The sequence below is a fragment of the Spirillospora sp. NPDC000708 genome (genome assembly GCF_040299565.1).
GTDB lineage: Bacteria > Actinomycetota > Actinomycetes > Streptosporangiales > Streptosporangiaceae > Spirillospora.
In genome coordinates this window covers 57,331-102,066 of sequence record NZ_JBEPCJ010000031.1, presented here as the reverse complement: position 1 = coordinate 102,066, position 44,736 = coordinate 57,331, and the positions used below count along the sequence as shown (strand labels likewise).

Here is a 44,736-nt window from a genome sequence, read left to right as displayed (position 1 = left end):
GCCGTCTTCGACAACACGAAGTTCCACGCGACCTGACCGCTCACACCCACCCCGGAAAGACCATACGACGATGACGACCGGAAGCGATCGGCGCAGTTACGACCTCGGCGCCTCAGCCGAGGCCCAACTCAACATCCAATTGATCGTGAACCAGCTGGAAACGTTGATCGGGCTGCGTGACGCCGATGTGCGGGCCGCGCTGGCCGATTGGGAGGCCACCGGGGTGTCGGACGACTACCACGGCAAAGAGGGCAAGTGGCTGGCCGCGGCTCATGAGACCCGCGAGATCATCCGCTTGGTGAAGGCGACGCTTGAGGACAATGACGGCATTGCGCACGGGACGCTGCGGAAGGCACACGCGATCGTCCAGGAAATCTGATCGGGGGCTCACTCCGTTCGCGGGCCGGGCGGACCGATCCGGAGCGATGAAGGGCTGCACCGGTGGCTCGCGACTATGACGCTCAACTGCTGGAGTCCGTGGTCGTGCGCCGCAGGCGGCTCCGTGACGCGCTGATGTTCGGCCCGCAGCGCCATCGCCGGGAATTCGGCGAGAGCACCATGAAGATCGCTGTCGGGATGTGCGTGGCGGCGGTGCTGTGTGCGGGGATGGTCGGCGTGTCCTTTCTGCGCTCGACGCTGGACGAGCAGCACCGGCAGCAGAAGGAGCAGCAGGTGCAGTCGCAGACGGCCCCACCCAGCGCAGGGACGGAGGTTCCCGCGAGCTGGGTCGGCGCCAAGGTGACGTTCGCGATGTTGCGGACGGCACTCGACCAGGCCAAGGTTCCGCGCGGCCTGTACGTGTTGCCCGGCCAGGCACGTCCCGGGGGCGGGGCCGCCTCCAGTTACTACGTTATCGCCAAGGAGAGCGACCGCTACTCCGGCGGCGTGGTCGAGTTCGAGCAGGGCAGGATCGGTGGCCAGTTCACCACTGAGGACGAGGCGTCCCGGTGGCTGTACGGGGAGCTGGTCATCCGGGAGCGTCCCGCGCGGCCGCTCGACGCCCGCGCCGAGCAGGCCGAGATCGGCCGGGGCGCCGCGCTGGCGGCGGACGCACGCAAGAAGATCACGCGGAGCGGCCGCGCGTCCATCGCCTATACGCTCCCGCAGGGCGCCCTGGTGGACGCGTTCGGGCAGGAGAGCGGGTCATTGCTGTTCCCGTACGGAACGCCGTTCGCGCCGCGCGGACTGCCCGCTGGGGTTCACCCGGCCTCCGGCTACCACCGCTACCGCGTCGTCCAGCAGTTCTCGGTGACGGCGTCGGTCGCGGCGCCCGTGAACGGCGGTCCGGGCGGTGGTGTGCGGTTCACGGTCGACGCCGGGTTGTTCCAGCAGCCGCCCGTGCTGCCCACGGTCCGCTGGTTGCTGCGGACCGGATATCTGGAGCGTGTCACCGGCACGGTCGTGCCCAGGTGAGCTGTAGAGAGAGGTCTCATGTCCACGTGGAGCAGGGTGACCCTGGTCGGCGAGACGCGCCGGCTCGACATGGTACTGCCCGCGCGAACGCCGGTCGGCGCGCTGATGCCGGACGTCCTGGAACTGCTGGGTGACCGGGTGCTGAGCCCGCCGCGGCTGCGGCACCTGGTCACGTCCACGGGTGTGGTGCTGGATCCCGCCGCCAGCCTGGCCGACCGGCGGATCCCCGACGGCGCGATCCTGCGGCTGGTGCACGCCGACGAGCCGCTGCCCACGCCGGTGGTGCACGAGGTTCCCGAGGTCGTGGGCGAAGCGTTGGACGGCCGCCCGTCCTCGTGGGGCCCGGAGGCCGCGCGCTGGACCGCCACCGCGACATTCGCCGTGCTGACGTTCGCCGCCGGGCTGGCGGCGTCGGCCGCGTTGCCCGCAGACGCGGCGCCCGGTGTGCTGGCCGGGGCCGCCGCCGCGCTGCTGGGGTGCGGCGCGGCGGTAGGACGGTTCTGGCGCGAGCCCCTCGGCAGCGCGATCACCCTTGGCGGCGGCACGGTGGGCGCGCTCGCGCTGTGGAACGCGACCGACGCCGCGCCGGGCGCCGGACGCTGGGCCGCGATGGCGGCGTTGGCCGCCGTCGTGCTCGCGCTGCTCGGGGTCACGTCGCCCCTCGGCCGCGGTGGCCTGCTCGGCGGCGGGACGGCGGCGCTGCTGGCCGCCCCGGCCGCCGTCTGCGCCGCGCTCGGGCTGGACGCGCCGCGCGCCGCGGCGGTCACCGCCCTCGGCTGCGTCGTCCTGCTCGGTTCGATCGTGCGGCTGGCGGTCTCGCTGTCCGGGCTGACGGCGCTGGACGACCGGCGCGACGCGGGCGTCGCGGTGCTGCGTGGCGACGTCCTGGGGGCGTTGGACGGCGCGCACCGCAGCCTGGCCATCGCCACCATCGCGGTGTCAGTGGCGGCGACCGCCGCCGGGCTCGGCGCGCTCACCCGGCTCGACGGCTACACCGCCGCGCTGGCGGTGCTGCTGGCGCTGATCCTGGCGGGCCGGGCGCGGGTGTTCCCGCTCGTGGTGGAGAAGGTCGCGCTGTTGGCCGCCTCCGTCGCGATCGTGGCCGGTCTGGGGGTGCGCGTCGCGGCCGCCTACTCCTGGGGGGTCTCGCCGGCGCTGGCGGTGCTCGCGGTGGCGCTGGCCGTGCCCGCCGCCGTGCTGGCGGGCGACCGGCCCGAGCATGTGCGGGCCAGGCTGCGCCTGGCCATGAACCGGACCGAAGCGCTGGCGATGGTGGTGATCGTGCCGGCGGCGATCGGTGCGTTCGGCACCTTCGAGCGCCTGCTCGGCACCTTCTGAAGGAGTTCGTGTGGCTGATCAGGACCAGACCAGGCCCGGTGCCCTGGCCGAGCGCACGAGGCTCGACCCCCTTCCGCGTTGGCCGCCCATCGCGCCGGATGACCTCGTCCTCAAGAACGTGCACGGCGACTCGATGATGCGGCGCCTGCGCCGTGCCGCGGCGGGACCGTTCCGGGCGGCGGAGGACGTCCAGGCCCTCGAGGTGAGCGGCCACTGGATCCAGCACCCGGTCACGACGGGCCGGCGGATCGCGGTGACCGGCATTCGCGGCGGGGCCGGAAAGAGCACCGTCTCCACGCTCATCGCCGCGGCGTTCGCCCGCTTCCGGCGGGACCGCGTGCTCGCCTTGGACCTCGACCCCGAGTTCGGGTCGCTGCCCCTGCGGCTGGGCGTACGCCCCGGCAGGTCCGCAACCGACCTGACCCGGGTGGCCGTGGGGACGGCCTCGTTCGAGGAGGTCGAGACGCGGCTGGAACGGCTGGGCGAGCGGCTCTGGGCGCTGCCCGGCTCTCGCGACTTCATGGGGAGCGGTCGGCTCGACGCCGCGGCATACCGCTCCGCGGGACTGCCGCTAAGCCGGTTCTTCGGCGTGACGATCGCCGACTGCGGGGCCGGTATCCGCACGGACCTGCACCGCGCGGTCCTGGCCGATGCGCACGCCCAGCTGCTGGTCACCCCGGCCACGCCGGAGGGCGCCGCGAGCGCCGGGGCCGCCCTCGACTGGCTGGGCAGGAGCAACCTGCGCGGCCTCGTGCCGCGCACCATCGTGGTGTTCACCGTCCACAGCTGGACCGGCTCGCGGGCGTTCGACCTGGCCGGCGCGCGCAGGATCCTCCGCGATGCCGGGGCCGAGGCGCTCCTGCTGGGCTACGACGGCCACCTGGCCATCGGCACGACCATCGATCCGGAGCACCTGGGCTACTCGGCAAGGATCTCCGCCATCGAGCTCGCCGCCGCCGCGTTGCGGGCCGCGCTCCGTCCCTGAGCCCCCGAGAAGCCCCGAGAAGCCCCGAAGGAACAGTGCGGTTTCAAGGTAACCGTCAAGCAACCGCCGTCGAGCATTTGAGGAGACGCCGTGACGACCCGGGTGGTGCATCGGCCCGCGCGTACCGTCCATGCCGCGCCGGAACGGACCGTCCAGAAGATCGAGGCCCCGCCCGCGCTGCCGGAGTCCGGTACCGCGGGCGGCCAGCTGATGACCCTGCTGCCCGTGGTCGGCATGATGTCCTCGCTCACCGTCATGACCGTCCTGCGCAACCCCGCCTTCATGGCGCTCGGCGCGGTGATGCTCGTGGTGGCGGTGATCGCGGGCGGCGCCCTGCTGGTCTCGCGGCGCGGGCAGGCCGCGCGGCAGCGCCGGGGCCGCCGCGAGCGGTACCTGGACTACTTGGAGGAGCTTCGGGAGACGCTTGCCGCCGAGGAACGAGAAAGGCGGGTCGGAGCGCGGGTGCTGGATCCGCCACCCGAAGCTCTCTACGACGTGCTGCGCGACCCGGCGCGGCTGTGGGCACGGCGGCGCCGGGACGCGGACTTCCTGCGCGTCCGGATGGGGACGGGCCTGGTGCCCGGGCAACCGCTGGAAGTAGGAATGCAGGCGTCGGCGATGACCCCCGCGGACCCGTTCATGCTCGCGGAGGCGCGCGCTCTGGCCGAACGGTTCGGGACGTCCCCCGACATGCCGCTGGTCCTGCCGCTCGACATGGCCGGCGACGTCAGCGTGGTGGGCCCGCGCGAGGACGCGCTGCGGCTGCTACGTGCGATGGTCGCGCAGCTCGCCACGTTTCACGCGCCAGAGGACGTGGCCATCGCCTACGGCGGCCGGCACGTTCCCGACTGGGACTGGCTGAAGTGGCTGCCGCACGCGCATGACCAGCACCGCCGGGACAGTGGCGCGCCGCTCCGGCTGGTCGCGACCAATCCGCAGCGGGTCGCCGCGCTGCTGGCCGACGATCTCGCGGCCCGCACCGACCTCGCGGCGGAGGTGGCGCGCGGCCTCGGGACGCGCGAGGCGCTGGGCTTCCAGCGCCGACTGGTGGTGGTCCACGACACCCACGGCGGACCGGCCGCCGAGCTCGTCCGGCCCGACCCCGCCATCGCTGTCGCCGACCTGGCCGCGACCGTCGTGCATCTGGTGGAGCGACGCGAACACGAGCCCGGCGAGGTGAACATCCGGATCGTGGTGGACGGCGACCGCATCGAGGTCACCGACCTGCGCGGCGAGGCCGCGGTGACGATGACGGGGACGGTGGACCACGTCCCGCCCGGGATGCTGGAGGGCCTGGCCCGGATGCTGGCGCCGCTGCGGCTGTCCCGCGAGTCCGCGGAGGAGGCCGCGGCGCAGGGCGGCGAGGTCGACTTCGCCTCGCTGGCCGGCCTGGACGACCCGGCCGACGTGGACGTGGCCCGGTTGTGGGCTCCGCGCTCCGAGCGCGCCTTCCTGCGGGTGCCGATCGGGATGGACGAGGCGGGCCGGCCGGTGATCCTCGACCTGAAGGAGGCGGCGAGCCTTGGGATGGGGCCGCACGGCCTGTGCGTGGGCGCCACCGGGTCCGGCAAGAGCGAGCTGCTGCGCACGCTCGTCCTCGCCCTCGCCTGCACGCACTCTCCCGAGCAGGTCAGCATGGTCCTGGTCGACTACAAGGGCGGCGCGACGTTCGCGCCCTTCGAGTCCCTCCCGCACGTCGCCGGGGTCATCACCAACCTGGAGGACGACGCGGGTCTCATCGAGCGCGCGTACGCGAGCCTGTCCGGTGAGGTGCAGCGCCGCCAGCAGGTGCTGCGCGACGCGGGCAACATCGCCAGCATCGGCGACTACAACCACCTGCGCGCGCAGCGGCCCGATCTGCCCCCGCTGCCGCACCTGCTGGTCATCATCGACGAGTTCGGCGAGCTGCTCACCGCGCGGCCCGACTTCATCGAGCTCTTCCTCTCGATCGGGCGGATCGGCCGCAGCATCGGCGTCCACCTGCTGCTGTCCAGCCAGCGCGTCGAGAGCGGCAAGCTGCGCGGCCTGGACACCTACCTTTCCTACCGGATCGGGCTGCGCACGTTCTCAGAGGAGGAGAGCCGTACCGTCCTCGGCACCCCGGACGCCTTCCACCTGCCGGCCCTCCCCGGCTTCGGCTACCTCAAGGTCGACACCAGCGTGTACCTGAGGTTCAAGGGCGGCTACGTGTCCGGAGCGTACCGGGACCAGGCTGATGCCGTCGAAGAGACCACCGCGCGGACACCGCCGATCTACCCCTACCCGGTGCTCAACCGGAGCGAGACGGCCAGGCGCCGCACGGAGACGGAGGCGAACGGCACCGACGAGCCGAGCCTGCCGGAACGGATCGCCGGGCCAAGACTGCTGGACGTGGCGGTCGCGTCGCTGTCCCGGCACGGCGTCCGGGTCCAGACGATCTGGTTGCCGCCTCTGCCGTCCCTGGTCACGCTCGAGGGGATCTGCGGCCCCGTCCAGGTCACCGCCGCCGGGATGCATCTTGCGGGCGCCCGCGGCAGGGGGCTGGAGGTGCCGGTGGGCCTGCTGGATGACGCCCGCCGGCAGTGGCAGGACGTCTGGCGGCTCGACCTCGCCGCGGCCGGCGGGCATGTCGGCATCATCGGCGGCCCGCAGACCGGCAAGACGACGCTGCTGCGCACCCTCGCGCTCTCGCTGGCGCTCACCCGCTCCCCCTCCGAGGTGTCGGTGTACGGGCTGGACCTGGTCGGCGGCGGGCTACGGGCACTGGAGGGCCTGCCCAACGTCGGCGGGGTGGCCGGCCGCACCGACCACGAGCGGATCCGGCGGACGGTCGAGGAAGTCCACGGCATGCTCGAGCACCGCCAGGAGGTCTTCCGGAACCGCGGCATCGACGGGGTCGCGCGGCTGCGCCGGATGCACGCCGACGGGCTGGTGCCCGAGCTGCCCTGCGCGGACGTCGTCCTGCTCATCGACGGCTTCGGGGCCATCCGCAGCGATTTCGAGGAGATCGACGACATGGTCGCCGACCTGCTGCAGCGCGGCGGCGGATACGGCGTGCACGTCGTCGCGGGGATGCTGCGCTGGAACGACGTGCGGATCGCGGCCCAGTCCAACTTCGGCCAGCGCGTCGAGCTGCGGTTGAACGACCCGTCCGACTCGGCCGTGGACCGCAAGCTCGCCCAGACGATCAGTGCGGACCTGCCCGGCCGCGTCCTGACCGAGGACAGGCTGTTCGCGCAGGTCGCGGTCCCCGGCATCGCCGGGACGCCCGACCCGTCCGCGCTCGGCGAGGCCGTGGAGTCGGCGGTCCGCGCGATCCGGGACGCCGCCGCGGGGCCCGTCGCGGCGCCGGTCCGGGTCCTGCCGGACCGGCTGCCCGCGCGCGACCTGCCCGGCCCGGCGGACGAGCCGAGGCTCGTGCCGATCGGCGTGGACGAGCGGTTCCTCGGCCCGGTAGGGCTCGACCTGTTCGGCGGCGACCAGAACCTGCTCGTCCTCGGCGACGGCGGGTGCGGCAAGTCGAACCTGCTGCGCCTGGTCGCCGACGGCCTGATGGCCCGGTACGCGCCCGGGGAGATGGCGTTCGCGATCATGGATCCCCGCCGCACGCTGCGCGACGCCGTCCCGGCGCCCTACCTCGGCGGATACGCCACCACGCCGCGCGTGTGCGCCGGGCTGGCCGCGAACGTGGCGCAGGAACTGCGGGAACGGATGCCCGACGACGTCGCCGCGGGAGCCGGCGGCACCGTCCCGACACCGAGGATCGTGATCCTGGTGGACGACTACGACCTGCTCACCACGGCAGGGCAGCAGCCGCTCGCGCCGTTCCTGCCGTTCGTCGCCGGCGGCCGCGACATCGGTGTGCACTTCGTCGTCACCCGCCGCACCGCCGGTGCGTCCCGCGGCATGTACGACCCGCTCGTCCAGGCGATGCGCGAGATCGGCACCGGGGCGCTGCTGATGTCCGGCGACCGGTCGGAAGGCCAGCTGTTCCCCCGCGTGTACGCGGGCCCGCAGCCGCCGGGGCGAGGACTCTGGCTCCGTCACGGGGACGCTCCCCGCCTCATCCAGACCGCGCTGGTGGACGAGCCGCCCGGCGTCCCCGCGTGGCGACCGTCCGCCACCCGGGAGGCCTGATGACCTACGAACTCGTCGTGCTGACCCAACGCGAGCCCGACGCCCTGGACCTCGTCGACGCGATGGTGAGCGCGGACGACACGCTGTGGGTCGGCGACATCGGTGACAGCACGCTCGTCCAACTCCGCGACGAGTCGGGCCGGGTGTTGGTGAGCATCGGGACCGCACAGCGGGTCGAGGTAGAAGGCGAGGTGGAACGGGTGCTCGGAGACGCCGTCACCGCCGGCCTGACGGTCCCGTACTGGCAGGTGGAGGCGCGCGTGCCCGACGACGCGCCGGAGGGCCCCGCCGTGGCGCACCGCTTCGCCGCCGCACTGGCCTCCCGGCTGGGCGGCGCGGTGTGGCCGCCATCGCCGCCGCAACCGCGGAGAGGCGTGATCGAACGTCCGGCCGTCGACCTGATCTCGGAGAAGAGCGTCGTCATCGTGCAGGAGCGGGAGGTCGTGCCGATGTCGTCATGGATCACCGACATGATGGCGCGGTGCGCGGACGAAGACCTGGCGCTCGCCGTGCTCACCCCGCTCGGCAGCCGGATCACGCTGCCACTGCGGCTGGCGTTGAACGGCACGCAGGCACGCTGGGTCGTGCAGGACGCGGACGACGGCTACTACGACGGGCTCTCCGGGCTTCCGCTCGACTGGGACGGCAACGGGTTCGTCCTGGCCGAGCGGGCGAGGACGGGCGGCCTGTCGGCCACCTTCCTGCGCGGCCCCGAGGACGCGGATCTCGGCCACCACGTCGTCGTCGACCTCCGTGTCGTCCACGACGCCACGGAGGAGCTGGTACTGGGCTCGGCGATCGAGGAACTGGCGCTGGCGCTCGCCGGCGCCGCCCCGGCGGGATGGGGCGCCGGCGAGCCCGCCGTGGCACGCTGGGACCGGGCCGCTCTGACCGCCCTGTGCCGCAGCCGCGCACCCCGGCCGACCTGGCTGGTATTCACGGGCGGCCACGGGGAACCGGGCCCGCTCTTCGGCGGTGCGGTGCGGGTCTCCCGGGTCGATGCGGGTGTCAAGGAAGAGATCACGCTCGTGGTGTCGCCGCCGGAGGACACCTGGTCGCCGGACGCCCTGGACGCCCTGGAGTCTCTGGCGGACCGGCACGCGGGAAACATCGAGCTCAGCACGCTCACCGCCCACTGGACGCCGGGACGTCCCGACCTGACCTATCCGGCCCGCCTGCTGGGTGTCCCCCTCCCCCTCGCGATGGCACTCGGTCCGGTCGGCGTCGCCGAAGCGGGCAGGGAGCGTGTGCTGTCGGCCGCGGCGAAGGGCCGGCTGATCGGGGATCCGACCGAACCGGGAGCCTGGTACACCTTCGACGCCGACACCTCCGACGCGCCGTGGAGAGGGCTGAGCGACCTCATGCGGCATCTGACATGAGCCCTCAAGGCCCCCTCAGGCAGGCCGGCGCCCTTCCGGAGGCGATCCCAGGTCAGCGCTTGACGAAGGTGATCTCGACGCGCCTGTTCTGGGCACGCCCATCGGGATTGTCCTTGCCGCCGATCTGGTTCGGGGCGACAGGTCTGGTCTCCCCGAACCCCTTGGCCTGGATCCGGCCATCGAATCCCCCGCCAAGCGCCTGCTCGAGTCCGGCCTTGACCGCTCCCGCGCGCTCCGTGGACAGCGTCTGGTTGTAGCGGGGACCTCCGATGGAGTCGGAATGCCCGGAAACCATGATCACGCCAACGGCCTCCTTCACCTGGGGCGCCAGTCGCGAGATCCGCCGGCGGGCGGCATCGGTCAGCACGGCCTTGTCGAAGCCGAACAGCAGGTCGGACGAGATCCGCACGGTGACGTTGTTGCCGTTCGTGTTGATCGTCTCCAGCTTTTTTACGGAGGAGGAGACGTCGATGGCCTTGACAGATTGGCGGATGCCCTCATCACTGACCCCGGGATCGGCTCCGGCGACCCCGGGAAGACCGAGGACCATGAGGACCACACCGGCAACCAATGCCGTCCGCTTCCTGCCGGGCGACCTCATCGCTGGACCGGAACGTTGGAGAAGAAAGGCCACTGGCCGTAGTGAACGTCCAGGGACCTCACGTTGGCCGGCGGCGCCGCGAAGGTATAGGTCGGAGCGGCGCACTGGCCGTTCCCGACATAGATCGATACGTCGTCATCCTGCACTTGGCGCTCGTCGCTGTCCTTCACCACGACATATCGTTCGGCGTTGACGGTATCGATCAGCTCGGGGGCCAGTGGAGCCGAGTTGTTCAACTCGTACGGACTGGCCTTCTCCCCTGTCCCTTGGGGAAGGGTCGGCTTGATCCGCATCGTCAGGATCGCGAATTTGTCCTTCACCAGCAGACCTACGACGGCGACCTCTACGGTTCCCCCGGCGAATCGCTGGAGCTTCACGTTGATCGGAGCCACCAGCGGCTGGGCGTTCTCCGCCCCCACACCGCCGCCGATACAACCGGTGGCTGACGCGCCCGCCTGAGCCGGAGCCGAACTCTGCGTTTCCACCTTCTGCCCGGTCATCTCGGGCTTCTTTTCGCCCCCACCAGAATCCCCGCATCCCGCGAGCAGGACGCTCGCCGCCGTGGCCAGCACCGCCCCCCGCCCGATACCGATCTTCATTACCCGCCTCCTACCGGCGCCCGGGTCTACGCGAATTGCGCGCGGTGCCACGGCCCACCGGCTCGCCTTCCGCTGCGGCCCTCAAAGGGCATACCGCGCCCAATCTCGCATGCGCATGACCGTCCAGCCTTGTCGACCAGTGCACAGACCTTGACAATCAGCCGCCGGGTGGTGTGCGTCATGGAGGCCCGTCCGGCGACGAGCAGCGGCAGCGGAGGCTGAAACCAGGTATCAGACGCCGGCTTCGAGGGCGAAGGTATTGCCGTCCGGGTCCTGGAACCACGCGATACATCCGACCCGAGGAGTGATCCCCTTGGCGTTGTGTTCGAACCGGTCGTAGCGGGCGAGCTCGACGCCGGACAAGGCGAACTCCTCGACGATCTGATCGATGTCGTCGACGTACCAGGTCGCCGGTGTCGCGAGGGTCTTCCCGGCGGTGACCGACTGGCACACGTTCAGCGCCGGCCCACGTAAGCGAAAAAGGCCCGGAACCGACCTCGGTTCCGGGTCAGATCCCAGGGATCCTTGTTCCAGATCACCTCACCGGCATAGTCGCCATTGTGGTAAGCGACAATGAGCCACTGCTCGTACGTCTCCCCCACGCCCTTGTGGAGGTACTCGAAGCTCAACGTCTCGGCGTTGGCGGCGGGGGCGACTGCCGTAAGGGTTCCGGCCGCGAACACTGAGGTCGCGGCGAGAAGGTACCCGATTCGGGACCTGACCTTCATTTGCTCTCCTCTGGTGAACGGATGCACTGCTTCCTGGCCTCCAGGAGTCCACTCGCTCCGCAAGAGGCCACGTACTTTACAGTCCGGAAGCCGGGCATTATCGCAGCCGATCACTTTTCCAAAGGCCGCCTGCATACGAACTGCCGGAGAGCCCCTCTCGCGGGCTCTGCGGCCGCCCTTAGGCAATGCGATATCGAGGCTCGGCGGTTGATCGGCCAGGGAGCCGTTCGGTCGCGGATAAGGAGGGCGACGGCGGATTGTGCTGGGTCTTGCAGGGCGGCTCGGAGCGCCGCGGCGATGCATGGATGACGTCGCGAACACTCATCAGGCGCAGGCGTGGAACGGGTGCGAGGAGTGGCACTGGGCCGACGAGCAGGACCGGCACGACATCCTGCTCACCGGCCTCAACGAGCCGCTCTTCTTGGCGGCCGGGATCGAGGCGGGTCACCGGATCCTCGACGTCGGCTGCGACGCGGGCCAGAGCACACCGCTGGCGGCGCGCCGGGCGAAGGATGGGCACGCCGTCGGCATCGACCTGTCGGGGCCGACGCTGGAGGCGCCGACTCTGATCGCGATCGACCGGGCCGCCGCCGACCGGCCCCACTACTCGGGAGCATCACCGCCCCGCGCGAACCTCCAGGTCATCACCGCGCCGGCCAGTGCCTTGCCGTGGGTGTCGAGGCCAGTGCGCGGATCGGTCCACGACCCGACCGCAGCCCGCATCCGAAGCCTCATCCTGCCGTCGGCCGCCGCCGGACTGCCCGTGCTGGCCGACAAGCCGCACCAGGGCACCAGCGCGCACGTCCTCACGCCCTGCAAAGGACACGACAAACCCGAACCACACAAGGACGCCGACCGTGCACACGCCAAGCCCCGCGCGCCCGCAGAACAAGCGAACACCCAACTCAAGTCGCGGCGAATCCTCCGAAAGCAAGACCATCCACACTCTGCAACCCCGCAAGACCACATCACGTCGAAAAAGGGTTCACCGATGCTGCAGCAGGCCCCGCTGAAAGTTTGGGAAGCAGCGATAAGAGGGGCGTCACGGCCTACCTCGGCGTGCCTCTGGGCTGTACCGCTGGACACCGGGACCCGAGCAAGCGCGGAACGGGTCTCGCCCTCGCACCACGGGGCGCAATAACGATTGTGTGACGCGACGGCACAAGCGCCTAGGCTGCGCTTCTCCAGGCCTGCTCGCGATAGTCCTTTGGAGGGGTTCCGTAGGCAGCGCGAAAGGCACGTGTAAAGGTCGGATGATCGCGAAATCCCCAGTGCGTCGCGATCCTGTGGACGGGTATGGCGTGCATGGCCGGATTGCTGAGGTCTCGCCGAGCGCGCTCGAGTCGCTGCTGCCGGATCCACGCCGCCACCGTGGTGTTGCGTGTGCTGAAGAGCCGGTGCAGATGGCTCAACGAAATGTGGTGGGCGTGAGCGACGGTCTCAGGTGACAGACTTGGGTCGCGCAGGTGCTGCTGAATGAATGCTTCGATGCGCAGCAGTAGACCGTGGCGGCTCGAACTCTGAGTCGCCGTGTCGGCCTCGAGGTGGTGTGCCAGGGCGGCGGCCAGGAGATCATGAGTGATCGTCCCGAGCCGGGAGAGGTCGGCAGGCCGGTAATCGGCGGCACCCGTGGTGAGAGTAGTGAGGTACTGGACGAGGAGGCTGCCCACACCCGTTCGGCCGCACAGCGGTACCGCCGAGAGTCGCCTGATCGCGTCGGCGGGAAGGCTCAGCAGCGCCCGTGGCACGTGCGCGCGTACTAGCGTGGCCCTTTCACTGCCTGTGGCTATCCTCAACCGGAATGCCCGAGAGCTGTCGTACAGCGCGTAATCTCCGGAGTTCAAGATCGCCTCACGATGCGCCTGACTCAACACCAGTTGCCCGTGAAGGGGAAAGATCACCGAGCACAGTTCGGGGTCGCTCCGCCGGATGAATCTGGGAGTGCGCAGCACTTCAGACGGCGAAGCGGTCAGTTCGACGACGTTCACCGCACCGAGATCCAGCGCCCGCATGCTTGCCCGGAACTCTTGAGGGAGATCACTGGCCAATCGCATCGGGTGCGAACTATTGATGAAGATCTCGTCGAGCGTAGTTAGGCGGTCTCCCGGCGACCAATCGTCGCCGTTGAAGATCATCTGCATGACTGGTCATCCTTGGATGCAACCTGGTTACCGCCCTTGGCGGGGTTGGAGCCTTCGCGGCCTACGCGTTGGTCGCGTTGTGGCCTGAGGCGGGAGGCGGCGGAACCTGTGTCAGGATGCCGTACACGATTGCTAAGGTCCACCAAGCATTTCTTCATACATCTGTTAGGACAGCTTGATGTTGGATCCAGTGCGGCTCATGCTGCTCTGCGAACTCGCTGATCGCGGGACCATGACCGCGGTGGCCGCCGCCTGCGGCTACACCTCGTCCGCCGTGTCCCAGCAACTCGCGGTCCTGGAGCGCGAGGCGGGAGTGGCGCTGCTGGAGCGAGACGGACGCAGGGTCAAGCTCACGCACGAGGGGCGGCGCCTCGTGGCACACGCCCGCATCGTTCTCAGCGCATTGGAGACGGCCGAACGCGATCTGCGGTCCGCCGACGTTCCGCGGGGGCCGATCGACGTTGCCTGCTTCTCCACCTTCGCTAGCGTGCACGTGGTGCCCGCGCTGGCCGCCGCTCGCGAGCGCTATCACGAGTTGGGCATCCGCCTGCACGAGCTGGAACCACCTGAAGGCATATCCGCTCTGCGCGCGCGGCGGTGTGAAGTGGCCGTGTGCTACAGCTACAACCTCACGCCGTCCCCGCCACCTGAGGAGTTGACGGTTCACCCCCTTGTCACCGAACCGATCCTTGTGGCGTTGCCGACGGATCCTTCCGGCATCCTGCAGGTGGAACGGGGCCGGGCCGACCGGCAGGGGATCACTCTGGACCGCCTGACCGACGCTGAATGGATCGTCGGGTCGAGGGAGGGGGGTAGTACCGCCCTGATCAGGCGAGCTTGCGCGCTCGCCGGCTTCGCGCCACAGATCACGCACGCAGTCGACAACTACGAGCTCGTTCTTCGCATGGTTGCCCACGGGCTGGGGGTGGCGCTGGTACCGCTGCTCGCAGCCGAAGCTTATGGTCTGGCGCCAGGCGTTACTCTGTGTGAAATAAGCGATGTCGAGCTCACCCGATCCATCTTCGCTCTAACCCACACTTTGTCCGGTACCAGGCCCGCGGTCGACGCTGTACTCAACCTGCTCGGCTCCACGAACTAACGGTGCGTGGGCGGACGCTTTCACTGGCGATGAGCCGTGCGCGGCTCCAGGCGGTTAAGATCGTGTCTTGATTGGTGATTGCTCCTGTCGACCACGGCAAGAACGGGTCGAAGATCCACGTGCCGGTCGACCGTGCCGGTCTGCCGATCTGTGTCGGGATCTCAGCGGCCAACACTCACGACAAACTCGGGCTGGAGCCGCTGGTGCGCAGCATCCCGCCGGTCCGCTCCCGGCGCGGGCCACGGCGTCGACGTCCCACAAAGCTGCACGCCGACAAGTGCTACGACCATGCCGACCTGCGCAGGTTCCTAGGCGGCCGCGGCATCGTCGCGTGGATCGCCCGCCGCGGTGTCGAACGCTCCGACCGACTCGGCCGACACCGCCGGGTGGTCGAGCGCACGATGTCGTGGCTGAACGGCTTCCGCCGCCTACACCGCCGCTACGAACGCAAACCCGCACACTTCCAGGCCTTCACCGGCATCGCCACCGCCCTCATCCACCACCGCCACCCCACCAAATAAGACGCCGTCTAAATCCGTGTTCGCGTCGAACGCGGCGCGTGGGAGATGAAGCAGGCGATCGAGGCCGCTGATCGGCTGCATGCCGGCCTTTGACGCGGTAGCCGATCCGGTGCCGGAGCTCGATGAGCGGCAGCGGCTCCCTTCACGTGCGCTGCTCTTCGCCCGGGGCGAGGGTGTGGACGATGGCGTGGACGGTCGCCACGACGTCGGCCTGAGTGAAGGAGGCGTTGCCGGAGATCATGTCGTGGAGGGCTGCGTGCGCTCCGTGATAGAGGATGTCGGCGAAGACCTGCGGAGAGCCCGGACGTAGCGCTCCGGAGTCCATGCCGCGTTCGATCGCTTCGGCGAGCAGGTCGACGACCTGCTGGTTGGTCTCGGCACAGAGAGCGAGCGCCTTGGCGTCGGCGGACCCGTAGACGATGCGGTGCAGTTCGGCGTGCTCCACGGCATGCTCGATCAGCCGCTCCAGCAGCGCGGCGAGCGCATCGACCCAGGCGTCCCCGAGAGTCCGGTCTTCCAGGATGTCCTCGGCCAGTTCCAGGTAGCCGGCTACATAGCGTTCCCACAGGGCGGCCACGACCTGTTCCTTGGTCGGAAAGTACAGGTAGAAGGTGCCCTTCGCGACGTCCGCCCGCGTGGTGATGTCGCTGATGGTGGCGTCGGCCACGCCCCGCTCGGCGAACACCCGCAGGGCGGCGTCGAGCAGGTCGGCGCGGCGCTCCGCGGCCGGCTTCACCACGCGCTTGCGCGCACCTGCTGACCCCTTGCTCATGGGCGTGCCCCCGTCACCTTGACTGACCACCGGTCAGTATTGCAGACTGACCACCGGTCATTTAACTGACCGATGGTCATTACTGTACCGGCTTCCTGAAGGAGCGACACCGATGAGCCTGCGTTCCGCACTCCCGCTCGCCGCCGCGACGATCGCCCTGCCCCTCCTGCTGAACCGCGGCCGCGGCGAGACGATCCCCATGGACGCCCACGCCAGACAGGACGCGCCCGGCACCTTCGTCCGGCTCCGCCACGGCATCACCCACGTCGAGGTGGACGGCCCGGAAACAGGCGAGCCGATCCTGTTCGTGCCCGGCGCGACCCTGTCCCTGTGGGTGTGGGATGGCCTGTTCGAGCGGCTGGCCCGGGCCGGATACCGGACCATCCGCTTCGACCGGTACGGCATCGGCTTCAGCGACCGCCCCGACATCGTCCACGACCAGGCGCTGTTCGAGGAGCAGATGACCGACCTGCTGGACGCGCTCGGCGTCGACCGCCCGGTGACGCTCGTCGCGCTGGCGTTCGGCGGTCCGATCGCCGCCGAGTTCGCCGTGCACCACCCCGAGCGGGTCTCCGGGGTGTGCCTGGTCTCCCCCGACGGGTTCGCGACCCCGCTCAACCTCGGACTGCGCCTGTCCCAGCTGCCCGGGATCGGCCTGCCGTTCTTCCGGCTCATCGGTGACCGGGCGCTCAAGTCCCGGCTGCCCGGCTACTCCCGCGACCCGCGCGTGGTCGCCCGCGTCCAGGCCCGCCTGCTTCCCGAACTGCGCTACAAGGGCTTCAAGCGCAGCCTGCTCTCCGCGCTCGGCAACGTCCCCGTCCACGGCGCCGAGTACCTGTACCGCTTCCTGGACACCACCGGCATTCCCGTCCAGGTCGTGTGGGGATGCCAGGACCCGATCACCCCCATGCCGCCGGAACAGGTGCTGCGCACCGTCTTCTCCAGCGCCGACCTGCGCCTGCTCGACAATGCGGGGCACCTGCCGCACTACGAGCGTCCGGACGCGACCGCCGCGATCGTCCTGGACTTTCTGAACGCGCACAAGCGAACGGCATGACGCCGCACGCCGCGCGGGGAACACGCCCGACGCTGTCCTTCTGGTCGCATGGCTCTGCCAGCCTGAAGGGGGTGATCACTAAGACGGCGTCTTATTTGGTGGGGTGGCGGTGGTGGATGAGGGCGGTGGCGATGCCGGTGAAGGCCTGGAAGTGTGCGGGTTTGCGTTCGTAGCGGCGGTGTAGGCGGCGAAAGCCGTTCAGCCACGACATCGTGCGCTCGACCACCCGGCGGTGTCGGCCGAGTCGGTCGGAGCGTTCGACACCGCGGCGGGCGATCCGCGCGACGATGCCGCGGCCGCCTAGGAACCTGCGCAGGTCGGCATGGTCGTAGCACTTGTCGGCGTGCAGCTTTGTGGGACGTCGACGCCGTGGCCCGCGCCGGGAGCGGACCGGCGGGATGCTGCGCACCAGCGGCTCCAGCCCGAGTTTGTCGTGAGTGTTGGCCGCTGAGATCCCGACACAGATCGGCAGACCGGCACGGTCGACCGGCACGTGGATCTTCGACCCGTTCTTGCCGTGGTCGACAGGAGTCGGGCCTGTCAGCTCTCCCCTTTGGCGGCCCGGACGCTGACGGAGCCGATGGCACACCGCGACCAGTCCAGTTCGCCGGCCGCACCCACTTCGTCCAGGATGCTGCGGTGCAGCTTGGCCCCGCGCCTGGGGCCACTCGGTGAACCGGCGTTGCACCGTCTGCCAGGACGCACCGAAGATCGGCGGGAGTTGCCGCCAGGTGCAGCCGGTGCTCGCCACGAACACGATCGCGGCCTGCGCGTTGCGGTCATCGGCCCGGCACCGTCCACCGCCCTGCGGCCGGGCCGGCGCAGGCGGGGCCACCCGCTGGAACAACTCCACAACTCGTCGCGTGCACCGTGCAGCGCGCGTGAGCGCGCGCGGTCAGCGGGCGCTGATTGAGGCACCCACCTCCTTGGCCAGGCTTCCCCTCGCTCATGACATGAGAAAATCTTCTCGAGAACGTCATTTTCGAGCTAGTGTTTGAGGCAAGTTGAGATGAAGTTCTTGAGCTGGAGAGCCCATGGGCAAGCGAGTTGCGCTGGTGATGGCGGCGTTCGCGATCGTGATGGCCGGACCGAACCTGCCGACCCCGCTGTACCCGTACTACCGAGCGAGTCTGGGCCTCAGCCCATTCGGTCTCACCCTGCTCGTCGGTGCCTACTTGGTGGCATTGGTCGCGGTTCTGCTGTCAGCCGGATGGTTCGCGGGGCGATCCTCGCCGCGCGCGCTGCTGACGGCCGGACTGGTCATCATGTCAGTGTCCGACGCGCTCCTGGCGTGCCCTCCGACGACGATGGGCCTGGTCACGGGGCGAGCGCTGGAGGGTTTCGCGGTGGGCGCCTCCACGGGCGCGGTGGCGGTGCTGCTGGGACATCACGGGTCGGTGAGAACGGGATCGGTCCCGGCGGTGTGCGCACTGCTCGGCTCAGCGGCCGGCACGGCCCTGACCGCTGTGCTCGCCGAATACCTCCCGTGGCCGCATACGCTCGTATACCTCGTCCATGCCGCGGCGAGCCTGGCATCCGGGGCGTTGCTGTGGCTTGTCCCGGCACTGGGACGGCCACGGCGCGGCGATGCCGGACGTTCCGCGGGCGGAGCGGTCGTGCGGAGCGGGGGCGTCGCGCGGTTCCGGGTGGCGTGCGCATCGGGGATCGCCGCCTGGGTGACCGCAGGGCTGGTCGTGGCGCTGGTCCCGAGCTATTCGGTGCTTCTGCTCCAAGCGTCGGATCTCATCGAGGTGGCGATTCCCGTGGTGGTCTTCCTGGTGGCCGCAGGCGGCGGTTCGATGGCGGCGGGCCGATGGCGGCCGCGCGCCGAAATTCCGATCGCGGCACTGCTGATGTCCGCGGGCCTGGTGATGGTCGCGATCTCCGGGCCCTGCCGGTCGACCTCCTTCCTGATCGCGGGGACGCTGGTGACCGGTGTGGGGCAAGGACTCGGCTTCCGGAGCGGCTTCGCCGCCGTGCTCGCGTTGTCGTCCCCCGAACGGCACGGGATCGCGGCGTCCTGGTACAACGCCGCCGCATATCTAGGAGCCGCCGTCACGACTCTCGGCATGGGGCTCATGGCCGGAGGGGTCGGTCTGGGAAACGCCTTCTGGATGGCCGCGGTGCTGTTCACAGCAGGCGCGCTGGCCCTCGCGGCCATGGCGTTGAAGCTGTTCTCCGGATCAGAGTCGGAGGCACTTCCCGAGCCGGCCACCGAACCGACGACCTGAGCCGGGAAGGACGTGGAGGGCGTGCGGACGAGAGCCGATGCTTCTCGTCAGGGAGCGAAGACCGCGCTATCCGACGGTGCACACCAGGCGCTGAGGAGAGAGGCGGTCAGGGAGCGGGCGACGTGTCGCGTCGGCGACGACACGTTCGTCGAACAAAGTGATCCACAACAGGATCGCGTAGTCGATGTCCTGGTCGGGCACGGTGCCCCGGCGATTAGAGGTGAAGTGCCGATAGACGGTGGCGATCGCGACGTTGCGCGCGCGCCAGGTCGGGCAGGCTGAACTCGGTACCGCTGCCGGCGAGCAGTTCACCCGCCGGGTCCAGAAACCGGTTCCGGGTACGAGCGGCATCTCGGCGCAGCCGCTCTGCGGGCAATCCAACCTCACGATCGTCGGTACGAGGGACTACCTCTCGGTTCGCTCACTTCACTCTCCTGCGCGTCGCCGGCGCCCGCTTGGTGTCGGTGGAGGGTCAGCGGACGACGGCTCGTTTTCGCCTCAACCGCAATACCTCTCATCCCACCTACGCGGCGATGCTGGACGTCGGCCACACGCAGAAGACCATCTTCGTCGCCCGCTATCTTCGGCTGCGGGAGCTGCAGCGCGAGATCGAGGAGGGCCCGAACGTAATGGAGGCCTCCAACCAGGCCTGCTCCGTCATCGCCTACAGCAAGGACGGCGAAATCGCCTCCAACCGGCGCGAAGAGCAGGAGATGTTCGTGCTCTGCCTGCGGATCCTGCAGTCGGCGCTGGTCTTCGTGAACACCCTGGTGTTCCAACAAAGCCTGGCCGAGGACGGGTGGGCCGAGCTTTTCACCGAAGCCGGCTGGCGCGGGCTGAGTCCGCTGTTCTGGTCGCACGTGCGCCCCTACGGCGAGGTGGACTTCGACACGGGGACCGCTTGGACTTCGCGAGCGGGACGGGGACTGAGACCGGCCGGATCACCGTAACGGCCATTCTGGCCAGGGTGGAACGTTTCTCGCTAATCTCTCGGGATGCCCACCCAGATGTTGCAGTTCCTCGCCGTGGTCGCCGTCCTGATCATCACACCCGGGCCGGACATGGCCCTCGTCCTGCGCAACGGCGCCAAGGGCGGGGCCGGAGCGGCCTGGCTGACCGGGCTCGGGTGCTGCGTCGGGATCGCGGTGCACGCAGGGACGGCGGTGATCGGATTGTCAGCGCTGCTGGCGGCGACGGCGACGGCGTTCACGGCCGTGAAGCTGGCCGGGGCGACGTACCTGGTCTACCTCGGGGCTTCGGCTCTATGGCACACGCGCGGGCGGCATCTGCAAGGGCAGGCGCAGCCCCCCGCCGAGCCCTCGCCGGACGCCGTGGTGCCGGGGCGCGGGGCAGCCTTCCGGCAGGGAGTGCTCAGCAATCTCCTCAATCCGAAGATCGCCCTCCTCTTCCTCACCCTCATCCCGCAGTTCATCGCCCCGGACGAGCCCAGGCTCGCCACCACGACCGTCCTCGCCGTGACCTTCCTGCTCATCGCGGTCGCTTGGTGGAGCACGTTCTCCCTGCTGGTCGGCGCGCTCGGCCGGGCGCTGCAGCGCCCGCGCGTACGGCTGCTACTGGAGCGGTTCACGGGCGCGGTGCTGGTGGCCCTGGGGCTCCGGGTCGCGATGGACTAGACGAGTAGTCCCGAAGTGATCCCTGGTCGAAGACGATCAGTGCTCGGCTGCGTCGCACTCCTCGCCTATCCGCAACCTGTATGCGGCGGTTAAGGCGCTTGGGCCGGGCGGCCCGCGACCCGTCACCGGAAGGGAGGTTGTGACCGGTCATCGTCACTCTGCTCGGTATCCGTTCTCGCCCTGTTCATGTCAGTCTAGGAACATCATCCCTTTGTGTCCCACTTGAGCCTTGACGCAGAGGGCCCCGCCACGCGTTGCCCTGTCGGGCCGCACTCGTCGTTCATGGACTCCATCTCCAGTATCTGGAGGGAACGCTCCCGCAGTGCGGCTTCTGCTGCTGGACCTGGTCTGAGCCAGTGCAGCGCTGCGGTGGCCCGCACGAGCCAGGCGCCCGTTCGTGCGCCGCATCGAGGGTTCCGGACGGTACGGTCATGAATGCGATTGACCAGCGCAACCTGCCAAGACGCCTGTCCTTGGCACACAAAATGCTGTGGGTCCAGGCAGTGTTGTTTGCACTTGCGTGCCCCATCCCGAAAGGCGCTGACGCAGTGTCGGCACTGACGCAGGGAATCCCGGATGATGAGAGCGCACCCTACGTTCTGATCCCCGTGCTCTACTTGGCCCCGCTACTGCTGTTCGCAGTGCCGGCTTGATGCTCGCCGTGCGGTTCTCTCGCGGAGGGCGGGCGTTCACAAAGGGGTCATTGCCTTCGAGGTGCTACTCATGGGCCCTGGCCCTGATTCTCGCCGGAAGTGCGCTAGTGTCGTTCGGTTTGCTCTACCTGATGATAGGGCTTTATTTCCCGATCGCCCTCCCGGCGGTGTACGTCTTGGCCGCGCTGCTCACACTTGAGGGACGCGCGCACTTCAGATGAGCGTTGTGGACGCTGAGCGGGCCATTCCCGTCCCAGAACCCCAAAGCGCCCGCGCTGCAGTCCGCCCCGTCCGGCCCGCTCCGGCGGACTCCACAGCGAGCAGATGTCCGACTGTGTCGCGGACACCGTCGCGGGCGAAGCCTCAGCGATCCGGAGGAACCCACCTCGCCACCCTCCACGAAACGCCTTTCCTGACCCGCATGGCAGCAGCCGAGGAAGCCGATGCTGCTGCGCCGTAACGCCTCAGTTGGCAGCGTCTCCGGTCGCCCACAGGTCCTCAACGGCTTTTCCTGGACCGCCCGCTTTGCGCACCAACTCTGCTGCAAGCTGCACAAACGCCCGTAGCCTGGCCGTCTCGTGATCGGTTGGCCAAACGCAGGCGTAGTCGATGGGAGGGGCGTCGGCCAGGGGCTTGAACTCCAGGCCTGGGCGGTTGTAGTAGTGCGCACCCGCTGCGGCGACCGGTGTAACGCCCTTGCCCGCCAGGACAAGCGACAGCGCATCCTCCCAGTGTGTGATGGCCTGTCCGTGGGGAATGGGCTGCCCCGAAGGCGTCTCGCGCGGGAAATGGTGATCGAGCCAGTGTGCGGGGACAGGTCCGGCCACGGTCAGCAGGGTGGTTCCCGCAAGGTCTTCCATGCCGACCGCCGTGCGCCGGGCGAGCGGGTGCGAGGACGACATGAGCAGCACCCTCGGCTGTGACACCAGAACCGGCCCCAGCGTCAGATCGGGCTCGGCCACCGGCATCTCGGTGACCTGCATCTCGAGGTCCCCCGCCCGCAGTGGCCCGTAGGGATCTGAGATCTGCACCTGCCGTATCTGTACCTCGACCCCCGGGTGACGACGCGTGAACACCTCCGAGATCCTGTGCAGGAGGTGGCCGGTGAAAGCGCCGGAGAAGCCGATGCGCAGTCCGCCCGTAATTCCGCGGCCGGCGGCCGTCGCCTTCGCGATCGCCTCCTCGATCTGCTGGTGAGCCGGGGCAATCTGGTCCCTCAACTGCTCTCCGATGGCAGTCAACGTCACCCGCCGGCTGGTGCGCTCGAAGAGCTTGGCGCCGATACGGCGCTCCAGCCGGGCGATGGTCTGGCTGACGCGGCTCTGTGAGATCCCCATGTGCTCGGCGGTGCGCCCGAAATGTAGTTCTTTGCTTAGAGTCAGGAAGATTTCGATCTCTTGTCGTTCCATGACTCTAGTTCCGTGCCTTCTCGTCTCGGCGACCTCGAACGATGAGCTCAGCGGATCGATCGTTGCGCATGTCGTTCTTGTTGTACGGGTCCGGTGCTTCGAAGCTGGCCAGGCCAGCCAGATCGTCGGAAAGGACTTCCATGGCCGTCACCGATTCCTCACCTCCTGTTCGTCCTGTGCGTGATGTCCAGGCTCTTCAGCGGCGTTCCGCCGCCGACGCGGTGTTCAGCACCCGGGAGCGGCTGGTTCTGGTCACGCTGTGCTGCGCGACCTTCATGTGCGGGCTGGACTTCTCCATCGTCACCGTCGCTCTGCCCGACATCGGCCGCGGCCTGGGCTTCTCCTCGGCGGGCACTCTGCAGTGGGTGGCCACCGCGAGCTTGCTGCCGTCGGCGAGCCTGCTGCCGCTGTTCGCCCGAATCGCCGACCTGATCGGCCGCAAGCGGCTGTTCACTGTCGGCGTCATGGTGTTCACCCTGTTCTCCCTCGGAGCCGCGGTCGCCAATACCCCCGGGGTGCTGATCGCCGCTCGCATCGGCCAGGGCACCGCCGCCGCGATGATCGCCCCCGCCGCCATCGCGCTGATGACCGGCTACTTCAAGGAGGGCCCCAAGAGAGCCCGCGCCCTGGGCCTCAACGGCGCGGTGATGTCGTTGGGCTTCGTGCTCGGCGCGCTCGGCGGCGGTGTCATCACCAGCGGCTTCAGCTGGCGCTGGACCATGGTCGCGCTGGCCGTGATCGGCGCGCTCGCGCTGGCCGGTGCGCTGGCGATGCCGGCCATCGGGGAGTCGGGTGCCGCGCGGCGGGTGGACGTCCCCGGCGCCGTACTGGCCACGGCCGGCCTCTTCGGCCTGGTCTTCGGTATCTCCAGCGGCGGCGATCAGGGCTGGGCCGGCTTCGAGGTGCTCGGGCCCATTGCCGGCGGCCTCGTGCTCCTCGCCGCGTTCCTGCTGGTCGAGCGGCGCCACCCGGAGCCGCTCGTGCCGCTGACCGTCCTGAACCAGCCCACCGTCAAGTGGTCGGGCCTGCTCGGTGTCATCACCTTCGGCATGTGCGCCGGGACCACGGTGCTGCTGAGCCTCTACATGCAGAACGTCCTGGGCTTCACCCCCGTCCAGGCCGGCCTGAGCTACCTCGGTGAAGGCGCGGCCGCCGTGTCCGGAGGCATGCTGGTCGCCCGCCTGCTGAGCCGGTTCGGAGGGGTGAGGATACTGATCGTGGGATTGCTCGTGCAGGGTGCCGGCACCGCTGCGATGTTCGCCCTGCCGCAGAGCGTCAACCTGCCGGCCCTGCTCATCACCTCCTCGGTCATGGGGCTCGGCCACGTCTTCAGCGTGGTCTCCTTCATCACCGTGATGACGACGGGCGTCAGCGAGCAGGACCAAGGCGTCGTCGGCGGCCTGTCGCAGCTGCCGCAGTACGTCGCCGCCATCGGCGTCTCCGGCCTGAGCGCCATCGCCGCCGCGCGCACCAGCGCCTTGTCCGCCGGCTCGGCTCCCTCGCGTGCCGACGTAATCGGCGGACTGCACGCAGGCATGCTGACGGCCGGTGTCCTCACCCTGGCCGGCGCGTTGCTGACCGGCGCCCTCCTGCACCAACGGACCAGAGCGTAGACAGCCCTCACGAACTGTCACCCTAGGGAGACAAGCATGTCCACCGCCCCGCCCACGTCCGACCGCGGCCGCACGGTGCCCGGCAACGCCTCCGACCTGCCGCCCTGCCGCGGGGACGGCGGCACCGGCCTCATCATGGAGCCCTTGTCCGCTCACAACCCTGTTGCCGCCATCGCCCAGCATGACCTTGACGCCTCCCTCGAAGCGGCGACGACCGCCTCCCGGACCGGCCTGCCCACCAGCACAGTGCCGACCATCGTCCTCTCCGCCGCTCTCGGTCGGCTCGTCATCCCGCGCGACCACCGTGGCTGACTTGCTGAGGCTTATCCATATGGATAAATTTATCCATATGGATAAGCCTGCCGGTCGACGAGCCGCCGTACTGTCATGACCAGCCGTCAGGCGGCGACGGCGGCCCGCAAGGAGCAGATCATCAGTGCCGCGATCACCTTGCTGGCCGAACGTGGCTACCGGGCGACCACGTTCGAGGCCATCTGCGATGAGGCCGGGCTCAGCAGCAAACGACTGATCACCTATCACTTCTCCAGCAAGGACGAACTGTTCGCAGCCGTCACCGAGCAGATCGTGGCGGACGGTGAAACCTGGATGCGGCTCGCCCTGGAGTCCGTGGACGGTGCGCGTGACCTGCTCGCCACCGTCATCCGGGCGAACGTGGCATTCATCGCCGGTCACTCGCGCCAAGTCCAGGCACTTAGGCAGATCCTTCTCAACGGCGGCCTGGGCGACTGGGAGCGGCACCATCTCGAGTCACTGAGGCAACTGGCTCGCCTCTTCGTCAAGGGGCAGCGTGACGGCGTGTTCCGCGCATTCGACCCACAGGTCATGGCGGCGGCCGTGCGCGCTTCGATCGACGGCGCGGCGCCGCTTCTGTCCACCGGTCTCGACCCCGGCGTGTACGCGAACGAACTGGTCGAGCTCTTCGACCGGGGCACACGGGCCGAGTCCCGAGACATCGAACCCACTCACGACGGAAGCAGGCGAGGAAGCCGATGACCCGATCCGAACACGCTGGCCGGACTTATGTCGTGACCGGTTCGGCGTCTGGCATTGGAGCTGCGACTGCCAGGCTGCTTCGTGAGAGTGGCGCTGACGTCATCGGCTGCGATCTCAGCGGTGCCGAGATCCAGGCTGATCTGTCCACGCCCGACGGGCGGCAGTCGCTGGTCGACCAGGTGGCGAGCAGAGGCGCCATCGATGCCGTGCTCTCCATCGCCGGGGGCGGTAAGACAGGGCTTCTCCAGACGAACTACTTTGGCGCTGTCGCGACACTCGAAGGGCTGCGACCGCTACTGGCCCAGAGCGAATCGCCTCGGGCTGTCGTGGTGTCATCGACCTCTTCGCTGTCGCCCGCGGACGAGCGAGTGCTGCAAGCGTGCCTTGATGGAGATGAAGCCGCCGCCGTGGCCTACGTCGAGGCGGACCCGTCCGCCGGCGGCGCCGCTGGCGCTTACGGTGCCGCCAAACGGGCGCTCAACCGGTGGGTGCGCAGGGTCGCTCCAACCCCCGAGTGGGCCCAAGCCGGCATCGCCCTCAACGCCGTTGCGTCCGGTGTCGTCGACACGCCCGCCGCTTCTTGGATCTTCGCGAGCGAGGAAACGCGCATCGCCGTGGAGACCGCGGCACCGCAACCGTTCGGTGGTTTCCCGGGACGCCCCGAGTGGGTCGCCGAGCTCATCTGCTGGCTCGCCGGTGCGGGCAACCGGTTCGTCACCGGTCAGATCATCTTCGCGGACGGAGGAGCGGAAACGAAGCTGATCGGAGATCTCCATTGGCGTTGATAAAACCACGGAACAGCGGAATGTCTGATGTATATGGAGAGGATGACGATGAAAGCACTGCAAGGCAAGAAGGCCGTGGTCACCGGGGGCTCCCGGGGGATCGGCCGTGCGATCGTGGAGCGGATCGCCAGCGAAGGAGCGCAGGTGGTCTTCAGCTACGCGCAGAGCGAAAGCCGAGCCGCCGAGGTCGAGCAGACGGTCGCACAGGCCGGCGGCAAGGCTCAAGGCGTACAGGCCGACTTCACCGACCCAGCCAATGCCGAACGCCTCATGAGGCATGCCGAGGACCTGCTCGGCGGACTCGATGTGCTCGTGAACAATGTGGCCATGGCCTTCACCCCGATTCCCATCGTCGAGATCGACGATGAACTCTACGATCAGGTGATGGCGACCAACCTCAAGTCGACTTTCCTTACCACGCGTTACGCCGCCAGAAATATGCGCGATGCCGGGCGCGTTATCAACATCTCCACCGTGAACACGATCAGGCCGGGACTTGGCATAGCCTTGTACACCGCGAGCAAAGGGGCTATCGAGCAGCTCACCGCCGCGGCCGCGAGGGAACTGGGGCCGCGCGGCATAACGGTGAACACGGTGTCACCTGGATTCACCGACACGGATCTTCTGCGCGGAGCCAACAGCGAACAGCAACTCGCGCAGATCCCCGCCGTCACTCCGCTCGGCAGGGTCGGGCAGCCGACGGACATCGCCGGCGTCGTGGCCTTCCTCGCCGGCCCCGACGGCCGTTGGGTCACCGGCCAGAACATCCGCGCTACCGGCGGATTCGCCTAGCCAACAGCACAGGAGCCAGGGGTGTTGGTGGCCCACCGCCCCTGCTTCCGGTTCTCGACAATGCGTAGATATACGGCCCGGATGTGCGCCGTGCGGTCCTTTGCGCTACGCACGGCCGACGATCTCGTGACCGGCGAACTGCAGGAAGGCGCGCGGGCAGGGCTGTCGGGCGGCGTAGTCACGGCATGCTCCTCACCTTGACCGACGGTCGGGCGGGCGATGGGCGAGATCGAGCGCGAAGACGACGCGGTCGATCCCCGGGCCGTCATAGTCCGGATGGACGGGAAGGTCGCCGGCACCTTGCTCCCCGGGCAGCAGATCGAAGCCGAGTCGGCGGTGAAAGGATTGAGAGGTGGTGTTCCCAGGGCTGGTGATGCAATGGACGCGGCGGCGCCCGTGCGCACGTGCCTGATCGAAGAAACCTCGGTAGAGGGCGGTGGCTATGCCTCGCCCGCGCAAGAAGGGATCCACGCCGACGAAGTGAATGTAAGCCACTTCCGGGTCGCTCTGCGACAGGAAACCGATCAGGAAAGCGGCGAGGTCTCCGTCAGGGTGCTCGGCCAGATAACTGGTCGTGTTGAAATGTTGAAAGAAGAGCCGCGGCAGCAGCAGCGCCCGCTCCTTGGCTCCGGCCTCTCCTCCTAGCCCGCCCCACCAGCGATCGAGTACCGACAGCACGCGTGCATGGTCCTTGGCCGTTGGACGCCGTACCACCAAGTCCGAAGGGAAATCGTTGATCATTCGACAATACTCTCACGTCACACCGCAAGGCGCACCCCTACGGATTGCTTCATCGGCGACTCTTTCGTTCAAGGGATCGGTGACCCGGAATATCGGAGCCGGGTCGGCCCGGTGCTGGAGGCGACGGGCGCTGGGATAACTGCCTTCAACCTGAGAATCGGACGCAACACGTCCAATGACGCGTCCGTTCAGAAGGCATTCCAGTATCGGAATGCTGAGCCCGGTCGCCTTTGAGGAGCAACTCCGCACCTCACGCCGACCGGCGACCCATCTCCTGCCCTGGGACGGATCGCCGACCCGGCCGCCGTTGGCAAGGACCTCGGCGATTACGTCTCGGGCGACTCGGCTGATCGCCGTCCACGGTCTGCCGATACTCAGTTTGAGTCCGAGATCAGGCGGGCCAGGAGCCGCCGGACCAAGCACTCGCGCCTGCCGCGCTCGACGACCTGGCGGAGTGGCTCAGCAGACGTCCGGAGCTCACTCGCCACTCCGGGGTACGACGTGAAGGTCACGCGGGCGTCTTCGACATCTACCCGCCGCTCCAGCGGATCCGCTGCGCACCTTTTCGATCGATGCAGCGCTCCCCTCGCCCCGGCCCGCGAGCTGGGCCCTAGTGCAACCACAAGGGAGTGGAAGCCGAAATCGCAACCCTGACAGATGATCTGTTACAAAACTATCTACTAAGATAGTATCTCGGGTGCCACTCAAGCCAGAGGAGATGTCCATGTCTACGCGCGCTCTCATCGTTGCCCCGTCCGCCCCTGCGGGCATCGGATTCGGGGAGGTCGCCGACCCGGTTGCCGGCACTGGGCAGGTGCTCGTCGACGTACTGCACACTTCACTCAACTATGCGGACCTCAACAACGCCCGCAACGGACGTGTTCCGGTCGGATCGCCGTTGGGCCTCGACGCGGCGGGGGTCATCATCCGAGGGGCGGCGGACGGTTCTGGGCCCTCGGCCGGAACCCGCGTCGTGCTTTTCGCGGACGGTGCGTTTGCAAAGCGGGTAGCCGTCGACGTGTCGGCAGTCGCCGAGGTCCCGGACGGCATCGGGCTGGCCGAGGCGGCGGCACTGCCGACTGCGGGTCTGGCCGCGCTCCGTTCATTGCGGACCGCGGCCGTCGCGCCCGGAAAGCGCGTGCTGGTGACCGGCGCCTCGGGCGGCGTAGGACGCTACGCCGTTCAACTCGCCGCGCATGCCGGGGCCTACGTCATCGCCTCGGTTGGTTCTTCTGAGAGAGGCGATGGCCTCGCCGGCGCGGGAGCCAACGAAGTGATCGTAGGGCTGGACGCTGTCAAAGAGCCCGTCGATATCGTCGTCGAGTCGGTCGGCGGAGGTCATCTGGTCACGGCCTGGAAGCTCCTTGCTCCCGGCGGGAGCCTTCAGTCCGTCGGATGGGCCTCAGGAGAGCCGGCCGTGTTCCCGCCCTATTCCACTGTCGGCCCGCCCAAAACGCTCGTGTCCTATGTCAACGACTTCGCTGCCGCAGACGACCTCGCAGACCTGGTGCGGCTTGTGGCCGACGGTGCCCTGGTGCCCGCGATCGGCTGGCGCGGCTCATGGGAGCGCTTCACTGAGGCAGCCGACGAGCTGATCGGCCGACGCGTAAACGGGAAGGCGGTCTTCGACCTGTAGCAGGGCGCCACCCGGCTGATCGCTCAGTCACCGCTCGAGGTGATAGCCGATAAATGAGGCTGTTTCCTGTAAAAATTATGAAAAAATAGGCTCGTGGCTCGCCCCGCGGCATTGCCAGTCGCTCGCCTGATGACCTGCGACGCGCCGGATACATCAACCGGGGCCGTTGCGACCCGCACAGGTCCGGAGTGCCATCGATCTTCTTCGCCTTACCGTGCATTTCATTCTGCGAGTGCGGTTTGATTCTGGATCGGAGGCCCGTCAAGTGGGAGTGGCCTCGCCGGTGAGGCGGAGACTCATGAGGTCGATCGATGATTGTGAGGCGGAGCATGGCGGCGGAGCCGGCCAACAGGGTCTCGCAGTCGCCGCACCCAGCATAGGTGCAGCATGGCCAGCCCGGTGCATTCGACCGCCCAAGGGGACGATAGAGGGTGAGACCCGCCTGACTTCCGCAAAGCGATGCGCTACGGAAGTCTTTGATCTACCCGATCGACGAGGTGATCCCTCCAGAATGGCAGTTGCGGAACTGGCGAAGCACCGGACAGTATTCTCTGAGGTCGTCTCTCTTGTCGAGCCTCACCCCAGGGTTCCTGCCCCCTGAGCGTACGATCAAGGGGCCAGGTCCAAGGGTTTCCCGTAACGGCAGCGCACCAGAATCGTTGACCTCTTAGGGAGCAGGTGATCAGTGCCGGTCGGGACGAGTGGGTGCTGGTGTCCACCGGCCTGTCGGTGCAGCGGTTCTGCCCCCTGGTACGGGTCGAGGCGGTGAGCAGACCGACACCGCACGGTGGTGGAGCCTAGCGCCAGATCGCAATTGACAGCAGGGGTGAAGGTGCCCCAGCATCGGGCGGTCGACTATCTGGCGCGCACCCTGCGAATGCCCAGAGTATTCATGATACGAAAAACTTGCAGATGCCGCATAGTTCCTGCACGTTATTTTTATAAGGAGAGGCGGTCATAATTATGTCCACGCGTGCACTGGATGGCAAGGTTGCGCTCGTCACCGGCGGCAGCAGGGGGATCGGACGAGCCATCGCTGAGCGGCTTGGCCGCAACGGAGCTGTTGTGGCCGTTGCGTTCGCACGCAATCTGACAGAAGCGGACAGGGTCGTTGAGCGGATCCGTGAGCAGGGTGGCCGCGCTTTCGCCATCCAGGCCGAACTGGGTCGACGGGGCGACGCGGCCGCTCTCTGGGCGGCCTTCGACGCGCAAATCGAACAGCACTCATCCCAGCGAGGCGTCGATATCATCGTCAACAATGCCGGCATCGGCCGTGGTGGGGAGCTGGCCACGCTCACCGAGGAAGAATTTGACGAGGTTTTCGCTGTGAACACTCGAGCGCCGTTCTTCATTGTAAAGCACGGACTGAAACGAATTCGCAACGGAGGACGGATAATCAACATTTCCAGCTGTGCGGCACGCTTGGCCATGCCGGAGATCATCGCCTACGGGTCAACGAAAAGTGCCCTTGACGCCTTCACAAGGAATCTGGCAAAGGAGTTGGGCCCGCGAGGCATCACGGTGAATTCGGTAGCTCCCGGTATCGTCGGCACCGACATGAACGTGGGGTGGCTTCGTGGCAGCGCCGAAGCCGAATCATATGTCGCCTCGCTGACCGCACTGGGCCGACTTGGACAGGCAGAAGATGTTGCCGACATCGTGGCTTTTCTCGCGTCAGATGATGCTCGATGGATTACCGGCGGAGTGATCGATGCAAGCGGCGGCATCGGATTGTGAAATCCATTCGACACATTTCTTGTGAGACTTTTTCGCGTTTTGTGCGGACCGTGTCGTCGACTTTTGCGCTGTGTCCGAGGCCAGCTGAGTTATAGGAACCGTCCGAGCCGTTGATCCCGGTGTCCGGCCCGCGTCGCCAAAGCGCCGGAGCGGCGGCAGTGAATAATCGGATGGCGTTCACGGCGATCGTGTGCATGCTGACCATGAGTGCGCGCCGTGGCAATCTGCCCGCAGAGTTCGGTGTGCGTCTGCCGACTCCGCATCACCGGTTCGCGGCGTCGACATGAGCGGATGTCGCCATGGTAGCTGAGTAAGGCCCAGTTAGGGCTGCAGTGGGTTCTCACCGAGTGATTCCTTCGAACGCGGGCATTCGGGAAGCGCGGTGGTCGTCACCAAGTCCCGCCTCCGGCGGATAGCGAGGTGACGATCACGGCAAGCAGGTCACGGGCGTGACGCTGACCGAGTTCGGTGACGATTCCTGCAACTCCGCAAGACCACATCACGCTGGAAAAAGCTCGGTACCGCAGCCCGATTCCGCCCCCTGGGATGTGTTTCTGTCAGGACGGCCCCTAAGGCCAGCACCGTCATTATCTCGCCGATTCCCGAGAGGCCCGCCGTGATGGTGTCGCCCCGGTGCGATGGTGTTGGCCCTGGTGATAGAACAGCACAGCACGACATGGCCTGGCGTCCACTGATGCCCCCAGCACACCGATGGTGTTCGCCAGCTCACAGCGTTGAAGGTGTGCCGAGGAACGCCGCTCCCGTGCCGGTTTCGGCGTCCGTACCGGATCGCGGTCGAGACGAGACCGATTTTGTGACAGCGGACCTGGTCTTCGGACTCGATCGAGACCCGCACCTGCTTCTGCTGGATCCGGCAAGCGTCGGCGATCGCCGCGCCGAGCTATGTGATGCTCAAGGGAGAGATCGGTGTCCCTGGCCGGGAGGCGTCAATCAGCGCGGCGGCTGCTTCTCGGACTTCGCAAGGTCTCACTGCTCACACCGTCCACGGCTCGAAAGCTCCGCGGCGACGTCGATGATCATGTCTTCCTGGCCGCCGATGACCTCGCGTCGGCCCAGTTCCAGGAGGAGATCGCGTACAGGCACGCCATATTTGCCTGCAGCGCGCTTCGCCGGGTGGAAGAAAGTCGAGTACAGGCCAGCGTAGCCGAGCAGGAGCGCGGTCTCGTCGATGATCTGTGGTTCGTTCATCAACGGTGCGATGATGTTTTCGGCGACCTCGATCAGCGCGAAGACGTCGACTCGCGGCGGATGACCAGCTCGTTCCAGCGCCGCCGCAAGGACCTCGGTCTGGGCGTTGCCGGCGCTGGCTCCCAAGCCCCGGAGCGACCCGTCGATGTAAGTGGCGCCGTTCTCGACTGCGGCGAGCGCGTTGCCAATGCCCACGCCCAGGTTGTTGTGGGCGTGGAACCCGATGTCGGCGTGGACCGCGTCGCGCAGCGCGGCGACGCGGGCTCCGGCGGAACCGGGCACGAGCGCGCCGGCCGAGTCGACCACGTAGATCACTTGCGCGCCATAGGAGTCAAGTTTCGCGGCCTGCTTGGCGAGTGCCGCGGGTTCGAGCTTGTGGCTCATCATTAGGAAGCTCATGACGCGCATACCGTGCTCGCGGGCATGGCGGATCGGCTGCTCGGCGCAGTCGGCCTCAGTGCAGTGGGTGGCGACCCGAACCGTGGTAGCTCCCGCGTCACGGACGGCGTCCAGGGTCGCGAGCGTCGAGATCCCCGGCACGTACAACACGGCGATGTCCGCTCTGTCCACCGCGGCGACGGCGGCCTGGACGTACTCGATGTCCGTCGCGGCGGCGAGCCCATACTGGATCGAGGAGGCGCCGATGCCGATGCCGTGGGCGACCTCGATGACCCGGACACCCGCCTGGTCGAGGCCTCTGGCCACCGCGCCGACCTGTTCGGGCGTGAACTTGTGCGAGACACTGCTCATGCCGTCACGCAGGCTCGTGTCCACGATAGTGATCATTGGGCGGCTCCCAGGGTCTTCTCCGCGATCCGTTCGGCGACGGCGACCGCGGCGGCGGTAATGATGTCGAGATTGCCTGCGTACGCGGGCAGGAAATCGCCGGCGCCCTCCACCTGCACCATGACGGTGACCAGGTCGCCGTCGACCTCCACGAGCCGCAACCGGTAGCCCGGCACGTAGCGTCGGACTGCGGCGGCCATGTCCCGAACGGCGTGCTCGATTCGGGCGGCGTCACTCCGGCGAACCCTGGCGTACACCGTGTCGCGCATGGCCATGGGAGGCTCAGCCGGATTGATGAGTGAGAACGCCTTCGCCTCGTCCACTCCGGCGACCACGGTCAGGGCTTGCCCTGTCTTCTCGCTGAACTCGCTGAGATTCCATCGGGTGCCCGGACCGGCACTGGCGCTCGCGATTGTTGCAACGATCTCGCCGTACGAGACGTCGGCGACCTGGTCGATCGCATGGAGAAGGGGGATGGTGGCCTGCCCGGCACAGCTGACCATGTTGAGGTTCGGCGCCTCCAGGTGGTCGTCGAGGTTGACGGCGGGCACGACCCAGGGGCCGACCGACGCGGGTGTCAGGTCGATCGCGATGATCCCCGCCGCCGCGTAACGCGGCGCGGCCGCAGCGTGCACCTTCGCCGAAGTAGCCTCGAAGACCAGCGGGGGTCGGTCCGATCGCCTGAGCAGCCAGTCGACGCCCTCCGCGGACACCTCGACGCCGAGATCCTTGGCTCGCCGCAGGCCCTCGCTGCCAGGGTCAATGCCGATCATGAAACGAGGATCGACGAGCTCGGATCGGCGTAGCTTGTAGAGCAGATCCGTTCCGATGTTGCCTGAACCGACGATCGCCGCCGGGACTTTCGCGGGCATGCTCGCGCCCTCCCTATGACCGAATGAGATCGCTTCCCCGGCAGCCCTGCGGCCGGGGGTTCCAGAGGATTCGGGGGCTCAGCCGCCTGACGGCCGACGAAGCTCGACCAGAAGTTCCAGCTCGACGGGTGAGTTCAGCGGAAGCGTCGTCACCCCGATCGCCGAGCGGGCATGTCGTCCGGCATCACCGAAGAGCCCGCAGAGCAGGTCCGACGCCCCATTGGCGACCTCCGGATGCCGGGTGAAATCGGCCGTCGACGCGACGAACACCAGGGCCTTGACCACGCGGGCCACCCTTGCCAGGTCGCCGACCTCCGCTTTCAGAGCGGCCAGAGCGTTCAGCGCGCACTGGCGCGCGCACTCGTACCCGAGTTCAACGCTGATCGTGTCACCGAGCCGGCCTGCCGCGATCAGCTGACCCTCCTGCAACGGCACCTGGCCCGAGATGTAGACGTGGTCACCGCTGCGTACAGCGGACACGTACGTCGCGACCGGTGAAACGACCTCCGGGAGCTTCAGCCCTAGTTCCACAAGGCGCTGTTCGGGATGCGACATCGTGGGCTCCATTCAGTGGCGTCTCGGGCTCATCGCGGACCTCCCCGCCAGGCAGGCATCGCCCGCTCGCCAACAGAAACGTCATAGGCCGCGCGAGCGAGCAGACGGGTCGAATCCAGCGTCGGCAGAGGAGAGACCTCAGGCGTGATCAACAGCGGGATCTCGGTGCAGACGAGGGCGACCGCATCGCAGCCCCGGTCGGCAAGCCGTTCGATGACGCGCAGGTACTCCCGGCGCGACGCATCACTGATCACGCCATTCACCAGCTCCTTGAAGATGACCTCGTTGACAAGGTGACGGTCGTCGGCGTCCGGCAGCTCCGCTGCGATCCCGCGCGCGGCGAACGCGCTCGGATACAGCGGACCGTCCATCGTGTAACCGGTGCCCAGCACGCCGACGCGAGTGCGCCCTTCCGCCGCGGCATGTTCCGCGACGACCTCGGCGATGTGCAGGCCCGGCAGCGGAAGGTCCGGTCCCGGCACCGCCAAAGCCATGTGAGCGGTGTTGTCCGGGCATACGAAGAAGTCGGCGCCGACCCGGGCGAGCCGCTGCGCACTGGTGGCCAGAGTGGCCCGTACGGTCGCGTGATCCCCCGCGTCCCAGGCAGGCATGCTGTACCCGAAGGCGATGTAGTCCATGGTCACATCGGCGTGCTCGTGGCGGCCGGTCCGGCGGAACCCCTCCTCACAGAAGGTGAGGAAGCAAAGGGCGGCTCCTCCCGTGCTGTGAGCGAGAACTCCAAGGTGCTTCACGACGACTCCGACATCTCAGGGAAGCGGGACGCTTCATTCTTTACCGGGAACCTCTGCCTGCCTACTCTGAGGCATCCATCGATATAGCGGTCATGCTGAGGAGGTATGGATGGAACTACGGGTGCTGGGTTATGTGGTCGCGATCGCCGAAGAAGGGTCCATCAGCGGAGCTGCTCGCCGACTGCGGCTGACCCAGCCGACCCTGAGCCGGCAGTTACATGAGCTGGAACGTCGCGTGGAAGCTGAACTGTTCGTCCGCTCCGGCCGCGGGCTCGTTCCCACCGCCGCCGGCGAGGCGCTGCTCCGGCGAGCCGTGCGCATGCTGGCCGACGCAGACGCCGCGATGAAAGACGTGCGGCTGGCCGCCGAGGGCAAAACCGGTCATTTGACGGTGGGGTTCGCCGGGTCCGGCATTAACGGAGCATTGGGAGACGCCCTCGGCCGGCTGCGGGCGGGACTCCCGGACGTTGATTTTTCCCTGGTGGAGTTGTTCGACGACGCCGAGATGTCGAACGGCATCCTGGACGGGGACCTCGACGTGGCCGTGCAGCGGCTGCCGGCGCGCGATGCCCGCCTCGCCACACGAGTCTGGGCACGCGAGCCCCTGGCCCTCTTCCTGCCGGCCGGGCACCCCCTCGCCAGGACCCGTGAACCCGCGCCGGTGTCCGTACTCGGAGAGGTTCCCTTGGTGCTGTGGCCACGAGAATCCGCGCCCCATGCGCACGACGAGATCACCTCGTTGTGTCACCACGCCGGGATCGTGCCCCGCATCGGCGCACGAGGTCGGACTGTTCAGACGATTCTCGCGCTCGTCGCCGCGGGCTTCGGTGCTGCCGTGATGGCCGATTCCTACCGGGTGCTACACCGCGAGGGCGTGGCATATCGGCGACTCGCGGGTACCGCCACCACCTTGCACCTCGTCTGGCGAGCCGACGCCAAGAGCCCTCTCCTCAGACGTTTCATGACCGCCCTGAACGCCGTGACGCCTCGGCATCCCGAAGCAGGAGCCGAGACTCCCGCCGGGCCCGCCGGGCGCTCGTGATCACCCGGTTCCCAGGAACACTGTTTCGAAGCCACAACAGTGAACCCCGTGGTGTCCAGTGGTCTGATCTTGCCGGGGTCGAGGGTCAGGCCGGTGGGCGGGAGGCAGCCGTCGATCAAGTAGGGCCGGTACTGGTTCTTCGGTGTCCCGTGAGGTAGCAGACCACGCCGGAGATGTTGGCGCGCCCGCAGCCCCCGGCCGCGCACCCGCACCACCGGCCGCGGCTCCGCGTGGTGCCCGGGTGCGTCCCTTCGGCGGCCACACCTCGGCCTTCCATACCTCGAAGGCCTCGTCGTCGAAGCCGTGGACTAACGGGCCACGTTTCAACTCCCGTTCCTGCCACGACCATTGCTGCGCGCTGAGCCGCTCGACCGACACCGGATCCTTCGAACGCAAAGCATCCCCACCGCCCTGCTGCCACGCGTGCTTCCAGCGCCGCACCGAGCGCGCCGTCATCCGTAACTCTCTCGCGATGACCTGGTCTTCTCTCCAAGCGCGAACCGCTACGCCGTCTCTAGCCGCAGCCGCTCCCGCCTCTGCTGCTCGCCGGGCGTCACTCCGCCCCCTTGCGCGTACCGCATGGTCCCCTCGTACCGCAGGGATCAAGAAACGTCACCAGCAGACGGACAGGCGAGTTCAACCTGAGTAACTCTCCGGGCCGATCCGCTGCTCCTCCTGCGCGCTGATCACCGCGGGCGCCACGCGATCCGGCGAGCCGGCCGTTACCGGGACGGTCCGCTGCACGGAGAGCAGCGCTACGCACGCGATCAGCGCAGACAGGGCCGGAACGGCCACTGGTCCCCCCGTCGACAGGGCGAGCCCGCCAACGGCGCCGCCGATGGCGACGCCCAAGAACTGCACGGAGAAGTGCAGCCCCAGAGCCAGGGACCGCTGCGAGGGCGCCAGGGCGGCGATCCGTGCCTGCTGGGAGACCCCGCCGCAGCACCAGGCGGCCCCCAGACAGAACAGCACCGGAAACGCGGCGATCTCCGCGGCGATGTGGGGATGCCAGGCGGTGCCGACGGCGATGGTTCCGAGCAGCAGCGCCATCAGCAGGAGAGCCACGCGCAGCACCTGCGCCAGGGGCACCTCGACCAGGATCCTGCCGATCGTGCGCCCGGCCAGGAAAGCGCCTGCGCCGAAGACGATCATCAGGGCCGCGACACCCCGGCTTCCCATCCCGGTCGCCCGCTCGGCGATCGGCGCGAGATACGTGTAGGTGCAGTACGCGGCGAGGAAGACCCCGAAGGTGGTCAGCAGACTCCACCGGACGGCCGGGCTGCGCAGCAGTTCGGCCCGTCCGGTGCCGACGGGAGCCGCCGGCACCGCCGGCAGCAAGACCGCCAGCATCAGCGCGGTCGTCAGCGCCAGGACCGTGACGAACAGGAACGTACCCCGCCAGCCGAGCAGTCCGCCGATCAAGGTGCCGATCGGCGCACCCAGGGTGAGCGCCAGCGCGTTGCCGCTGGCGGTGACCGCGATCGCCTTGGGCATGTCCTGCGGACGGCACAGCGCGGCCGCCGCCGCGGCGGCCGGCCCGGCCAGCAGGGCCGCGCTCAACGCGGCCAGCACGCGCGCCGCGGCGAGCACGGCATAGTCGGGTGCGCACGCGGCGAGGGCGTTGCTGAGCGCGAAAGCCAGCATGGCTCCGATCAGCACCGACTTCGGCGGCACCCTCCGGAACGCGCCGATCAGCGGCGGCCCGGCCAGGGCGTAGACCAGTGCGAAGACCGTGACCAGCTGTCCGCCCACTGATACGGACACGTTCATGGAGTGCGCGACCGCCGGCAGTACGCCGGCGATGACATAGCCCTCGGTACCGACGGTAAAGGTGGCCAGGGCCAGCACGTAGATCCGGGGGTTCATGCCAGTCCCCGCGCGGTGGGAACCGGTGCGGCCAGCTTCCGGCGGGCGAGGTCGTCGGCGGCCTGCGCTGTCGTGATCTTCGTGCGCGCGGCCGTCTCGAACAGGCCGGTCAGGGTATCGGCGATCGACTCGATGCGCTTGACCGCTTCCTCCGGTTCGTCGCCGAGGACTTCGCGCGAGACCGCGTTGACGACACCGCCGGCGTTGGCGATGTAGTCGGGGGCCCAGAGGATCTCGCGCTCCCGCAACAACTCCGCCACGCCGGGATCGGCCAGTTGATTGTTCGCCGCGCCCGCGACCGCAGCGCATCGCAGCCGCGCCACCAGATCCCGGGTCAGCAGGCCGCCGAGCGCGGCGGGGACCAGCACGTCCACCTCGGCGGTGGCCGCTGCGTCGGGTCCGGCGAACACCGCGCCCAGCTCTGCGCCGAGCGAGCGCTTCGCCGGGTCGACATCGCTCAGGACCAGGTCGGCTCCCGCCGCCGCCAACCGCCGGGCGATCTGCTCCCCGACGTGCCCCAAGCCGATCACCGCGAATCTCCTGCCCGCCAAGGCCGGCGAGCCGAACAGCGCCAGGCAGGTCGAGCGCAGTGCGGCGACGACGCCCAGGGCCGTGAACGGCGAGGGGTCACCGCTTCCGCCGACTGCCTCCGGCCGGCAGAACACGTACCCGGTCCGTTCGCCGATGACCGCCATGTCGGCCGGTCCGGTACCAGCGTCTGGACCGGTCACGTAGGCGCCGCCGAGCTCAGCCACGATGTCGCCGACATCGTGCAGGGCCGCGCGGCGTTCGTCCGCGGTGACGCTCCGCCCGGCGGGAAGGACCACGACCGTCTTGCCGCCGCCGTTCGGCAGCCCGGCGGTAGCGCACTTACGGGTCATGCCCTCTGATAGGCGCAGCGCGTCGCGCAGGCCGTCCTCCCAACTGTCGTACGCCCACATCCGGCAGCCGCCGACCGCACGGCCGAGAGCAGTGGAGTGCACTGCGACGACGATCGGCAGCCGGCTCCGCCGCCCGCGTCGCACCACGACCGATTCATGACTGAACTCCATCGGATTCTCCACGCGTCCTCCATTGCACCCAAATGCTTTCGACCCATCGCCGGGACCTGGCCCCCGCGGCGTCCGCTGTCCAGCCTGCCGACGACCGGTTCGCGGGGCCAGAACCGAATCTGAGAACTCCCCGGCGCCGTCTTTGTGGAATCCACAAAAAGGCAGCATGCGCGTTCTTGATCGCCTCTCGTCGACACATGGTCGCAGTGGAGCTGCCATACAATCGCGAGAGAGATCACTACGAAATCCACATCGGGAGGGGCGATGGCGGAGTCCGTGACCGAGGGGGGTGGGCAGGCCGGCACCGCCGCGGAGTGGCAGCCCGTCGTCGATCTCTGCGAATCACTCGCCGCAGAACTGCCCACGGTGATCCCGAGGATCGTTGATCGCATACGGATTGAGATCCCGAGCTATCAGATCGTGGACCGCGAGCAGCAGGAACGCGACGTCACCCGCCACTACCAGGGACTGCTGACCGGCGTGGCCGCACGCCGCTCGCCCACCCGCGAAGAGGTCGAGGCCGCGCATGCGCTCGGAGCCGAACGCGCCGCCACCGGCCTGCCGCTGCACGCCCTCATCGGGGCTTACCACGTCGGCTATCGCGAGATGTGGAACGTGCTGCTTGCCCGTGCTCAGTCGCATGACACCCGGGCCGAAGCGCAACTCGTCTCGATCGTCGGGATGGTCTGGACGTGGGTGCAAGATTCCAGCAGCGCGGCTGCCGAGGCGTACGGCGTCGCCGTCCGCGCCGCCGATGCGACGCTCCTGAGGCTGACCCACCAGTTCCTCGACGGCCTCGCCACCGCCGAACCCGCAGGTGTCGACCTCGAGCAACTGGCTGCCGCCCTCACCTTCGACCCGGCCGGCGAGTTCCAGGCACTGTGCTCACCGGCCGAGGACTGGCCCGACGAGCGCATGATGGATCTGCGGCACCACCGATGGCCGGGCACGCTGCGCTGCGCGACCCGCGGCAACCTCATGATCGCCCTGGTCCAGGGCATCTCGCCGCAGGCCGTGGTCGAAGCGGGCCAGCGGCAGAACCCTGATGCGAGCTTCGGCATCGGCCTGCCGCGGACCGGGCTCCCCGGCGCCGCGATGAGCATGGCGGACGCGAGAGCGGCGCTGTCCCTGGCGGATCAGGGACAGGTGAAATCCTTCGCCGACCACTGGCTGCTCGCCACCTTGGCGCCCACCGCGCAACGCTTCGCGGTGCTGCTCGAGCCGCGCCGAGAGGCCGCGCAACAACACCCTGACCTGGCAGAGACGGCGCTCAAGTTCGCCGAGAACGGCTTCTCACTCACCGCGACCGCCCGCGTCCTGCACGTGCATCCGAACACCGTGAAGTACCGCCTGAAGCGCTGGCAGCAAATCACCGATTGGGACGTACGCACCTGGCAAGGACTGTCGTCCACCATCATCGCGCTCGGCCTGCCGACACTCTGAGTGAACCGTTCTCATCCTGTCCTGCAAGGATGATGGTGCAGGTCAGCGGGGTGGTGTGACGAGGCGAGGCTCCTGGTCGTTGCGGTGGTGTTCCAGCTTCGTCCGAGGAGCCTTGCTTGGTCCCGTATCGTGCCACGCTCGACGTCCCGCATGAGCTGGTCGAGCACGTCACACGTCAAGGGGCGCCCACACCTGCTTCGAGGACGAGGTAGGCCAGGGGCTGAGGCCGCCGAAGGGACGCACCCGGGCACCACGCGGAGCGGGCCGGTGGTGCGGGTGCGCAGCCGGGGCAGCGGGCGCGCCAACATCTCCGGCGTGGTCTGCTATCGCACGGGACACCGCTCCCGCTTCTTCTACCAGACACCGGGCACCCCGGTGGCCTGGTGCCGGGACAACCTGAACGTGCACCTGATCAAGGAGTTGGCGAACTTCGCCGAGGAACACCAGGAGCGGCTGCGCATCTTCCAGATGCCCTCTAACGCACCGCAGTTGAACCCCGCCGAAAGTATCCGGTCTCCGCTCAAGCGACACCTGGCCGACTTCGCCGTCGCCGACCACACGCACCCCCCCACACGCGCGATCAAGCGCAAGCTGAACAAGATCCAATACCGGCCCTACTCGATCGACGGCTGCCTCCCGCCCACCGGCCTGACCCTCGACCCCGGCAAATCAGATCACCGGCACCACGAGCTCAACCTGAGTAGCGCGAGGACCACCATCAGCGAATGACGCCGTCCCCGCCCATCCCGCGGATCGGTGATCTGCGCCCATACCTGCCGAAGATCGAGTTCCGGCCCCTGGGGCACCGGACCGTCCTGCTCAGCCAGGACCGTGGCGATGGCCGAAACGACCACGGGGATGACACACTGCAACGAGGCTTCCGCGAACGAGATGATCTCCGATAATCACCCGTCCTATGGGGCCTTGTGCACGCCAGGGCCACGACACCCCCTCCGCCATCACTCTGTGACACGATCCCCGCGTCTCGACATCCGAAAAGCGGTCAGCTCAGAAAAGCGTCGGCAGGAGCGCGGGCAGCAGATGGCGAGCCAGGCGTAATAAGCCGTACCGAACCGCTGCATCCGCTGGTCGATCACCTGGGCCGTGGCCGTCACCGGGAGGTCGCAGTCGATCGCCGGAAGCGCCCGGAATCATCGTGCTGGTAGAGCAGCTGCATCTCGGAGAGAGGTTTTGCCCCGGTGAAGACGGTCCATATATCGCAGTACCCTGCCGAATCATTCTTCACATCGAGAATGATGTGGGCCCCGGGTCCCTCGTCCGGGAAACCCTCTAGTTTCCAAGTGCCTGCGCCAGACCCCTGCTTGTGCTGGAGAGGGTCGTCCTCCTCGGTGCATCGGGGATCGAGAGGGATGCTCGTCGCGATGAACCGGCCGTCATCACGGAACTCCATACGACCACCAACCGAGTTCTCCCACAACCCGATGGCATCAGACCTCTTCGCATGTGGATGCGTGACGCATCCGCTGGTCAGCAGCGCGACCAATGAGCTGATCAAAACAGCTTTCGTCCAAAGTCGCGAGCGCAACCGGCTCACCATCGCACTCCACCTTCACGAAGGGGGCTGGTCCAGGTCAGTCACGGCGAAGCGGCCCTTGTCCCCGTCTCGTCGACTTTGCGTAAGGACAGGCCCACAACACCCTCAGCCGCCAGTGCTGGCTGGTCGACGTCGCGCGCTTGGTCGGCGACACCAGCGACCTTCCTCCTGTCGAGTCGACACAGCCAGACGACCGATTATTTGCCGTACCTAAATGGCATGGTGCCGATGCAGGCCGCCGTGGTGACCGTCATGCGCAGCCACACCGCCGGCACGCTACCCCTGCTCGGCTTCACCAACATCACCGAAGGAACCCGCTGGGCACGAGACGACTCCGCGCGCCAGATCACCGTCCTCGGTCTCACGGAATGAGAATGCGGTCGTTTTTCCCTCGGATAGATTCCCCAGAGGCCCACCCTGAACAGTACGGCGAGTTGCGCCCCGCAGTGCAACCGATCGCGAGGCGCCACGTAGCACCGCCTTGAATCCATCGCCATCCTCGACATTGTCGCAGACACTGAAGAAGTCCTCCTTTGAGTAGCATCCGCTGGGATCTCTGTTCCTGCGCAGAGTTCATGCAAGCTTTAGGGTGTTCAAATCCCAATAGGTCAGGGCGTATTCGATGTAGCAGCTCGCTTTGATTTTCGCTGCGGCATCCGGTGTTGCACTTGCCGGTAAGGCGCCGGCCGCGATCGCAGCACCCGTAAGCAGCGCAGTCGCTGTGGCGGTGATGGTCAGGTGCTTGGCACACATTAGGCTTACTTTCAGACCCTCCCATTTCAGCCCTCTCGAGCCGCGCAGTAGCCAGTTTGACGCGTACCTTCCCACCTGTCGTTGTCATTCAGTTCACCAGCCTTGACGATCAGTGCACAACGATCATGGAGCGTTCGGCGGGGCGGGCGCCAGGCTCGTGTATACCGCGACCCGCCGCCGGCTGGTGGGCTGGCGGCGGGTCGGATGGCGTGGGGATCGGATGGCGTGGGGGTCAGTTGGTGATGGTGGCGGGTTGTGCCGGCTTGTCGGACGGTGCGTGTCGGGGTGCGGTAGGGGCTTGCTGTCGGCTTCGGTGGGTTGTGGTGGTCAGGACTGCGAGTCCGGTGAGGGTGATGGCGGCGCCGACCCATAGGGGTGAGACGAATCCGTAGCCGGCGGCCAGCGCCAGTCCGCTCAGCCATGCGCCGAGCGCGTTGCCGATGTTGAAGGCTGCGATGTTGGCGCCGGACGCCATGATGGGGGCGTCTTGGGCGTAGTGCATGGTCCGCAGTTGCAGGCCGGGGGCGGTGGCGAGTCCGACGATGCCGAGCAGTAGCAGGGAAACCAGCGTCATCGGCTTGCTGTGTGCCGTCAGTGCGAAGAGTGCCAGCACTGCTGTGATCAAGGCGAGGAGGGTTGCGAGGGAGGTGTTCAGGGCGCGGTCTGCCAGTTTGCCGCCGAGGTGGTTGCCGGCGAAGGTGCCGGCGCCGTACAGCACCAGCAGCCACGGCACGGTGGCGGTGGTGAATCCGGTAACGTCGGTGAGGGTGAAGGCGATGTAGGTGAACGCGCCGATCACGCCGGCGAAGGCCAGCACGCTGATCGCCAGGGAGGTCCAGACCTGGGGGCGGCGGAACGCGCCGAGTTCGCCGCGCAGGTCCACCCGGGTGGGCGCGGGGGTGGCCGGGACCAGTAGCCGGATGCCGGCGAGGGTGAGCACGCCGATGATGGTGAGCGCCCAGAACGTCGAGCGCCAGCCGAGTTGCTCGCCGAGGAGGGTTCCGGCCGGAACTCCGGCCACGTTGGCCACGGTCAGGCCGCCGAACATCAGCGCGATGGCGCTGGCGCGCCGGTTGGGGGCGACCATGTCGGCGGCGACCACCGAGCCGACGCCGAAGAACGCCCCGTGGCACAGCGCCGCGATGATCCGGCCCGTCATCAGCACCGGATAGGCCGGGGCGAGGGCGGAGATCAGGTTGCCCGCGATGAACAACCCCATGAGCGCCAGCAGCACCTTCTTGCGGTCGAACCGGGCGAGCGCCGCGGTCAGCGCGATCGCGCCGACCGCCACGCTCAATGCGTACCCCGAGACCAGGTATCCGGCCACCGACTCGCTGACGCCGAAGTCCGTGGCCACCTGAGGCAGGAGACCCACGATCCCGAACTCGGTGAGCCCGATGCCGAAGCCCCCCAGAGCCAGGGCGAGAAGCCCGACAGGCATGTCAAACCCCCATCATCGATGCGTCCGCGTCACTCGCGAACACATCGAAGTATCGCAAAAAAGCGATATGAGATCAAGCGGGGTACACCCCCAACGAACGGGGCCGTCCCCTCGAGTTGCGCAGGGCCCGTTGCTTGGATCAGGCGGGTAGCCAGATGTGCAGAACGGCGATGGTGCTGGTGAACGGGTGGCGGCGTTTGTCGAAGCGGGTCGCGGCGGCTCGGAACCACGTGAGGCGGTTGATGGCGCGTTCGACGGTGTTGCGTTGCTTGTAGCGTTCGGGGGGCGAAGCCGGGCGGTCGTCCACCACGGCGTCCGCGGTCGCGGCGGTGCTATCGCTGGTCGGCCGGCAGCACGATGCTGTGCCCGATCCCGCATCGGCGCAGACACGCCCGGTGGTTGGCGCGCGAGGGAAG

At 68.1% G+C, this 44,736-nt stretch carries 44 protein-coding genes and 1 pseudogene; 25 read left to right on the top strand and 20 right to left on the bottom strand.

Going from position 1 to position 44,736, the window contains the following annotated elements:
* Positions 1 to 70: 70 nt before the first annotated feature.
* The 6 genes from ABT299_RS22870 (at position 71) to ABT299_RS22845 (ending at position 9,231) form a co-directional block, all read left to right on the top strand.
* Positions 71 to 379, top strand: a complete 309-nt coding sequence (locus tag ABT299_RS22870; protein ID WP_387033311.1) for a pore-forming ESAT-6 family protein — start codon at positions 71 to 73, stop codon at positions 377 to 379.
* Positions 380 to 441: 62 nt separating this feature from the next.
* Positions 442 to 1,413: a TNT domain-containing protein gene (locus tag ABT299_RS22865; protein ID WP_500251931.1), complete on the top strand. Its 972-nt coding sequence runs from the start codon at positions 442 to 444 to the stop codon at positions 1,411 to 1,413.
* Positions 1,414 to 1,431: 18 nt separating this feature from the next.
* A complete protein-coding gene (locus tag ABT299_RS22860) occupies positions 1,432 to 2,751 on the top strand; it encodes an EsaB/YukD family protein (RefSeq protein ID WP_387033307.1) in 1,320 nt (439 codons plus the stop codon).
* A gap of 10 nt (positions 2,752 to 2,761) precedes the next feature.
* On the top strand, positions 2,762 to 3,736 hold the full coding sequence (locus tag ABT299_RS22855) for a nucleotide-binding protein (protein WP_387033306.1): 975 nt from the start codon (positions 2,762 to 2,764) through the stop codon (positions 3,734 to 3,736).
* Positions 3,737 to 3,826: 90 nt separating this feature from the next.
* A complete protein-coding gene (gene eccCa / locus ABT299_RS22850) occupies positions 3,827 to 7,852 on the top strand; it encodes a type VII secretion protein EccCa (protein ID WP_500251930.1) in 4,026 nt (1,341 codons plus the stop codon).
* Positions 7,852 to 9,231 (top strand): DUF6177 family protein, encoded by a 1,380-nt coding sequence (locus ABT299_RS22845; protein WP_500251929.1) that lies wholly within the window; start codon positions 7,852 to 7,854, stop codon positions 9,229 to 9,231. The genes eccCa and ABT299_RS22845 overlap by 1 nt, the downstream gene beginning before the upstream one ends.
* Positions 9,232 to 9,283: 52 nt before the next feature.
* Here ABT299_RS22845 and ABT299_RS22840 read toward each other — a convergent pair whose 3' ends face one another.
* The 4 genes from ABT299_RS22840 to ABT299_RS22825 form a co-directional block, all read right to left on the bottom strand.
* The gene (locus ABT299_RS22840; RefSeq protein WP_500251928.1) at positions 9,284 to 9,832 is read right to left on the bottom strand and encodes an OmpA family protein; all 549 of its coding nucleotides are present in this window, start codon (positions 9,830 to 9,832) and stop codon (positions 9,284 to 9,286) included.
* Positions 9,829 to 10,431: a hypothetical protein gene (locus ABT299_RS22835; RefSeq protein WP_500251927.1), complete on the bottom strand. Its 603-nt coding sequence runs from the start codon at positions 10,429 to 10,431 to the stop codon at positions 9,829 to 9,831. Before ABT299_RS22835 ends, ABT299_RS22840 begins: the two co-directional genes overlap by 4 nt.
* A gap of 231 nt (positions 10,432 to 10,662) precedes the next feature.
* The gene (locus tag ABT299_RS22830) at positions 10,663 to 10,884 is read right to left on the bottom strand and encodes a VOC family protein (RefSeq protein WP_500251926.1); all 222 of its coding nucleotides are present in this window, start codon (positions 10,882 to 10,884) and stop codon (positions 10,663 to 10,665) included.
* Positions 10,885 to 10,886: 2 nt separating this feature from the next.
* Entirely contained in the window at positions 10,887 to 11,159 is a 273-nt protein-coding gene (locus ABT299_RS22825; RefSeq protein WP_387033294.1) for a hypothetical protein, read from the bottom strand.
* A 301-nt stretch (positions 11,160 to 11,460) separates the two neighbouring features.
* On the opposite strand from ABT299_RS22825, the gene ABT299_RS22820 reads away from it, so the two are divergent.
* Positions 11,461 to 12,300, top strand: a complete 840-nt coding sequence (locus tag ABT299_RS22820) for a transposase family protein (RefSeq protein WP_500251925.1) — start codon at positions 11,461 to 11,463, stop codon at positions 12,298 to 12,300.
* A 28-nt stretch (positions 12,301 to 12,328) separates the two neighbouring features.
* Here ABT299_RS22820 and ABT299_RS22815 read toward each other — a convergent pair whose 3' ends face one another.
* Positions 12,329 to 13,300 carry a helix-turn-helix domain-containing protein gene (locus tag ABT299_RS22815; protein WP_500251924.1) on the bottom strand — a complete coding sequence of 324 codons (972 nt, stop codon included), beginning with the start codon at positions 13,298 to 13,300 and terminating at the stop codon, positions 12,329 to 12,331.
* Between the two features lie 178 nt (positions 13,301 to 13,478).
* Here ABT299_RS22815 and ABT299_RS22810 point away from each other — a divergent pair, with 178 nt between their 5' ends.
* Together ABT299_RS22810 and ABT299_RS22805 are read left to right on the top strand one after the other, a co-directional pair.
* Positions 13,479 to 14,399 carry a LysR family transcriptional regulator gene (locus ABT299_RS22810; protein ID WP_387033288.1) on the top strand — a complete coding sequence of 307 codons (921 nt, stop codon included), beginning with the start codon at positions 13,479 to 13,481 and terminating at the stop codon, positions 14,397 to 14,399.
* Positions 14,400 to 14,482: 83 nt separating this feature from the next.
* Positions 14,483 to 14,920: pseudogene (locus tag ABT299_RS22805) on the top strand (IS5 family transposase); the annotation flags it as partial.
* A gap of 142 nt (positions 14,921 to 15,062) precedes the next feature.
* On the opposite strand, the gene ABT299_RS22800 reads toward ABT299_RS22805, so the two are convergent.
* Positions 15,063 to 15,692, bottom strand: coding sequence for a TetR/AcrR family transcriptional regulator (locus ABT299_RS22800; protein ID WP_387033369.1), 630 nt, complete (start codon positions 15,690 to 15,692; stop codon positions 15,063 to 15,065).
* A gap of 112 nt (positions 15,693 to 15,804) precedes the next feature.
* Between ABT299_RS22800 and ABT299_RS22795 the strand changes: the two genes are divergently transcribed.
* Positions 15,805 to 16,749 carry an alpha/beta fold hydrolase gene (locus ABT299_RS22795; protein WP_387033371.1) on the top strand — a complete coding sequence of 315 codons (945 nt, stop codon included), beginning with the start codon at positions 15,805 to 15,807 and terminating at the stop codon, positions 16,747 to 16,749.
* 91 nt (positions 16,750 to 16,840) lie between these two features.
* On the opposite strand, the gene ABT299_RS22790 is transcribed toward ABT299_RS22795, so the two are convergent.
* Positions 16,841 to 17,584: an IS5 family transposase gene (locus ABT299_RS22790; RefSeq protein ID WP_500251936.1), complete on the bottom strand. Its 744-nt coding sequence runs from the start codon at positions 17,582 to 17,584 to the stop codon at positions 16,841 to 16,843.
* Positions 17,585 to 17,783: 199 nt separating this feature from the next.
* Here ABT299_RS22790 and ABT299_RS22785 point away from each other — a divergent pair, with 199 nt between their 5' ends.
* A complete protein-coding gene (locus ABT299_RS22785) occupies positions 17,784 to 18,980 on the top strand; it encodes an MFS transporter (RefSeq protein ID WP_500251923.1) in 1,197 nt (398 codons plus the stop codon).
* Positions 18,981 to 19,046: 66 nt separating this feature from the next.
* Here ABT299_RS22785 and ABT299_RS22780 read toward each other — a convergent pair whose 3' ends face one another.
* Positions 19,047 to 19,361, bottom strand: a complete 315-nt coding sequence (locus ABT299_RS22780) for a hypothetical protein (RefSeq protein ID WP_500251922.1) — start codon at positions 19,359 to 19,361, stop codon at positions 19,047 to 19,049.
* A gap of 77 nt (positions 19,362 to 19,438) precedes the next feature.
* On the opposite strand from ABT299_RS22780, the gene ABT299_RS22775 reads away from it, so the two are divergent.
* Positions 19,439 to 19,930, top strand: a complete 492-nt coding sequence (locus ABT299_RS22775) for a Tn3 family transposase (protein ID WP_500251935.1) — start codon at positions 19,439 to 19,441, stop codon at positions 19,928 to 19,930.
* A gap of 45 nt (positions 19,931 to 19,975) precedes the next feature.
* Complete coding sequence (locus tag ABT299_RS22770; protein ID WP_500251921.1) at positions 19,976 to 20,614, top strand: LysE family translocator; 639 nt, start codon at positions 19,976 to 19,978, stop codon at positions 20,612 to 20,614.
* A gap of 1,117 nt (positions 20,615 to 21,731) precedes the next feature.
* Here the strand turns inward: ABT299_RS22770 and ABT299_RS22765 are convergent.
* The gene (locus ABT299_RS22765; protein ID WP_500251920.1) at positions 21,732 to 22,676 is read right to left on the bottom strand and encodes a LysR family transcriptional regulator; all 945 of its coding nucleotides are present in this window, start codon (positions 22,674 to 22,676) and stop codon (positions 21,732 to 21,734) included.
* Positions 22,677 to 22,816: 140 nt separating this feature from the next.
* Between ABT299_RS22765 and ABT299_RS22760 the strand changes: the two genes are divergently transcribed.
* From ABT299_RS22760 to ABT299_RS22740, 5 genes are all read left to right on the top strand, one after another.
* The gene (locus ABT299_RS22760; protein ID WP_500251919.1) at positions 22,817 to 24,289 is read left to right on the top strand and encodes an MFS transporter; all 1,473 of its coding nucleotides are present in this window, start codon (positions 22,817 to 22,819) and stop codon (positions 24,287 to 24,289) included.
* 36 nt (positions 24,290 to 24,325) lie between these two features.
* The gene (locus ABT299_RS22755) at positions 24,326 to 24,601 is read left to right on the top strand and encodes a hypothetical protein (protein ID WP_500251918.1); all 276 of its coding nucleotides are present in this window, start codon (positions 24,326 to 24,328) and stop codon (positions 24,599 to 24,601) included.
* A gap of 75 nt (positions 24,602 to 24,676) precedes the next feature.
* Positions 24,677 to 25,303, top strand: a complete 627-nt coding sequence (locus ABT299_RS22750; RefSeq protein WP_387032596.1) for a TetR/AcrR family transcriptional regulator — start codon at positions 24,677 to 24,679, stop codon at positions 25,301 to 25,303.
* Positions 25,300 to 26,088, top strand: coding sequence for an SDR family oxidoreductase (locus ABT299_RS22745; protein WP_387032593.1), 789 nt, complete (start codon positions 25,300 to 25,302; stop codon positions 26,086 to 26,088). The genes ABT299_RS22750 and ABT299_RS22745 overlap by 4 nt, the downstream gene beginning before the upstream one ends.
* Before the next feature lie 48 nt (positions 26,089 to 26,136).
* Positions 26,137 to 26,880 (top strand): SDR family NAD(P)-dependent oxidoreductase, encoded by a 744-nt coding sequence (locus ABT299_RS22740; RefSeq protein WP_500251917.1) that lies wholly within the window; start codon positions 26,137 to 26,139, stop codon positions 26,878 to 26,880.
* Positions 26,881 to 27,072: 192 nt separating this feature from the next.
* Here ABT299_RS22740 and ABT299_RS22735 read toward each other — a convergent pair whose 3' ends face one another.
* Positions 27,073 to 27,621, bottom strand: a complete 549-nt coding sequence (locus ABT299_RS22735) for a GNAT family N-acetyltransferase (RefSeq protein ID WP_387032591.1) — start codon at positions 27,619 to 27,621, stop codon at positions 27,073 to 27,075.
* A 724-nt stretch (positions 27,622 to 28,345) separates the two neighbouring features.
* Here ABT299_RS22735 and ABT299_RS22730 point away from each other — a divergent pair.
* The 3 genes from ABT299_RS22730 (at position 28,346) to ABT299_RS22720 (ending at position 30,994) form a co-directional block, all read left to right on the top strand.
* On the top strand, positions 28,346 to 29,257 hold the full coding sequence (locus ABT299_RS22730) for a zinc-binding dehydrogenase (RefSeq protein WP_387032589.1): 912 nt from the start codon (positions 28,346 to 28,348) through the stop codon (positions 29,255 to 29,257).
* Between the two features lie 678 nt (positions 29,258 to 29,935).
* Positions 29,936 to 30,058, top strand: coding sequence for a hypothetical protein (locus ABT299_RS22725; protein WP_387032587.1), 123 nt, complete (start codon positions 29,936 to 29,938; stop codon positions 30,056 to 30,058).
* Between the two features lie 162 nt (positions 30,059 to 30,220).
* On the top strand, positions 30,221 to 30,994 hold the full coding sequence (locus ABT299_RS22720; RefSeq protein WP_500251916.1) for an SDR family oxidoreductase: 774 nt from the start codon (positions 30,221 to 30,223) through the stop codon (positions 30,992 to 30,994).
* Positions 30,995 to 31,981: 987 nt separating this feature from the next.
* On the opposite strand, the gene dmpG is transcribed toward ABT299_RS22720, so the two are convergent.
* From dmpG to ABT299_RS22700, 4 genes are all read right to left on the bottom strand, one after another.
* The gene (gene dmpG / locus ABT299_RS22715; protein ID WP_500251915.1) at positions 31,982 to 32,977 is read right to left on the bottom strand and encodes a 4-hydroxy-2-oxovalerate aldolase; all 996 of its coding nucleotides are present in this window, start codon (positions 32,975 to 32,977) and stop codon (positions 31,982 to 31,984) included.
* A gap of 8 nt (positions 32,978 to 32,985) precedes the next feature.
* Positions 32,986 to 33,861 (bottom strand): acetaldehyde dehydrogenase (acetylating), encoded by an 876-nt coding sequence (locus ABT299_RS22710; RefSeq protein WP_387032579.1) that lies wholly within the window; start codon positions 33,859 to 33,861, stop codon positions 32,986 to 32,988.
* Between the two features lie 78 nt (positions 33,862 to 33,939).
* Positions 33,940 to 34,416 carry a RidA family protein gene (locus ABT299_RS22705; protein WP_500251914.1) on the bottom strand — a complete coding sequence of 159 codons (477 nt, stop codon included), beginning with the start codon at positions 34,414 to 34,416 and terminating at the stop codon, positions 33,940 to 33,942.
* Positions 34,417 to 34,445: 29 nt separating this feature from the next.
* Positions 34,446 to 35,054 carry an aspartate/glutamate racemase family protein gene (locus ABT299_RS22700; RefSeq protein ID WP_500251913.1) on the bottom strand — a complete coding sequence of 203 codons (609 nt, stop codon included), beginning with the start codon at positions 35,052 to 35,054 and terminating at the stop codon, positions 34,446 to 34,448.
* Positions 35,055 to 35,277: 223 nt separating this feature from the next.
* Between ABT299_RS22700 and ABT299_RS22695 the strand changes: the two genes are divergently transcribed.
* Complete coding sequence (locus tag ABT299_RS22695) at positions 35,278 to 36,210, top strand: LysR family transcriptional regulator (protein ID WP_500251912.1); 933 nt, start codon at positions 35,278 to 35,280, stop codon at positions 36,208 to 36,210.
* 636 nt (positions 36,211 to 36,846) lie between these two features.
* Here the strand turns inward: ABT299_RS22695 and ABT299_RS22690 are convergent.
* Positions 36,847 to 38,076: an MFS transporter gene (locus ABT299_RS22690; RefSeq protein WP_500251911.1), complete on the bottom strand. Its 1,230-nt coding sequence runs from the start codon at positions 38,074 to 38,076 to the stop codon at positions 36,847 to 36,849.
* The gene (locus tag ABT299_RS22685) at positions 38,073 to 39,140 is read right to left on the bottom strand and encodes a Glu/Leu/Phe/Val dehydrogenase family protein (protein ID WP_500251910.1); all 1,068 of its coding nucleotides are present in this window, start codon (positions 39,138 to 39,140) and stop codon (positions 38,073 to 38,075) included. Before ABT299_RS22685 ends, ABT299_RS22690 begins: the two co-directional genes overlap by 4 nt.
* Positions 39,141 to 39,392: 252 nt before the next feature.
* Here ABT299_RS22685 and ABT299_RS22680 point away from each other — a divergent pair, with 252 nt between their 5' ends.
* Together ABT299_RS22680 and ABT299_RS22675 are read left to right on the top strand one after the other, a co-directional pair.
* Entirely contained in the window at positions 39,393 to 40,571 is a 1,179-nt protein-coding gene (locus tag ABT299_RS22680) for a PucR family transcriptional regulator (RefSeq protein WP_500251909.1), read from the top strand.
* Positions 40,572 to 40,838: 267 nt separating this feature from the next.
* On the top strand, positions 40,839 to 41,300 hold the full coding sequence (locus ABT299_RS22675) for a transposase (protein ID WP_500251908.1): 462 nt from the start codon (positions 40,839 to 40,841) through the stop codon (positions 41,298 to 41,300).
* Between the two features lie 382 nt (positions 41,301 to 41,682).
* Here ABT299_RS22675 and ABT299_RS22670 read toward each other — a convergent pair whose 3' ends face one another.
* The gene (locus ABT299_RS22670) at positions 41,683 to 42,129 is read right to left on the bottom strand and encodes a hypothetical protein (RefSeq protein WP_500251907.1); all 447 of its coding nucleotides are present in this window, start codon (positions 42,127 to 42,129) and stop codon (positions 41,683 to 41,685) included.
* 216 nt (positions 42,130 to 42,345) lie between these two features.
* Here ABT299_RS22670 and ABT299_RS22665 point away from each other — a divergent pair, with 216 nt between their 5' ends.
* Entirely contained in the window at positions 42,346 to 42,498 is a 153-nt protein-coding gene (locus ABT299_RS22665; protein ID WP_500251906.1) for a hypothetical protein, read from the top strand.
* A 201-nt stretch (positions 42,499 to 42,699) separates the two neighbouring features.
* Here the strand turns inward: ABT299_RS22665 and ABT299_RS22660 are convergent, their stop codons facing one another.
* The 3 genes from ABT299_RS22660 to ABT299_RS22650 form a co-directional block, all read right to left on the bottom strand.
* Entirely contained in the window at positions 42,700 to 42,879 is a 180-nt protein-coding gene (locus tag ABT299_RS22660) for a hypothetical protein (protein ID WP_500251905.1), read from the bottom strand.
* Between the two features lie 232 nt (positions 42,880 to 43,111).
* Positions 43,112 to 44,320 carry an MFS transporter gene (locus tag ABT299_RS22655; protein ID WP_500251904.1) on the bottom strand — a complete coding sequence of 403 codons (1,209 nt, stop codon included), beginning with the start codon at positions 44,318 to 44,320 and terminating at the stop codon, positions 43,112 to 43,114.
* A 139-nt stretch (positions 44,321 to 44,459) separates the two neighbouring features.
* Entirely contained in the window at positions 44,460 to 44,627 is a 168-nt protein-coding gene (locus ABT299_RS22650) for a hypothetical protein (RefSeq protein ID WP_387032554.1), read from the bottom strand.
* Between the last annotated feature and the right edge of the window lie 109 nt (positions 44,628 to 44,736).

What these genes read in the sequence shown, in the direction of transcription:
- ABT299_RS22655 (WP_500251904.1), bottom strand. Translation starts at nt 44,320, where the DNA reads ATGCCTGTCGGGCTTCTCGCCCTGGCTCTGGGGGGCTTCGGCATCGGG.
- ABT299_RS22835 (WP_500251927.1), bottom strand. Translation starts at nt 10,431, where the DNA reads ATGAAGATCGGTATCGGGCGGGGGGCGGTGCTGGCCACGGCGGCGAGC.
- ABT299_RS22840 (WP_500251928.1), bottom strand. Translation starts at nt 9,832, where the DNA reads ATGAGGTCGCCCGGCAGGAAGCGGACGGCATTGGTTGCCGGTGTGGTC.
- ABT299_RS22760 (WP_500251919.1), top strand. Translation starts at nt 22,817, where the DNA reads ATGGCCGTCACCGATTCCTCACCTCCTGTTCGTCCTGTGCGTGATGTC.
- ABT299_RS22735 (WP_387032591.1), bottom strand. Translation starts at nt 27,621, where the DNA reads ATGATCAACGATTTCCCTTCGGACTTGGTGGTACGGCGTCCAACGGCC.
- ABT299_RS22870 (WP_387033311.1), top strand. Translation starts at nt 71, where the DNA reads ATGACGACCGGAAGCGATCGGCGCAGTTACGACCTCGGCGCCTCAGCC.
- ABT299_RS22810 (WP_387033288.1), top strand. Translation starts at nt 13,479, where the DNA reads ATGTTGGATCCAGTGCGGCTCATGCTGCTCTGCGAACTCGCTGATCGC.
- ABT299_RS22785 (WP_500251923.1), top strand. Translation starts at nt 17,784, where the DNA reads ATGGGCAAGCGAGTTGCGCTGGTGATGGCGGCGTTCGCGATCGTGATG.
- ABT299_RS22660 (WP_500251905.1), bottom strand. Translation starts at nt 42,879, where the DNA reads ATGTGTGCCAAGCACCTGACCATCACCGCCACAGCGACTGCGCTGCTT.
- ABT299_RS22705 (WP_500251914.1), bottom strand. Translation starts at nt 34,416, where the DNA reads ATGTCGCATCCCGAACAGCGCCTTGTGGAACTAGGGCTGAAGCTCCCG.
- ABT299_RS22695 (WP_500251912.1), top strand. Translation starts at nt 35,278, where the DNA reads ATGGAACTACGGGTGCTGGGTTATGTGGTCGCGATCGCCGAAGAAGGG.
- ABT299_RS22825 (WP_387033294.1), bottom strand. Translation starts at nt 11,159, where the DNA reads ATGAAGGTCAGGTCCCGAATCGGGTACCTTCTCGCCGCGACCTCAGTG.
- ABT299_RS22800 (WP_387033369.1), bottom strand. Translation starts at nt 15,692, where the DNA reads ATGAGCAAGGGGTCAGCAGGTGCGCGCAAGCGCGTGGTGAAGCCGGCC.
- ABT299_RS22730 (WP_387032589.1), top strand. Translation starts at nt 28,346, where the DNA reads ATGTCTACGCGCGCTCTCATCGTTGCCCCGTCCGCCCCTGCGGGCATC.
- ABT299_RS22690 (WP_500251911.1), bottom strand. Translation starts at nt 38,076, where the DNA reads ATGAACCCCCGGATCTACGTGCTGGCCCTGGCCACCTTTACCGTCGGT.
- ABT299_RS22720 (WP_500251916.1), top strand. Translation starts at nt 30,221, where the DNA reads ATGTCCACGCGTGCACTGGATGGCAAGGTTGCGCTCGTCACCGGCGGC.
- ABT299_RS22845 (WP_500251929.1), top strand. Translation starts at nt 7,852, where the DNA reads ATGACCTACGAACTCGTCGTGCTGACCCAACGCGAGCCCGACGCCCTG.
- ABT299_RS22820 (WP_500251925.1), top strand. Translation starts at nt 11,461, where the DNA reads ATGGATGACGTCGCGAACACTCATCAGGCGCAGGCGTGGAACGGGTGC.
- ABT299_RS22795 (WP_387033371.1), top strand. Translation starts at nt 15,805, where the DNA reads ATGAGCCTGCGTTCCGCACTCCCGCTCGCCGCCGCGACGATCGCCCTG.
- ABT299_RS22755 (WP_500251918.1), top strand. Translation starts at nt 24,326, where the DNA reads ATGTCCACCGCCCCGCCCACGTCCGACCGCGGCCGCACGGTGCCCGGC.
- ABT299_RS22670 (WP_500251907.1), bottom strand. Translation starts at nt 42,129, where the DNA reads ATGGTGAGCCGGTTGCGCTCGCGACTTTGGACGAAAGCTGTTTTGATC.
- ABT299_RS22860 (WP_387033307.1), top strand. Translation starts at nt 1,432, where the DNA reads ATGTCCACGTGGAGCAGGGTGACCCTGGTCGGCGAGACGCGCCGGCTC.
- ABT299_RS22680 (WP_500251909.1), top strand. Translation starts at nt 39,393, where the DNA reads ATGGCGGAGTCCGTGACCGAGGGGGGTGGGCAGGCCGGCACCGCCGCG.
- ABT299_RS22740 (WP_500251917.1), top strand. Translation starts at nt 26,137, where the DNA reads ATGAAAGCACTGCAAGGCAAGAAGGCCGTGGTCACCGGGGGCTCCCGG.
- ABT299_RS22710 (WP_387032579.1), bottom strand. Translation starts at nt 33,861, where the DNA reads ATGCCCGCGAAAGTCCCGGCGGCGATCGTCGGTTCAGGCAACATCGGA.
- ABT299_RS22665 (WP_500251906.1), top strand. Translation starts at nt 42,346, where the DNA reads ATGGTGCCGATGCAGGCCGCCGTGGTGACCGTCATGCGCAGCCACACC.
- ABT299_RS22750 (WP_387032596.1), top strand. Translation starts at nt 24,677, where the DNA reads ATGACCAGCCGTCAGGCGGCGACGGCGGCCCGCAAGGAGCAGATCATC.
- ABT299_RS22700 (WP_500251913.1), bottom strand. Translation starts at nt 35,054, where the DNA reads ATGGACTACATCGCCTTCGGGTACAGCATGCCTGCCTGGGACGCGGGG.
- ABT299_RS22745 (WP_387032593.1), top strand. Translation starts at nt 25,300, where the DNA reads ATGACCCGATCCGAACACGCTGGCCGGACTTATGTCGTGACCGGTTCG.
- ABT299_RS22815 (WP_500251924.1), bottom strand. Translation starts at nt 13,300, where the DNA reads ATGCAGATGATCTTCAACGGCGACGATTGGTCGCCGGGAGACCGCCTA.
- ABT299_RS22770 (WP_500251921.1), top strand. Translation starts at nt 19,976, where the DNA reads ATGCCCACCCAGATGTTGCAGTTCCTCGCCGTGGTCGCCGTCCTGATC.
- ABT299_RS22765 (WP_500251920.1), bottom strand. Translation starts at nt 22,676, where the DNA reads ATGGAACGACAAGAGATCGAAATCTTCCTGACTCTAAGCAAAGAACTA.